Genomic DNA, 43,443 nt, shown 5'->3' with positions numbered 1-43,443 from the left:
TCGGCGTCCGCGTCGGCGTCGGGGTTGGGGTCGCCGTCGGACTAGCACTCGGCGTCCGCGTCGGCGTCGGTGTTGGGGTCGCCGTCGGACTAGCACTCGGCGTCCGCGTCGGCGTCGCAGTACTTGTAGCCGTTGGCGTGGGACTTGCCGTTGTTGCAGTCGGCGTGGGCGTTGGTGCTGCGACAGTTTCCGACGGCGTCGGCTGGGGTGTCGGCGTTGTGCACCCGGCTAGAGCCAACGCGATCACCGCCCCAAGAGTTGAGACCTTGAGTTTCATAGCATGTGTTCCTTTGGGGTAGCAGCGAAATTGCAGCTGCTGCGGTACCGGCCCCCAGACCAGTTCTTCCGTCACCCGCATACGCAGGGTTTCAGCCAGGACATTGCCTGGCACGACGCGGCGATACGCGTCGGATTCCCGTTCAGTTCCGGTGCACCGCCTGTAGACGGCGTTCGTCGAGCGAGAAGGCGCAGCCCGTGTCCGGTCAGGGCCGCAGCGGCCCTTGAAGACCCGGAGGGTGGCCGCTTGCCCAGCTTACGTGAAGCCGTAAGCACCCTACCGTTTGTTACGTAGGTCACATTTTGGCCATTTCGACGACTTACTGCGGGTTAGGCCGATCGCACGGCACAGCTTGCAGCAAGCCCCTAATCGGTTTTCTCCACATAGGCCATTCCCCGCCTTCTCCTGCGTCGCGTCCCAACCGAGGCTTAAACCATGGTGAACAGCAACCGGGGCAAGCTCCCCGCGGGAATGAATTTATGGCGGACCAGCGAGCTCCATGAACTCGGCTTCAATGACAGAAAGATTGCGGCCCTGATCCGAGAAGGCCAGCTGATCCGACTGCGTCGAGGCTGCTACATCCGCGGCAGCACGTGGATGGCCCAAAAGCCCTGGGTCCGCAGTCGGCAACTAATTGCGGCTCATGCCCACGGAACGCTGGCGACGTCGGCTGGCGGATTGATCTACAGCCACACCTCAGCCGCACGCCTCCACGGGCTGTTTCTTTGGGAAGTAGATGACCAGGTACACGTCACCACAGTTTCCACAGCGTCACCTACCTCCCACGGCCTCGATGTCGTTCCACACACGCGCGCACTGGCGCCCGGTGAACTGACATACGTGGACGGCATGCCGTGCACCTCCCTTGAACGCACCGTTGTGGACTGCTGCCTCATGCTGAACTACAAACAGTCCTTGGTGCTGATGGACCACGCCCTTCGCTTGGGGGCCGACGCGGGAGTGATCCGGCAGATCTGCGGGTCTTTGGCCGGACGCAACGGAGTTCTCACGCTCCGCCGGGCCCTGGAGAGTGCGGACGCGCGATCCGAGTCACCCGGTGAAACCCTGACCCGTGAGCTGCTCCAGCGCTTGAACATGGAACCCCCCGAGCTCCAAGTGGAGGTATCGACGACGGAGGGGCAGTACAGGCTGGATTTTGCTTGGCGGGAAAAGAGAGTGGCCTTGGAGTTCGACGGGAAAGTGAAGTACTTCGACTACGCGCCCGCCACCGAGGTGATCTACCAGGAAAGGCAGCGCGAGAAGGCACTCATGGCGCAGGGCTGGAAGTTTATCCGGATCAACTGGCAGCACCTGATCAGGGAGCAGGACTTCAAGACGAGTGTGCTGCGGGTCTTGCGGAGCGCAGAGTAGTCCCCATTTCGGGGTCTCGCGGAGCGCAGAGTAGTCCCCATTTCGGGGTCTCGCCGCGTGAAGTGCCGCGCGCACGGCATTGGGTGCAGCGAGGCGTCGAAATGGGCGCCAGGGCGGACGCGCCGGGAAAGCGGAAAGGCGGGCAACACCTCCCCAGGTGTCACCCGCCTCGTTGGCTCTGTTGCGCAGAGTCCGCGCCCCTTTGATGCAGGGTCTTAGGGGCGCTGCCGGCCGAACACCGGGAGCGCGCGCAGCCAACGGGAGAACCCGCCGGCCTTGCGGTCGCAGTCGGCCGGAATGTAGAAGTCCGGATCTGTTGCACCGAACGGCAGGTACAGCTCCTGACCCGGTGCCGGGAATTCCACGACCTTGTTCGTATCCTTCGAGTCCATCTGTTTCCTCCTCTTTCTAGTGCAGTCAATTTCCGTACTTCGGAAAACTTTTATTGTTATGTGGAAAGTGTAGGCAGCCCAGAAACGAAGCGTCAAGACCTCCGTCAGAGCAAAACAAGTTGCCCCGGTCACATTTGGATGGTTCATAACGATCCTTGGGAACCCGTATACATAAGCCGAAACCATGCGCTACTCTCGAATGAGTTCGTGGCGTAGGTCACGTAACCTGAGAGCAGCAGGCAGGGTCGTAATGAGCTGGCATCCATGGATGCTGGCTCTTTTTTGTTGGGTCAGCTCCACCAGAAACGCAGTGGAAACACGCGCTTAATTTCATTGATGGAACGTAGGTTCCACCTCACAGAAGTTGGGATATGACCATGAGCAACAACATCGTCCTCGGCGAAAACCAGTACGGCAAAGCAGAAGTCCGCGTCGTCAAGGTCACTCGGGATACGGACCGCCACCACATCGAAGACCTGAACGTTACCTCGCAGCTGCGCGGCGACTTCCAGGCCGCACACCTCGAAGGCGACAACGGCCACGTCGTTGCCACCGACACCCAGAAGAACACCGTCTACGCGTTCGCTCGTGAAGGCGTCGGCTCACCCGAGTCCTTCCTCCTGCGCCTCGCAGACCACTTCACCGGCGGGTTCGACTGGGTTACCGGCGGCCGCTGGGAAGCCGAGGCCTACAGCTGGGACCGCATCCAGGCCCACGGCGAGGGACACGACCACAGCTTCGTCCGCAACGGACAAGAGGTACGTACCGCCGTCGTCGTCCGTGATGGCGCAACCACGCACCTGATTTCCGGCCTCAAGGACCTGACCGTCCTGAAGACCACTCAGTCCGGCTTTGTCGGCTACCCGCGCGACAAGTACACCACCTTGCCGGAGACCACCGACCGCATCCTGGCTACCGATGTATCCGCCCGCTGGCGCTACAACACCAACCTGGACTTCGCCGGCACGGACTTCAACAAGAGCTACGAGGACATCAAGGCCCTTCTCCTGGAAGGCTTCACCGAGAACTACTCCCATGCACTCCAGCAGACGCTGTTCGACATGGGCAAGAAGGTCCTCGAAGCACACAGCGAAGTGGACGAGATCAAGTTCTCCATGCCCAACAAGCACCACTTCCTGGTTGACCTGAGCCCGTTCGGCCTGGACAACCCCAACGAGGTCTTCTTCGCGGCTGACCGCCCGTACGGCCTCATCGAAGCCACGGTCCAGCGCGAGAACATCGACGCTGCACCGGTTGCCTGGAGCGGCATCGCCGGCTTCTGCTAAGCCGCCCCACAGCACTAAACCGCACTAAACGCGCACCACCTCAAGGGTTTGTGTGCAGGTCCCCCCAACGGCGCCCCGTAAAGGCCGGACCTGCACACAAACCCAACCCAAAACAACCTAAAGATTTGTTAGCCAGACACAGTTAGCCAGACGAAGACGTCTGCCATGAACCCAGAAAGTCTGCCATGAACATCAAGAAGAAATCCCGTCCTGCGAATACCACCTCGCCCCAGAAGCATCAGTCGGAGCGGCCCGAGGATAAACGGCTTTCCATCGGAAGCACCTTCGCCTACGGCTTCCAGCACGTCCTCACCATGTACGGCGGAATCATTGCCCCGCCGCTGATCATCGGAGCAGCCGCGGGCATGTCCTCGCAGGACATCGGTCTCCTCATTGCCGCTTGTTTGTTTGTGGGTGGCCTGGCCACCATCCTGCAGACGGTTGGTATCCCGTTCTTCGGCTCGCAGTTGCCCCTGGTCCAGGGTGTTTCCTTCGCCGGCGTTTCCACCATGGTGGCGATCGTCCAGGGTGGCGGCGGAATCCAGGCGGTGTTCGGCTCAGTCATTGTGGCATCGCTGATAGGTTTGGCGATCACTCCCCTGTTCTCCAAAATCATCAAATTCTTCCCACCGGTGGTTACCGGCACCGTGATCACCACCATCGGCCTGACGCTGATGCCGGTGGCCGCTAACTGGGCCATGGGTGGCAACGCCAAGGCCGACAACTACGGCAGCATGGCCAACATCGGACTCGCAGCGGCAACCATGGGTGTTGTCCTCCTCCTGAGCAAGGTTGGCAACGCAGCCATCTCCCGGCTCTCGATCCTGCTGGCCATGGTCATTGGCACCATCATCGCCTTGATTGCCGGTATGGCTGACTTCTCCAAGGTTGGCCAAGGCGACATCGTCGCCTTCCCCACGCCCTTCGCTTTCGGCGCTCCGACCTTCGAGATCGCCGCGATCATCTCCATGCTCATCGTCATCCTGGTGACCCTGACCGAGACCTCGGCCGACATCATTGCCGTGGGCGAGATCGTGGACACCAAAGTGGACTCCCGCCGCATCGGCGACGGCCTCCGCGCAGATATGCTCTCCAGTGCCATCTCCCCGCTGTTCAACTCCTTCACGCAGAGCGCCTTCGCCCAGAACGTAGGCCTCGTGGCCATCACGGGCATCAAGAGCCGCTTCGTGGTCAGCGCCGGCGGCCTCATCCTGGTAATCCTTGGTCTCCTGCCGATCCTGGGCCGCGTTGTGGCAGCGGTTCCGACGCCCGTCCTGGGCGGCGCCGGCGTCGTGCTCTTCGGTACGGTGGCAGCCAGCGGTATCCGCACCCTGGCCAAGGTTGAGTACAAGAACAACATGAACCTGATCATCGTGGCGGCCTCGATCGGCTTCGGCATGATCCCCATCGCCGCCCCGAAGTTCTACGACCAGTTCCCGTCCTGGTTCGCCACGATCTTCCACTCCGGCATCAGCTCGGCGGCCGTCATGGCCATCCTGCTGAACATCCTCTTCAACCACTTCAAAGCCGGTAACTCGGACAACCAGTCCGTATTCGTCGCCGGTACCGACCGGATCGTCAGCGAAGAGGACATCAAGTGCCTCAGCGAAGGCGACCGCTTCGAAAACGGCAAGCTGATCGACGCCGACGGCAAGGAAGTTCCGCTCAAGACCTCCAGCGCGTCAGAGCACTAGCACCCTTCCGCACATGACAGGCGGCAGTGTTTCCTTGGGGGACACTGCCGCCTTTTGTCGCCTGGGGCGGAATGCTCGCCCCACGGGGGAATGTACGACGCCGGAACTCACCGTCGCGCGTGCGGTTACCCTGGTGCGCCCCAGTATCTAGAGCCGCCGTAGGATCAGGCCATGACGGAACAGCCCATGTCCAACCATGTGCCTTGCTTCCACTCACTGGCCTTCGGCGAGATCCCGAAGCCGGACTATGCGGACGTTTGCCTTGCCATCCTCCCGGAGGGGGCTGGCACGGACCCCACGGAATGGGCGGAGCGGCTGTTCTCTTTGGAGTCCATGCCCCGCTGGGTGGCCGGGGCAATGGGCTTGCGTCAGGCACTGGTGCCCTTGATCGGCATTCCCAAGGCGCCTCGGGACACCTTCAAAGTGACGGCCCAGTCAGGTGAGGAAGCGCTGATCTTCGTCCGGGACAAGCACTTGAACTTCGCGGCCGCCGTCGGCGTTGATCCGGTGAGCCGACTGATCAGGGTGACTACCGCCGTCGAGCTTAAAGGGTGGCGCGGGAAACTGTACTTTGCCGTGGTGCGGCCCGTTCACCCGATGGTGGTGAACGCGATGCTGAAGAAGGCCACGCGCTCATAGCCTGCGCCGAGGTAGCAGAAACGCCCATGTCCTAAGACATGGGCGCTAAGTGCCAACTGGGCGGAAGCGAACAGAAGAGCTAGTTCTGGTTGAGCTCCGCGGAGATCGCCATGGCTGCTTCACGCAGCATAGGCACGGCGCGGTCGGCGAAGCTCTGGTCAACGCGGGTAATCGGGCCGGAGACGGAGATCGCCGTGGGGGTGGGAGCGTTGGGCACCGCCATGGCGAAGCAGCGTACGCCGAGCTCCTGCTCTTCCTCGTCAATGGAGTAGCCGCGTTCGCGGATAAGCTTGAGGTCTGCCAGCAGGGAGTCGATGTCCCCGATGCTCTTGGCGGTGGGAGTGGGCATGCCGGTGCGTGCCACGATGCCGCGGACAACCTCGTCGTCCAGCTGGGCCAGGATGGCTTTGCCCACGCCGGTGTCGTGCGTGTGGGCGCGGCGTCCCACCTCGGTGAACATGCGCATGGAGTGCATGGACGGGACCTGGGCCACGTAGATGACCATGTCGGAGTCGAGGACGGCCATGTTGGAAGTCTCCCCGAGGCGTTCCACCAGGGTCTTCAGCTGCGGACGCGCTACGGCACCGAGCTGTTTGCTGGCACCTTCACCGAGGCGGATCAGGCGGGGGCCCAGGGCGTAGCGGCGGTTGGGCAGCTGACGGATGTAACCCAGCGATACCAACGTGCGAAGCAAGCGATGGATAGTGGGCAAGGGGAGGTCAGTGGACGACGAGAGCTCGCTCAAAGTGACGTCGCCACCCGCGTCCGTGATCAGTTCCAGCAGTTCAAAGACGCGCTCAACGGACTGCACGCCTCCGGAGGCTTTTTCAGCCATTCCCTTGTCTCCAATGACTCAGATTCCGACAACTCTTATCCGCATCGTGAAAAGAATTGCTTAGAACACCCAACATACAGCACAACCCGCACCTGCGCGATGACGCCAAACATGACCAAGCAAGGGGTTGTGTTTCCACTTTGTAGATAATAATATCCATAATACGAAAACATTCAGTTTGGAACGGCGGCCCGGGAACGGGCCTAACAGGAGGAATTTCAATGGCGAATCCGAGCCCCGGAAACTCGATCACCCTGCGCGTCGCCGCACCGTCGAGCTTCACCGCTACCAGCGAACTGGCAGCAGCCGTCGGCGCAGCCGGTGCAGCAATCACCGCGTTGGACGTCACGGAATCCCACCACGAGACGATCGTTGTTGACGTCACCTGCAACACCACCGACGACGACCACGCAGCCCGCGTCAAGGACGCGCTCAACGCACTCGACGGCGTCACCGTCCAGCACGTCTCGGACCGCACCTTCCTCATGCACCTCGGCGGCAAGCTCGAAGTTGTCCCCAAAGTAGCCCTGCGCAACCGTGACGATCTCTCGCGTGCCTATACTCCCGGCGTCGCCCGTGTTTGCCTGGCCATCGCTGAAGACCCGGCCGCTGCCCGCAACCTCACGGTCAAGCGCAACACCATCGCCGTCCTCACCGACGGCTCGGCCGTCCTGGGCCTGGGCAACATCGGCCCCGCCGCTGCCCTTCCCGTGATGGAAGGCAAGGCCGCGCTGTTCAAGCAGTTCGCCAACGTTGACGCCTGGCCGGTCTGCCTGGACACCCAGGACACCGAAGAAATCATCATGATCGCCAAGGCCATGGCTCCGGTCTACGGTGGCATCAACCTCGAGGACATCGCCGCACCGCGCTGCTTCGAAATCGAGAACCGCCTCCGCGAAGAACTGGACATCCCGGTCTTCCACGATGACCAGCACGGCACCGCGATCGTCACGCTCGCTGCCCTGGTCAACGCCCTGCGCGTGGTGGACAAGAAGCTCTCCGAGGTCAAGATTGTTGTTTCGGGCGTCGGCGCTGCCGGCTCGGCCATCATCCAGCTCCTCAAGGCCCAGGGCGCGCAGCACATCATCGCCGCAGGCCGCTCCGGCGCCATCCACTCCGGCGAAGAATACGGTGACGAGCACCGCAGCTGGATCGCCGCGAACACCAACGAGGAAGGCTTCTCCGGCACGCTGCACGACGCCCTCAAGGGAGCCGACGTCTTCATCGGCGTCAGCGCCCCGCACGTGATCGGCGAGGAGCAGGTTGCTTCGATGGCTGAGGACGCGATCGTCTTCGCCATGGCCAACCCCACCCCGGAAATCGATCCTGTTGTCGCTTCCAAGCACGCAGCAGTGGTTGCTACCGGCCGCAGCGACTTCCCGAACCAGATCAACAACGTGCTGGCATTCCCGGGCTTCTTCCGTGGCCTGCTGGACGCCGGAGCATCGGACATCACGCCGAACATGCTGGTGGCCGCAGCCGAGGCAATTGCCAACCGGGTGGCTGACGATGAGCTCAACGCGAGTTACATTATCCCCAGCGTCTTCGATCCCCATGTTGCCGCCGATGTGGCCAGTGCCGTAGCAGCAGCTGCGCACGCCAACGCCGCCAGCGCACTCTAGAACAAAGGAATCCGCTCACATGGCTATTACAGTCACCGATCCCCGGCCGATCGATCGCGCCGAGGAAATCCTCACCCCCAAGGCACTGGCCTTCATCGAGGAACTGCACAAGCGCTTCGCCGGAACCCGCAACGAGCTCCTTGAAGCCCGTAAGGTCAAACGCCAGAAGGTTGCCGACACCAGCCGCCTGGACTTCCTCCCGGAGACCCAGGAAATCCGCGACGGCGACTGGAAAGTCGCCGAGGCACCGGCAGCTTTGCAGGACCGCCGCGTTGAGATGACCGGCCCGGCAACCCCGGCCAAGATGGCCATCAACGCCCTGAACTCCGGCGCCAAGGTGTGGCTGGCAGACCTCGAAGACGCCAGCACACCCACGTGGCCCAACGTCATCGACGCCATCCTCAACCTCCGCGACGCCGCCCAGGGAACCCTGAGCTACACCTCGCCCGAAGGCAAGGAATACCGTCTCCGCACCGACGCTCCCCTGGCCGTTGTGGTGGCCCGCCCCCGTGGCTGGCACATGGAGGAACGGCACCTGCTGATCGACGGCGAACCCGCCGTGGGTGCGCTGGTGGACTTCGGCCTGCACTTCTTCCACATCGCCAAGCAGCTCCTCCTCAACGGCCAGGGTCCGTACTACTACCTGCCCAAGATGGAGAGCCACCTGGAGGCACGCCTCTGGAACGACGTCTTCGCCTTCGCCCAGGACTTCCTGGGCATCCCGCAGGGCAGCATCCGCGCCACGGTTCTCATCGAGACCATCCCGGCCGCGTTCGAAATGGACGAGATCCTCTACGAACTGCGCGATCACGCTTCAGGCCTGAACGCCGGACGCTGGGACTACCTCTTCAGCATCATCAAGTACTTCCGTGATGCCGGCGAAGAGTTCGTCCTCCCGGACCGCGCAACCGTGGCCATGACGGCACCGTTCATGCGCGCCTACACCGAACTCCTGGTCAAGACCTGCCACAAGCGCGGCGCCTTCGCCATGGGTGGCATGGCCGCCGTCATTCCCAACCGCAAGCAGCCGGATGTCACCGCCGCAGCCTTCGACAAGGTCCGCGCCGACAAGACCCGCGAAGCGAACGATGGCTTCGACGGCTCCTGGGTGGCACACCCGGACCTGGTCTCCACCTGCCGCGAAGTGTTCGACTCCGTGCTGGGCGACCCTGCCAACGGCGGTAAGAAGAACCAGCTGGACAAGCAGCGCCCCGAGGTGAACGTCACCGCCGAACAGCTCATCGACGTCGCCTCCGCCGAAGGCCACGTCACCGAAGCAGGCCTGCGCCTGAACCTGTACGTCGCGGTCGCCTACACGGGCGTCTGGATCTCCGGCAGCGGTGCCGTTGCCATTCACAACCTCATGGAAGACGCCGCCACTGCGGAAATCTCCCGCTCGCAGGTATGGCAGCAGATCCGCAACAAGTCCGTCCTCGCGGACACGGGCAACACCGTGACCCGCGAACTCGTCACCCGAATCCTGGGCGAAGAAACCGAGCGCCTGCGCATCGAGTTCGGCGATGAGAACTTCAAGGCGTACTACGAGCCGGCGTCCAAGCTGATCGAGGACATCTGTCTGTCCGACGATTACACGGACTTCCTCACCACTCCCGCGTATGAGCTGGTGGGCTGAGATGGGTTCATTCTCTTCATCTGATTTGGCTCACATCGAGTCCCAGCTTGCGGCGACCGACCAGTTGCTGGACCGCAACTACCCCGGCGACGACGGCTCACGCCAGCCCATCCACACCGTCTACATCCCGGCTGACCGTTTCACACCCACCTTTGTGGCAGATTGGGGCGCACAGGCACTCGCCACGGCAGAGGCTCACGGTGGCCTGGAGAAGCTCGGTCAGCTGCTGGGCCAGGAGTCTCACCTGGCCGCCGCTGTTGCCGAGCGTGTGGCCGCGAAGCTCTCCGCGGAACCGATCGAGGACCTGCGTTTGGACTTCGAAGACGGCTACGGTGACCGCGGCGACGAGGCAGAAGACGCCGACGCCGTTGCTGCCGCCAACGCTGTTGCCGCCGCAGTAGCTGCCGGAACCGCCCCGCCGTTCATCGGCATCCGCTTCAAGTGCTTCGAAGCCCCCACCCGGGCCCGCGGCCTGAAGACGTTGGATCTGTTTGTCTCCACGTTGGCTGAAGCCGGCGAACTCCCGGCCGGACTGATCCTCACCCTGCCCAAGGTCACCACGGTGTCCCAGGTACAGGCCATGGACTTCGCCGTGTCCCGGCTTGAGGAAGTCCACGGTCTTCCCGCCGGCCGGCTTCGTTTTGAGGTGCAGGTGGAAACCCCGCAGCTCATCATCGGTGCTGACGGAACCTCGCCAGTGGCGCAACTCCCCCACGTCGTCCCGGGCCGCATCAGCGCCCTGCACTACGGGACCTACGATTACAGCGCCTCGCTCGGAATCTCCGCGGAATACCAGTCCATGGAGCACCCGGTGGCCGACTTCGCCAAGGAAGTCATGCAGCTCGCTGTCGCCGGAACGGGCATCCGCCTCTCCGACGGTTCCACCAACATCATCCCCGTGGGCGATGCTGTGGAAGACGCATGGAAGCTTCACGGCCGCTTGGTTCGTCGCTCCCTGGAGAACGGCTACTACCAGGGCTGGGATCTCCACGCCGCCCAGCTCCCCAGCCGCTTCTCGGCGTCGTACGCTTTCTACCGCGAAGGCCTGCCCGCCGCGGCCCTGCGCCTCCGCAACTATGTTGAGCGCACCGAAGGTGGCGTCATGGACGAGCCCGCCACCGCCCGCGCGCTTGCCGGGTTCGTCCTCCGCGGCGTCCAGTGCGGCGCAGTGGGGACCGACGAGGTCAAGGCGCTTGCCGGCGTCGAACTTTCACAGCTGACCGCACTGGCGCACCCGCGGCTCGCGCAACCGACTTCCCACTGATAGGAGCATTTCGCATGGGCAAGTACTACTACCCACAAGGCGGCTTGCCGCCGCAGACCCAGCTGACCACCGAGCGGGCCATCGTCACCGAGGCTTACACGGTGATCCCCAAGGGCGTCATGACGGACATCGTCACCAGCAACCTGCCGGGCTTTTCCAACACGCGCTCGTGGATCATCGCGCGGCCGATCTCCGGCTTCGCCACCACGTTCTCCCAGCTGATCGTGGAGATCGCACCGGGCGGCGGGGCACCCAAGGCCGAGTTCGAATCCGGCGTTGAAGGCGTCATCTTCGTCACCAAGGGCCAGGTCAACCTGACACTCGACGGCGAGCTGCACCACCTCGAAGAGGGCGGCTACGCCTACCTTGCCGCCGGAGCAGAGTGGGGCCTGGAGAACGTGTCCGACGACATCGTCTCCTTCCACTGGATCCGCAAGGCCTACGAGCGCCTCGAAGGGTTCGAAGCAAAGTCCTTCGTCACCAACGAGAAGGACGTGGAGCCCACCTCCATGCCGGACACGGACGACGTCTGGAAGACCACGCGCTTCACGGACTCCAGCGACCTGGCGCACGACATGCAGGTCAACATTGTTACCTTCCAGCCCGGCGGCGTGATCCCCTTCCCGGAGACCCACGTCATGGAGCACGGCCTGTACGTCCTGGAAGGCAAGGCCATGTACTTGCTCAACAACGACTGGGTTGAGGTGGAAGCCGGCGACTTCATGTGGCTGCGCGCGTTCTGCCCGCAGGCTTGCTACGCCGGTGGTCCGGGCGAGTTCCGTTACCTGCTGTACAAGGACATGAACCGCCAGGTGAAACTCACCTAGGTCTGTCGCTTGCGCCGAAATCGCCGGAAAGCTGCCAGTTCGCTGGAGCTATCCGGCGATTTCGTCGTTTTCCGGCGAACTCAGCGGCGGCGGCCCACAGCGAGTCCCGCCGAGAACGCGAGGACCAGCAGGCCAAGGACAGTCACGGCGAGCCCGAGCTGCGTCCCTTGGCTGACCATGGTCACACCGTTCCCCATGAAGACCGTGTCGCTCAGCGGCGCATAGGCGAAGAAGCCGAAGTCCGTGCTCTGGTTGGTCCAAGTCACGATCACGCCCACAATCACGGCGATCAGGCCCAGCAAAGGCACGACGACGGCTGCCGGTTTCCGTGCTGGCTTGGGTGTGCTGTGTTCCCCGGATGCGTTCTGATTCCCGGATGCGTTGTGTTCCCCCATGCGGCCGAGTCTAACCTGCGCGTCCACCCAACTGAGTAGCAGATCAGGCCGTTCCCAGTGCTGAGAACGACGCGATCTGCTACCGAGTTGGGTTTGCGAGCTACTTGGGTTTGCCGGGGCCGCCGGCGATTCTGTACGACTCCTGCAGCAGCTCGTCGAGCTCTTCCACGTCCACATTCTCCAGCCGGATGAGCATCAACTTCGGGGACTGATCGTGGTGCGGCGTCCAGAAGAACGTGTCCGGTTCCATGGCTGCGAGCGCTTCGCGTTCGTCGGTTTTCACGGTCCCCACGCCTTCCTCCCACATGCGTGCCATAAGGGACTTGGCGAACCACGCGGGCTGCCCCCAACTGGGCCGCTCAGTAACGCCGGGCATGCCCAGGCAGATTCTCCGGACGTCCTCTTCGGTGGCCATGGATTCACTGTGGCATTGGCCCGCCGCCAAGAACAAGACATGCCGGGCAGCCCGCCGCTAGGCTGGGCCAATGTTGACCATCGGCAGCACTGTCCTGGGCGTCAATGACATTGCCCGCGCCACCAATTTCTGGCACGAAGCGCTGGGCTATGTTCCCCGCGAGCCGGGCGACGACACCTGGGTGATCCTCGTTCCGGCGTCCGGTCCCGGCCCGCAGCTCGCCCTCATGCTGAGTGAAACCCCCGCCCAGGAACATCCCCGCATTCACCTGGACCTCTATGCGGACGATCAGGACGCTGAGGTGGAACGGCTTATCGCCATCGGCGCCCGGCACGTCGACTGGGACATGTACCCCGAGGAGCCGGACTTCGTGGTCCTCGCGGACCCTGACGGCAACCGCTTCTGCGTGATCGACAAGGGTCCGCGGTAGCACCGCCGTCGGGGGCTATTTGCCCATCCCGAGCGTCAGTCCCTCGGTCAAGCGGCGGCCCAGCCATACGTAGATGATGAGCATCGGCAGGACCACGATCACCAGCCCTGCGAACAGACCACCCCAGTCGGCTCCCGAGTAGGTCTGCTGCTGTACGAAGGAAATCAGGGCCACGGGCAAGGTGTATTTCTCGGTGGACTGAAGGAGCGTCAGGGCCAGCAGTGTCTCGTTCCAGTGCGAGATGACCTGGAGGATGAAGGCGGTGAGGATTCCGCCCTTGGCCAGCGGCAACGTGATACGCCAGAACGTGCCGAACGCCGTGGTTCCATCCAGCGCCGCGGCTTCTTCCATTTCCAGGGGAAGGGAACGGAAGAACGCGGTCAACAGGAAGACCGTGAAGGGCATGGAGACGCCGATGTACACCAGGTTGAGCCCGATGATGCTGTCCGTCAGGTACACCTTGTTGAGCATCACGAACAGCGGGATCAGGATGACCTGCGCCGGAATCCCCAGGCCCAGGATGAAGTACAGGCTGAGTCCTTGCGTCAGCTTGTTGTCCACGCGGCTCAAGTAGTAGGAGCACGGCGCGGCGATGGCTACCGTCAGGACCGAGGAAACCACCGTGGTCAGCAGGCTATTCCATGTTGCGACGGCGAAGTCCCCCACTGTCCAGGCACGGACAAAGTTCCCAAAATCCAGCGACGTCGGGACGCCCCAAGGGTCATCGAGAATTGCCCGGGTATCCCTGAAAGCCTGGGCCACCATCCAGACCAGGGCTGCGATGCTGATCGCCACCACCATCCACAGCAGCGTCACCCCAATCCCCCGGAGGATGCTGCGCTCGCCGCGCAGTGCAGGGCTGACGCCGCGTCCTGCCCTCCTGCGGGTGGTCAGGGGTGCCAGCAGTTTGTGTTCGCTCATGACTTTTCCTTTAGAACTCGACGGCGTCGCGACGCATGGCGCGGCGCAGCAGGACAACCAGGACGGAGATCAGCGCCAGGGACAACACGGCAGAGGCTGTCGCAGCCCCGTAGGCCGGCGTTGATTGTCCGGAGAAGGCGTTGACGTAGGTGTACACGGCTGCGGTCCAGCTCTGCGTTGGCGGCACGCCGGCACCTGAACTGCCACCGAAGACCCAGACGATCTCGAAGATCTTCACTGACGAAATGGTCCACAACACGGCGCAGGTGCCAAAAACGTCCCAGGTCAGCGGCAGGATCACGTAGCGCAACCGTTGAAAAGCGGACGCCCCGGCCAGGGCGCAGTCTTCGTAGTAGTAGGGCGGAATACGGTCGACGCCGGCCATCAGGATGGTGGTGAAGTAACCGGTGGTGGTGCAGACCAAGGTGACCATGATGAGCGGGAAGATGTTGTCCTGTGCCAGCCACTTGGGCGGGTCGGTCACTCCGAGGGGCGCCAGGAGGGTGTTGACCATTCCTCCTGGATTGAAGATGAAACCGGCCAGGACACCGAACACCAGCGCGTTGATGAGGTGGGGGAAGAAGATGACGTTGCGGGCAATCTTCTTCCCGGCCATGTCCCTGAGCACCAGCGTCAAGGCAAAAGCCAGGACGAAGATCGCGGTCCCCACCACGAAGAGCAGAAGCAGGGTGTTGCCGAATGACGACAGGAACAACTGGTCCCGGAAGATCCGGCCGTAGTTGTCCAGCCCAACGAACTTCATGGGACCCGAGCCCGCCCATTTGTGCAGGCTGATCCATACGGCTCCCAGCGCGGGCACGATGAACAGGACCGTGTACAGGACGAATGCCGGACCGACGAACGGGATCAGCAGCTTCTTGCGCTGCACGTCGATGGAGCTCCCTCCAGGACGGCTGCCGCGCTGCGACTTACGAGGCACCGGCTTCCGGGACTCCGGACTGTGGACGGGCGCACCGCCCGTCCGGGGCTCCGTCAGGTGGAGGGTCATCAGCTGTTGTCCTTCCAGTACTGGATCTGGGCAGCCTTCATCTTCCCGATGAACTCATCGGCAGAGGTTTTCCCGAGGAACAGCTCGTCATCCTTGGGGAAGAACACCTTCTCCATGAAGCCGGGAAAGGTCACTCCGTCGTTTTGCAGGTGCGTTGCCGGAGCCGCGTCAATGGCGGCTTTGACGGACTCGACGGCGGGAGCAACCGGTGCGTCCGGCCGTACCGGCAGCACTTTGGCTTCCGTTCCCAGGGCATTCTGATACTTGGAATTCAGCATGAATGCTGCGAGGCGCTGTGCGGGGACCTGGTTCTTGGACTTTGCCGGTACTGCAAAACCGATGAAGTCCACACGGGCGCTGGCTGGATTGTCTCCCATTGCCGGGAATTGGAAGGACGAGTAATCGAATCCGGGGGCCGCATAGGAGCCGGTTTCGGTTGGGGTCCACGATCCGTTGAGAATGAGGGCAGCGTCGCCGTTCGCCCAGAGCTGCTGCTGGGCAGGGAACTTGCTCGCGTTGTAGCCGCTGTTGAGGTATCCACCCTTGACCAGGGTTTCCACCTTCCGGGCTGCCTCGAGCACCGCGGGATCGTCCCATCCTTCACCGGACTTGTCCTCAACAAGAGCCTTGAAACTGCCGGCACCCTTGAGCCGAAGCAGCGCTGTCACAAACCAGGTGGAGTTGTAGCCGGCAATGTCACCGTCCGCCGCGATGGGAGCCGATCCACTGGCCTTCAGCTTGTCCAGGACTTCAATGAATTCATCCCACGTGGCCGGTGGTTTGGCTTTGAGTTCAGGGTGCTGGGCAGCATCAAACCAGATGCCATCCGAGCTGACGCTGTAGGGAACCATCCACGGCTGCCCATCTTCGCCCTTGAAAACACCATTGCTGGTGAACTTCTCCGGGATCACCGAACTCACCGCTTTGCCGTCAACCTCGTAGGAGTACACGGACGTGAGCGGGCTGGCCTGTCCGGTCTCCCCGATCACGGGCGCAAGCTTTGCGAAGGTGCCGTCCACCAGGTCCGGGACGTTGTTGGTGTTCAGCGCGGGAACCAGTTTCTCCGTGTTGCTGCGGCCCTGCCATTGAACGCTGACGGTGGCTCCGGTTTCCTTTTCGAAATCGGCGATGGCAGCGGCGATGACCTTCTGCTGAGGCTCACCGTCTTTCCACATGGACCAGTAGTTGATGGTTTGCCCCGAAATGGAGCCTGAAATGTCCACGGCCTCGGCAGCAGGGGAGGCGTCTGTGGCTCCACCGCATGCTGTGGTGGACAGGGCAAGTGCTGCACCCAACAGGGCGGCCAGCGGGCGAAGATGACGGGCTGTTTTGCCCATGGGAATCACCTTTCAAGTGAGGGGGAACCGGCCGGATGCGGTTCAGTGAGACGACTCTCACAGCCCGTGAAAGCAGGATTCAATGAGTACTTCCGAATGAGTCGCCATCGGTTTCCCACCCCCGGGCGGGGTGCCAAAGGCCGAGCCCACAGTTCACCCCGATTAGGCATTTATTCCTCCCCTGACGCTCCCCAACAATCAAGGTGATCTGCGCGGGCAAGCTGTGTCCGCGCTTCGGCTCCGAGCTAAAGAGGGAAATTGATACGACTGGGAATCATTGGCGCCGGTGCCGTGGCACACTTACATGCTGAATCCGCCGGACGGATCAGCAACGTCCAACTGGCCGCCGTCTGCGACCTGCGACAGGAAGCGGCCGAGGGGGTTGCCTCGCACTGGGCTGCCCAGGTCTATACCGACTATGCGGCGATGTTCCGCGAGGCCGGACTGGACGCGGTGATCATCAATACCCCGCACGCGCTGCATTTGGAGATGGTGCTCGCCGCAGCAGAACACGGATTGCACGTGCTGGTGGAAAAGCCCATGGCCACCACTGTGGCTGACTGCGATCGCATGGTCCAAGCCTGCCGCGACGCCGGGGTGGCCTTGGTGATCGGTCAGATCCAGCATTTCCTGCCGGAGAAGCTGGCGGCCGAGGACGTGCTGGCCGGCGGCGAACTTGGCCAGGTCTTGATGATCCGTGACTACAGGACCACCGATTACCGTCCCGGCACCCGTCCGGAGTGGTTCTTCAGCCAAGCCATGGCCGGCGGCGGGGCGCTGATGAACATCGGTGGCCATTGCCTGGACCGTTCCCTCTGGTTCGGCGGCGCACCGGTGGAATCCCTCACTGCCTCGACACTGAAACGGTTCGGCGTTCCGGTGGAAACGGACGGCACCATCTCGCTGACGCTCCGCAACGGCGTCCACGTCAGCGTCGTGGTGGTCTCCGACGCCACCCAGCGCATGGACGAGGTCCTGATCGTCTGCGAACACGGCACCATTTCCTGCAGCCCCCACAACGGAACGCTGGTGCGCAGCAATGGCACCACCCGCACGGTCTGGGAGCCACAGCCGGAGGACATCCAAGAAGGCTTCTACCTGCAACTGCGGGACTTCATCAAAGTGTTGGACGGCGGAACACCGAAAGTCAGCGTGGAACACGCCCGCCACATCGTTGAAGTAGTCCTGGCGTCCTACGAGGCAGCCGGGAGCGTTAGTCCTGTGGTCCTCAACCCGTCCGGCGATGCCACCCGCGCCGAACGGGTCCTGAGCGAAGTCCCCTAGGAGGCTGGTCCGGCTGCGGCGCGGCCGGCTGCGGCCGTGCCGTCCCAGTTGGGTGGTGTGAAGGCCCCCAAGGGATCATCCAGCACGGTAGCAGTCTGGCCTGCCCCGGCCACGGGAAGCCAGCTTCCCTCCAGTCCGGGGGCCGCATGACGATGGAACCACTGCTGAAGTTGGGCCCTCATGCCGGACACACGGACCGCGTGGGCGGGTTCACTGACGAGGTTCACGCGTTCATCCGGGTCCGCCACAAGGCCGTAAAGTTCGTGGGGACCGTGCGGGTAGCGGTGCACGTACTTCCATTCCGCGCTACGGATCATGCGGACCGGGCCGTATTCGTCAAAGACCACGACGGCGCGTCCCCCGGCGGCGGAGGGCCGGCCGCCGCCGTCGTGGTACTCACCAGTCCCGTCGCCGGCAGCGTCCAGCGGCCCACCGCCGTCGGGGTACTCACCAGTCCCGTCGCCGGCGGCGGAGGGCCGGCCGCCGTCGTCGGGGTTCTTAGCGGCGCCATGACGCGCATCGCCAGGAAGCACGCTTAGCAGCTCCGCGAAGGAGCGCCCGGGGCCGCGTTCGAAGGGCCGCGCGTCCAGGCCCGCGATTTCCAGGACCGTGGCGGCCACATCATAGGCAGACAGCAGTTCCGTGAGGACAGTCCCCTGCTGGATGCGTCCAGGGAGCGCGAAGATCGCGGGCACTTTGACGGAGGAGTCGTAAACGTTCTGCGGGAAAGTCCCATTACCCTTGCCCCAGATTCCGTGGTGGCCGCAGTTGAAGCCGTTGTCGCTGCTGAAGATCACCAGCGTGTGGTCGTCGATGCCCAGTTCTTCCAGTCGCCGCAGGACGTCACCAATCCCTGCATCCATGGCGCTCACCGCCGCGAAGTACCCCAGCAGGGCCGCGCGCACGTCACCCTCGCCGCCGATCGGCACACCATCCACGGTGGGGGTCCAGGGGTGGAGTGGCTCCTGGGGACAGCTGCTGAAGGTGCAGTCGCGGTAGAGATCCTCGAATTCGGGCGGATGCTGGCCCTTCCACGGTTTGTGGGGTGCGGTGTAGTTGAGGGCAAGGAAGAAGGGCTCGGGTTCCTTCGAAGCTTCGTCCAGGAAGTCCAAGGCGTCGTGGGTGATCGCGTCCGTCAAGTACTCGGTGACCAACTCCCGGTGGCTGGTGCCGTCGTCGAACCTGTACATCACGGACCGGTCATAGGGACTGCCGCCACCCTGCAGCGCAAACCAGTGGCTGAAGCCTTTCCTGGGAACATCGTTGGCGCCCAGATGCCATTTGCCGGAAAGCCCCAATCGGTAGCCGGCATCGGCCAAGGCGTCCGTGAACAGGGGTTGGCCCTGCAGGTAGTCCACGGCTTCCGGTCCCGTTTCAATGCCGGCCAGATAGTCGTGGACGCCGTGGCGCGAAGGGATATCCCCTGTCATGAGACTGGCGCGGGCGGGCGAGCAGACGGGCGACACGCAAAAGAAGTTCTCCAAACGCGTTCCCCGGGCCGCGAGGGAGTCGAGGTTGGGAGTCTGGATCTCCGTGTTTCCGGCGCATCCCAGCGCCCAGGCGCCTTGGTCGTCACTCAGGATGAAGATGATGTTTGGCTTTTTGTTGGACACCCCTCATTGCTACGCAACCTGCACACGAGGAATCAATGAGCATTCCCCAGTACCTTGCATACTCAGGAAATTAGTATCTAAATACTCCCTAAACTCTGGTGCAGGATAGGAGTAATCGTCCGTTCACAGGTGGAGTTTGATCATGCCAAGGAAGAACCCGCAGGCCGTCCATGCTGAGCCTGCCTCGGCGACCGTCCGCGACACCGCCAAACAGAACCTGAAATTCCAGAACCTCAGCGACAACCTGCGCAGGGGCATTTTGGCAGGGACGTGGGCTGTGGGAACCAAGCTGCCCACCGAGCAGCAACTGTCCTTGGACACCGGGCTGTCCCTCACCACGGTGCGGCGGGCGTTCGAGGACCTGGTGGACAAGGGTCTCGTGGTCCGGCGGCAGGGTGCCGGGAGCTTCGTCGCCGCGCCGCAGCGCTCGCAAAAGCGCTCCCGATACGTCATAGGTGTTCTGCTGCCGGATACCCAGCTTTACTACCCACAGGTACTGCAAGGCATCGAGGAACACCTGTCCTCCCGCGGTGCGAGCCTGCAGCTCTCCACGTACCACTATGACTTCACCCGGGAAAACGCCAGCATCGAATTTCTCCTGGATGCCGGTGTGGACGGGCTCATCCTGGTGCCGACACTGACCGGTTTGGACAATCCCCAGCAGCGGGTGGCCGAGCTCATGGCCCTGCCCGTTCCTGTGGTGCTGCTGGAGCGTAGCCTGGATGATCTGGGGCCCGGAGACAGGACCGAACACGTCTGCTCGGATCACCAGGGCGGAGCTTACGACGCCGTGATGCACCTTCACCGCTTGGGTCACCGAAAGATTGGGCTGCTCACGCGGGCGAACGAGGCCGCGCGCAGCAGCAACCCCACCCAGGCCGCGGTGATCGCAGGGTACGCGGCCGCCGTCGAGGCTTTGGGGCTGGACACCTCTTTGCGGTTGAACAGCGGCGGGCATCACCGCATGGCGTTCAGCGCCACCAAGCCGGAGTGGGAAGCTGACCAGGCCGAGCACATGTTCCAGCTCCTCGCGGGCAGCGGCGCGACAGCGGCTTTGGTCTTCGGTGACCGGGAAGCTGCGCTGTTGGAAGGGGCCGCCGCGAGGCGAGGCATCCGGGTGCCGGAGGACCTTGCTTTGGTTTCCTACGACGACGAAATGGCCGACCTCGCGCAGATTCCCTTGACGGCGGTCTCCCCTGCCAAGCATCGGCTGGGTGTCATGGCTGCCGACGTCCTGCTGCGCCGGTTGACCGAGGGCGATGCTTGCCCGTTGTATCAGATCCGTTTGCGGCCAAGAATTGTGGTCCGTGATTCCTGTGGGGCCAAGGTGGTTAGCCCTATCTAGCGCGTTGTGAGGCCCGCTCTACGCCCCCAACACCCGGGATAGCGCGCAGAACGGGCCCCACAACAGGAGACTAGCGGCGGAGTTTCACCACCCTGGCCTGCCCACTGAGCCCGGCCGTATCCAGCGTCAGGGTAGTTTTGCCCGCTGAGTCCGTTCCCAGCGTGCCTGCACCTTCCAGCACGCTGGACCAGGTGCCCTCAGGCAGCGTCAACGTGAGGCTGGCAGCCTTTTGCGTCGGCTCACTGACAGCCAGGCTGAGGACGTTGCCGTGCCGGGAGAACACCACGCACGCGGGGCCTGATGCGCCAAGGTCGCCTGCCGTCCCGGGCTTCCAGAACGTTGCCGCGGTAGTTTTCTCTGCCGTGAACTCCACCGATTGCGCCGTGGCATCGTTGCGGATCACCACATGTTTGTTGCCCTTCGCCAGCTTGCTGCAGTCCTTGGCCGAGACCCCGGGTGCCACCAGGTACGCATAGCTTTTTGGCGTTCCACCCGCGCCGTGATCCACGTAGATGGTGGCGAAGTTCCTTTGCTGCACGGTGGTACTGCCGTTGATGTTTACTCCCGACCAGCTTCCGGAGCGGCTCTCCCGGAGCACCGTCAGCGGGGAGGAATCCAGTACGGCATAACCACCGAATCCTTCCAGGTGGACCCAGCGATCGTCACTCAGCACCACAGCGTTACCGGCCGTTTCCGCGATGGCGCCCGACGCCGTCGTGAGTGCATTGGTGCCTTGGTGGAGGTTGCGGTGGTCAACGATTGTTTCCACCCTGGCTCCGGAAGCGGTGGTGATGTCCGCGCCGAGGCAGACGGTGACATCGCCGCTGACGAACCAGGACTTCCGCGCCGACAGGCCGGTTCGGCCGGGACCCACCAGGTGCTGCCCGACGGCGGCGACCTCACCGAGTGCGGCGGAGCCGGTCCACTCATTGGCCGGGACGGCAGCGCCCCATTCGCCTTCCACCTTGTCCGGCAATGGCGTGGTGTCCACGGTGGTGCCCGGGAGTCGGTTGTAGTTGGCGGTGGCCCAATAGGCGTCGTCGTACTGGCCGAGGTCTGAGGTGTGGAAGTAGGTCATGCCTGAACCTGTGTGATACCCGCGGTTGTTTTCGCCGTTGCCGCATTCGTACCAGGCGATGCGGTTGCTGGCCATGGACAAGGACAACGCCCAGCCGCTCCCCCGGTGAATGGTGCGGTCCATGGCCGGGAAGAGGCGGTGGCCCGGGGACTCCGGCACAGGCGCAACGCCGGCGGCCAGCAGTTCTTTGACCAAAGCTGTCCGGGGAACGCTCGCCCCGGACAGGATGGGGCGATAGGTGTTGCGCGTGATCCAGCCGGCGCAGAGGCCCCGCCAGCGGGTTGCCGTGGCGCTGTCCATGGCGCGGGCCAGGAGCAGGATGGCTTCGATGCTTGTTGCGGCGAGGTCATATCCGGTGTTGGCCTCGCGGCTGATACTCCGGCCGCGCACCGAATCGGCCATGGCTCCGTTGATGATGAGCGGCGCAAACGATCCTTCTACGGCGTCGAAGAAGATGCTGCGTGATGGGTCGGAGACCTCGAAGCCTGTGCCGCCAAGCAGTGCAAACAGCTTGGACAGGCCGTTCAGCAGCACAACCCCATAAGAACCGGTGTACGGCGTGGTGCTGTGTTGGATGAATGAGCCGTCCCGGAAAATTCCGTCGCCGCTGGTGACGTACTGCCACACCTGGCTGAGGCCGGCGATGGCGTGCTGGAGCTTGGGAGTGTCCTCTCCAGCCAAGGACCGGATGATGATTCCCTGGCACAAATCCACGCGGTTTGCCCCCACCGAGGTGATCTTGCCGCGCTTGGGCGGGAACTGCAGCCACGGATCAGGGACAAAATGATCGATGGCTGCGGAGTAGGCCTGGATCTCAGCGGCGGAGAGCTCGGCATGAAGCAGGACCATGGCGTCGGCCAAAGCCCGGGGCACACCGATTTCCCACGACCACCAGTTGCCCACTTCTTCCTTGGTGTGGTTGTAGCAAAGGGTGTTGGCATCAGCGAGGCCGGCTTTGATGTCCGCCAGTACTGAGGCATCCCCAAACACAGCGGCTGTGGGTGTGGCCCAGGCCGTAGCAAGCTGGGACAGACGCGTATACGTGGTAACCATCTCCGCGTCCTTGGCGAAGGACAGATCCGTGAACACCGATGCGCGGCCGGGTGCCCTGTTGAGCTTTGCCAGGGAGTCAGCGGCTTTGTTGTTCAGGGCGGTGATCGCCGCGGCGAAATCTGCGTCGCCTGATTGGATGACATTCCGGCCCGTAATCTGGTCCACCCAGCGGCTGCGCAACGCTGCGAACTCCGCGGCATCCGGTGCGGTTTCGGCCCAGGCATTCTGGGCAAACATGGAGCTGACCACTGCTGCGAGGGACAGGGCACCGGCGCCCTGAAGCAGGGTCCTGCGGGGAAATTGAAGTGACAAGGAGTTGCTCCTAACACTCGTGGACGGACCTGGTCCGGCGTCTTTTGGCCGGGGTCCTCCACTGGCTTGCGTTGTAGTCAACGCGAGATGGAAGGGAGGAATAAAGCAGTACCTTGTTACGTCCACGGCTGCGCGGGGCTTAGGCGAGACCGCGGGAATGCTGCGAGATCGCTGGAGGTAACCGGGGGTATTGGCACGTTTCCCGCGAACTCGGCGCCCGGGGCCCTTCGCCTTGCCCCTTGGGTAGAGTGCTGAGCATGGATGACAAAGCGATGTTGCTCGGCTATTTGCGGCTCCGCAGGGCGGACCTGCTCGGAAAACTGGACGGCCTGGGCGAGTACGACGCCCGCAGGCCCCTGACGCCCACAGGCACCAACCTGTTGGGCTTGGTGAAGCACGTGGCAAGCGTGGAGTTGGGGTATTTCGGGGAGACCTTCGGCCGGCCCAGTGGACTCGATCTGCCGTGGTTGGCCGATGATGCTGAACCGGATTCCGATATGTGGGTGCCGGTCACTGAGACCCGCAAACAGATCCTGGAGCTGCACCATTTCTCGGCCAAGCACAGCGACGAGACCATCGAATCCCTCCCCTTGGATGCGCCGGGTGTGGTGCCCTGGTGGTCTGAGGAAAAGAAGAACGTCACGCTTCACCAGATCCTGGTTCACATGTGCGTCGAGACAGCCCGCCATGCGGGGCATGCAGACATCATCCGGGAGCTCATCGACGGTTCCGCGGGACAGAGACCCGGCGATCCGAACATCCCCAGCCGCAACTCCGAAGAATGGGCAGCCCACCGGTATCGCATCGAGGAAGCAGCCCGCGAGGCCGATCGCCGCCACTACTGAACCTTCACAGCCCACGCATATGTTGGGCAAACCTCCGGCGTAGCCTTGCTCCGTAGAAATGAGGAATGACTCCTCCACAGACTGAACACCGTAAGGGCGGCCGGACACGGCGCGTCGTCGTCTCCGCCGTTCTGGCGGTCACTCTCTCTGCCGGGGGTGCCGCAGCCTGGGCCCTCGACCGATTCGTCATTCCGCACGCGCAGATCACCAATGTCTCGGAATACGAAGCCAGCCAGGCCGGAACAACCACGACCACGGATGAGACGTCCGCTGACACAGCGGCGAGCGCCGTGGTCACCGATACCTCCTACACCTCGGGCGACACTGGTGTCACCATCTCCACGGTGACCACCGGCAGCGGCGACGACACCGTCACCTACTACGTTGCCGACGTCGTGCTTGACGACGCCACCACCCTGAAGTCGGCGTTCGCCGAGGACACGTTCGGCGAGAACATCACGGAGAACACCTCCGCGATCGCCGAAGACCACAACGCAGTCTTTGCCATCAACGGCGACTACTACGGCTTCCGGGACACCGGAATCGTGATCCGCAACGGTGTGGTGTACCGGGACGAGGGCGCCCGCCAGGGACTCGCCTTCTACAAGGACGGCACCGTCAAGGTGTACGACGAGACAACCACCACTGCTGACCAGCTCATTGCGGACGGTGTGTGGAACACGCTCTCCTTCGGACCGTCGTTGTTGGACAACGGCCAGATCGCCTCCGGCATCGAGGACGTGGAGGTCGATACCAACTTCGGCAACCACTCCATCCAGGGCGAGCAGCCGCGCACGGCCGTGGGCGTGATCGATGAGAACCACTTGGTGTTCGTGGTGGTGGACGGCCGCAGCCCGGGCTACAGCGCCGGCGTCACCATGACCGGCCTGGCGCAGATCATGAAGGACCTGGGCGCCACCACCGCGTACAACATCGATGGCGGCGGCTCCTCCACCATGTACTTCAACGGATCCCTGGTGAACAACCCGCTCGGCGACAACAAAGAGCGCGGCACATCAGACATCCTCTACATCGCCCAGTCATGATCATCCTCATACCGGCGTACGAGCCGGACCACCAGCTCATCACCCTCATTCAGAATCTTCAGGAAGCTGATCCGTGGCTCACCATCGTAGTGGTGGACGACGGCTCCGGGCCTGACTACCAGGACACGTTCGACGACGCCGCACGGCTTGGGTGCCATGTCCTCAGTTACGACGTGAACGGCGGCAAGGGCCACGCGCTGAAGAGCGGCTTCGCGTTCATCGCTGAGCGCTTCCCCGGCAATGACGTGGTCTGCGCTGACAGCGACGGACAGCATGGCGTGGCCGACATCCTTGCCGTTGCCGACCGTGTCCGCCATGTGACGGCATCGATGGTCCTGGGCTGCCGGAACTTTACCGGTGACGTCCCTGCCCGGAGCCGGTTCGGCAACACGGTGACGCGGTGGTTGTTCAGGCTTGCCACGGGCCAGCGGATCACGGACACGCAGACCGGGCTCCGAGGGTACAGGGCGGACATGATCCCCTGGCTGCTGTCGGTTCGCGGTCAGCGCTACGAATACGAGCTCAACCTGCTGTTGGAGGCGAAACAGGCCGGCTACGGGATCCACAGCATTGAGATCGCCACCGTCTACCTGGACGATAACTCGGGATCACATTTCCGCCCCGTGGCCGACTCGATCAGAATCTACGCGCCGCTGCTGAAGTTCCTTGGCTCGTCCTTGTCAGCGTTCGCGGTGGACACGGTGATGTTCCTGGTCCTCCTTGCCTCCACAGATTCCCTGCTGATTGCAGTACTTGGTGCCCGCGTGGTCAGTGCGTCCGTGAACTTCATGGTCAACCGGCGCCTGGTGTTCGAGCATGGCAAGGACACCTCGTTCCGGGCAGCTGCTACTGGATATGTGGCGTTGGTGCTGGTCCTGTTGACTGCCAACTACGCCGCGATGTGGACCCTCACTTCCTTGGCCGTCCCCGACTTGTTGGCCAAGCTCGTCACTGAGGTGGCCCTGTTGGGAGTCAGCTACGCCGTGCAGCACCGGTTCCTGTTCGTCCGCAAGGGACATGACGCGTCAACGGAGCGGCCCCTGCCAACTGAACCGGCCGCCGTCGAAACACACATCCCAGCCTTGGTCCCGGCACAGTTTCAACACAGCCTCACCGGGAAAAGTGGAGACCAATCCCCCAAGAGATTCCGGAGTAACTGATGAACACCATCATCCTCATCGCGGCAGACCTGGCCGCCATCACCATTTTGACGCTGGCCCTCTACCTCCGCCGGCACCGGCGCCGTGACCTGGTGGTTTCCTACCTTGGCATGAACGTCGGCGTCCTGGCCGTTGCCACGGCGCTGTCCGGTTCGGCCGCGGGTGTTGGCTTGGGACTTGGCTTGTTCGGTGTTCTCTCCATCATCCGGCTCCGGTCCACGGAACTCGCCCAGCACGAGGTGGCCTACTACTTCTCGGCGCTGGCGCTGGGCCTGATCGCGGGCATCGGAGTCGAGCCGCTCTGGCTGACGCTGTCCCTGATGGCCTTGGTCCTGCTGGTGATGTTCGTGGGCGACAACCCCCGGGTCCTCCCGGCCTACCGTCACCAGACCGTGGTGCTGGACCGGGCCATCAACAACGAGCCCGAGCTCTATGCCCGGCTGGAGGAAGTCCTCAACGGCACGGTCCACTCCGCCACTATCCAGGAGTTGGACATGGTCAACGACAAGACGATTGTTGATGTCCGGTACGCAGTCTGCCCCGCCCACCAGGATCTGTCCCAGCCACGGCACGCACAGCTTGGCTTCGACCAACCCGCCGGCGCACTGTCCCCGGCCCCTCAGGAACTGCCCACCCAGTCCCAGCAGCCGGTCCAGTCCCAGCAGCCAGCACAGCAGTCAGTGCCTACCTCGGCCGGTGTCGCATGAGCCGCATCGACGCCCAACCGATCATCCCGCAGCTGAGCCAGCTACCCGCCGTCGGACTTGAAGAACTCACCACGGAGGCCGCACTGCTGACCCGTGTGGACCGCAAGTATCTTGTTCCGTCGGCCACGGCACGGCGGATACTCACCACTTTCGGCGCCGAAGCCCGGGTCCTGGAAATGGAAGGGAAGCGGACCTTCGACTACGACTCCGTTTACTTCGACACCCCCGGTTTGGACAGTTACATGCTGGCCGCCCATGGCCGGCGCCGTCGGTTCAAGGTCCGCACTAGAACCTATGTGGACAGTGCCGTGAGCTTTTTGGAGGTCAAGACCGAAGGCGCCCGTGAGGCCACGGTCAAGGAACGCATCCCCTACGAGTTGTGCGACCGCGACCGCTTGACCGACGAAGGCCTGGCCTACGTCAACGAGACCCTCGCGGCCACCATCGGCGATGTCGCGTTCGGTCCGCTGGAGCCGGTCCTGTCCACCCGCTACGACCGCACCACCCTGTACCTCCCCGAATCCGGGAGCCGCGCCACCATCGACTCCGACGTCACCTGGCAGGCTCCTGACGGCCAGCCGTGGGTTCTGGACAATGCGGTGGTGGTGGAGACGAAATCCGGCTCCGCCCCCGGCCCCTTGGACCGGCATTTGTGGGCGCACGGGGTCCGGCCGTGCCGCATCTCCAAGTTCGCCACCGGCATGGCCGCCCTCCACCCCGAGCTGCCGGCCAACCGCTGGAACCAAACCCTTCGGCGCAGGATGCCCCTGCGCCCCCTGCACTGACCTCCCTCCGCTGACTTTCCCTCCAAAGACTTCTTCCACAGACCAAGGAATCAACCATGCGCTCCTTCCGCACGTCCCTTTCCGTTGCCGCCGTCGCCTTGGCGATCTCCCTTGCCGGCTGCTCCACGGCTGCCACCAGCTCAACCTCCACCGGCACCACGTCCAGCACCACCACCTCCACCCAGCAGGCCGTCACCGCCGCCACCATTGAGGAAGACACCCACTACGACAGCGACGACCTCACGTGGGATACCGCTGATGAAGTGGCCATCAGCCTGGCCGACGGCGGCAGCAAAGTGACGTCGTCGTCCTCCACCGGTGTGGCCGTTGACGGCAACACCGTCACTATCAGCGCCGCCGGAACGTACCGCCTCAGCGGCTCACTGGCAGACGGGCAGATCGTGGTGGCCGCCGGCGAATCCGATACCGTCCGGATCATCCTGGACGGCGTGGAATTGGGCAACTCGTCTGGCTCACCGTTCGTGGTGAAGAGCGCGGACGAGGCGATCGTGTATTTGCAAGATGGCAGCACCAACACCCTGACTGACGCCACCACCTATGCCGACCAGGGCGACGACGCTCCCAACGCAGCGCTCTACTCCATGGCCGACCTGACCATCGCCGGCTCCGGTTCCCTGACTGTCAACGGGAAATCCAACGACGGCATCGTTTCCAAGGACGGCCTGGTGATGGCCGCCGGCAAGGTCACCGTGGACGCTGTGGATGACGGCATCCGCGGCAAGGACTACACGGTGCTGTTGGATGGCGCCTACCAAGTTACTGCTGGCGGGGATGGCGTGAAAGCTGACAATGACACTGACGAGGGCCGGGGATGGCTGCTGGTCAGCGGCGGATCCCTGACGGTCAACGCCGGGGATGACGGAGTGAAAGCCTTCAATACGCTGACCGTCAGTGGCGGGACAGTCTCCGTGGCCGAATCTGAAGAAGGATTGGAAGCACAGCACATTGCCATCACCGGCGGAGACGTCACTGTCACCTCCCACGACGACGGTGTGAATGCCTCCGGTGGTTCCTCCACTTCTGCGGATACGGGCGCTGCCGCTGGCATGGGCGGGCCCGGCGGTGGCGGGATGGGTGGTGGCGATACGGTGGGCGACTACACAGTGGACGTCTCCGGCGGAACGCTCACCATCAATTCCGAGGGCGACGGCCTGGACTCCAACGGAAACGCCACCATCTCCGGAGGCACCGTGGTGGTCAACGGTCCTACCAATGATGGCAACGGTGCACTCGATGTGAATGGTGATCTCACAGTCACAGGCGGAACGGTTGCAGCGGCAGGGAGCGCCGGCATGGCGGTGACACCCGGAACCTCGTCTACGCAGTCGGGCGTTCAGCTGACCTTCAACTCGTCCGTTTCGGCAGGCACTCCGGTGCACATCGTTGACTCGTCGGGAACTGTGGTTGCAACGTTCGTGACCACTAAGAGCATCGCGTCCCTGGTGTACTCGTCGTCAGCCATCGCCGACGGGGCAACGTACACCGTGTACACAGGGGGCAGTGCTGAGGCGAAGGCGGGCGTCACCACCGGTTCCATCGATGGCGCAGAGGAACAGGGAACAGTCACTGCGGGCCAGTACAGCCAGGCTCAGGGTCCCGGCCGCCGCTAAATTTTGTGGCAGACGAAATTCTGCTGGATCATCGCCCAGTTCACTCGAAGGAGACCCCGGAAATCCAGGGATCTTCAAGAGGGAGCAGGCGGATGATCCAGCAGAATTTCGCCACAGGAGGGGAACTTCGTTGACACACCCGGCTTCTGGTTCCTAAGCTTTCTGCTTGTTAGCGCTAACAAAGCCCCGAGGGATCATTCATGAGCCACGCTGTGCCCGCCAAGTCCCCCATCTTCCGGGATCCGATCGAGGACGGCGCCGCGGATCCCACCGTGATCTACAACCCGCACGAGCAAGCGTGGTGGATGATCTACACCAACCGCCGCACCACCGTGCCGTTCGAGGACGGCCTCAGCTGGCTGTACGGTTCAAAACTGGGAGTCGCTTCCTCCGTTGACGGCACGCACTGGGACTACCGCGGAACTGTTCAGGGCCTCGATTTTGAGTGGGGACACAACACTTTCTGGGCGCCGGAAATCTTTGAACACGCAGGAACCTTCCACATGTACGTCAGCTACATCCGCGGCATCCCTGCCCACGGCAACCCGCATTCCATGGAGATCCACCACTACACCAGCCCGGATCTCCTGGCTTGGACCCACCATGGCATAGTTCCCCTGAGTTCCAACCGGGTCATCGATGCGTGCGTGCACCAACTCCCCGACGGTGGCTTCCGCATGTGGTTCAAGGACGAAGTGCACGGCTCCGAAACCTGGGCGGCGGACAGCGCAGACCTCCATGACTGGACCGTTCGCGGGCACGTCCTGACCACTCCCACTGGCCACGAAGGACCCAACGTGTTCCAGCTGGGCGGTTGGTACTGGATGATCGTGGACACGTGGGCCGGGCAGGCGGTGTACCGTTCCAGGGACCTCGACTCGTGGGAGCAGCAGGGAACCATCCTGGCCGGGGCTATTGGAGACACCTTCCGCCGGAGCGACGACGTTGGTCCGGGCCTCCATGCCGATGTGGTGGTCAATCAGGGCCGGGCATGGATCTTCTACTTCACCCACCCGGATCGCACGGACGGGAGCCATCCGACAGTCCAAAGCCGGCGGTCGTCGATCCTCGTGGCCGGGCTTACTGTCACTGACGGGGTCCTGCACTGCGATCGGGACGCGGACACCCGGCTGGTCCTGGGCCAACCATCGTAGGCAAGCTCCCCCAAACTTGATGCGAACTTGAGCAAATCGAAAAGGTTCCTTGATATAGCGGCGCGACGCTGGAAGCAGTCGAAGGACCAATACCGAGGGGCTTCGGCAACGAATCTCAAGTATGAAAGACATCGATGTGGGGGACGCAATGGAGCAGTCATCAGCATTAACCGAGGTGGTGTCCGTTAAGGGCATCATCCAGGACCAGCACCCCGTGGATTTCTACGCACTGGGCGTCGCAGGATGCATCGACCGGCTCGCTGCACCGCTCCGCCTCAACGGAGTGAAAGTGCACTGGCACACCCCGCATCACGGCATCGAGATCTCATCCTCGGCCGCCGCGCTGCTGTATCACGTGGCGCAGGAGACGTTCAGCAACACCCTCAACTACGCCAACGCCAGCGAACTCACCGTCCGGCTTAACGCCGTTTACCACGGTATCCAACTGACCATCGCGGATGACGGCGACGGCTTTGAAATCCACGCGGCCCCCAGTGGCAGGCGGCATGGCTTTGGGCTGCTGCTGATGTCCATTGCAGTGCACGACGCCGGCGGGACCGTTGACATCGACTCTGCGGTTGGACAGGGCACCAGTGTGAGGGTGACTCTGCCGCTGGATTGAGTCCGATTTGGGACCTTATTTGGGCTTCGAACCATGGCCCAACCGCGCAGCCAGACGTATTCTGTAGCTACTTTTCAGCCTGACATCCCGACGGAATGGCACGAAAATGGCGCACAACAAGGGTCCCAAGCTTGGTCTCGGCAAGGTCCTTCTACGGGTCTTCGGGTACTTCTTCATCAGCATTCTCTGCGGGGTGCTGATCTCCGGACTGGTGGTGCCTGTTGTTGCATTCACCAGCACCACTGTGGGCGGCTCAATCGGATTCTATGAGAGCCTGCCGAGCCAGCTGAACGTCGATTCCCCGTCACTTTCCAGCACCGTAGTTACAGCGGACGGCCAGCACATCGCCACGTTCTACGCCGAGAACCGGGTGAAGGTTCCGCTTGAACAGATGTCTCCCTTTATCCGCGAGGCAATCGTAGCCATCGAGGACAACCGCTTCTACGATCACGCGGGCGTGGATGCGCAGGGCATCATCCGCGCGCTGAGTTCCAACCTGACCAAAGGAACGCGGCAGGGTGCCTCCACGCTGACGCAGCAGTACGTCACCAACGTGCTCAACGAGTCCCGCCTTTCCGAGGGGCGCCCCGAGGATGTTGTGCTCAGTGGCCAAAAAACCATGGGAGACAAGCTTCGCGAGGTCAAGCTCGCCTTGGAACTGGAAAAGCGTTTCAGCAAGGACCAGATCCTTGAGGGCTACCTGAACATCGTGTTCTTCAACCGCAATGCTTACGGTATCGAGGCCGCATCCAGGTACTTCTTCAGCACGTCCGCGAAGGACCTGACCCTTCCTCAAGCGGCGCTCCTTGCCGGCCTGGTCAATGGGCCGAGCATCTACGATCCGACGGTGGCTCCTGAGGGGGCGCTCAACCGTCGCAATCTTGTGCTGGACCGGATGCTGGAACAGGGAAAGATCACCGCTGTGGACCATGGGGTTGCGGTGGCAACGCCCATTGAACTGAACATCACCCCGTCCTTGCAGGGTTGCGCGGGCGCCGCCATTGCCACCTATTTTTGTGATTACGTCTCCCACCTGATTCTCAATGACGACAGGTACGGCTCAACGCTCAATGAACGTGAGCGGCTGCTCTACCGTGGTGGGCTGACCATCACCACCACACTGGACAGCAGGCTCCAGGCCGCAGCGCAGGCCCAGGTGGATGCCTCGGCCGGGGATAACCCGGACAAATGGGGAGCCGCCATGACCACAGTTCAACCGGGCTCGGGCAAGATCCTGGCGATGGCCCAGAACACCGTCTTCGTACCCCAGGAAGGGAAGTACGACACTCAGCTGAACTTCAATGTGGATGCCAAGGACGCAAACGGTTACGACCTCAACGGAGCCGGAGGATTCCAGCCCGGATCCACCATGAAGCCCTTCATCTACGCCGAATGGCTCAACGAAGGCAAAAATCCAACCGCGGTGGTGGATGCCTCGCGAAGGGTCTACCCGGTGGGCTTCCCATGGCGTGACAGCTGCGGCAGGGTATTGGGCGGCTACAGCACTGCCCAGAAGAACGCCAATTTGGGCGCTGACGACGACCTGCAAAACAACGATGCCGGGTATTACCGCGCCATGCCCATCAACTACGGCCTCTACAACTCCATCAACACCGCAACATTCGCCACGGCAGCCCAGCTGGACTTCTGCGGCATCCAAAAAATGGTGGATACCGTGGGCCTGCACAGCGGCCTGGACAACGCTCCGGTGAACATGCACCAAATCGGCAACTTGCTCGGTTCCATCGGCGTGGCCCCACTGATCCTCGCGAGCGCCTACGCAACCTTCGCAAACGACGGCACGTACTGTGCACCGATTGCCATTACGGAGATCAAGGATTCCCAAGGCAGGCAATTCGAGGCCCAAAAGCCGGAGTGCCGGGACGCCGTGAAACCGGCCGTGGCCCGCGGCGTGAACGCCGTCCTGCAGGACGTCCTCAAGATGGGCTCCGGCGTCTACATCAACCCCAAAGTCCAGAGCCAGGTCCCGGTGGCCGCCAAGACCGGTACGTCCAATAACAACGGGGCCACGTGGGTTGCCGGCTACACCACAGCCCTGGCCACGGCGTCGTTCTTTGGAGACACGACGGCGGGACAGCAGCGGGCCGGTCAGAACGTCACCATCAACGGGAGGTTCTACAAGTCCTTGGACGGCTACATGATCGCCGGCCCGCAGTGGGCTAATTACATGATGGAAGCTAAGGCCCTTTACCCCAGCGGGCCTTTCGCCGCTCCTGCTCCGCCGCCAGCACCGGCCCCGGTCACACCCGCACCTGCTGTGCCTCGGCGGTAGCCGTGTGGTCATCATCGTAGGTGGACACGCCTGCGAGATCCCTTCCCGCGATGTAGCCGAACGTCAGCGCCGGGCCGAGGTTGATGCCGCCTGCCGGGTAGTGGCCGCCCATGACATTGGCTTGGTCATTGCCGGCGACGTACAGACCGCCTATCACCTCGCCGTCGTGGTTAAGGGCCCTGCCGCGGCCATCGGTATCCAGCCCGGCGAACGTCCCGAAGCTGCCTGGAACCACACGCACTGCGTAGAACGGCCCTTTTTCGATGGGGCCCAACGACGGGTTCGGCTGGTGCCGCGCGTCCCCGCCGTAGCGGTTGAAGGCGGTCTCACCACGGCCGAAGTCGGGGTCGACGCCGGCACGCGCGTTGGCATTGAACCTCGCCACGGTGTGGCGCAACCCAGCCGGATCGATGCCGCATTTCGCTGCCAGTTCCTCGAGAGTCCGGCCCTTGATCAGGTAGCCGGAGCGAAGGTAGGGGAACAGCGGAACGGGCAGCGGCTTGGCCATCCCCAGGGGGAACCTGCGGACAAAACGGCTGTCCGCGATTTGCCAGGATTCCACGGTTTCGCCCTCAGGTGTGGCGGCCAGGAGTGCCTCAACATAGTCGTAGTAGCCGTTTGCCTCGTTCACGAACCGCTTCCCATCCGCCCGGACGCCGATGCTGCCCGGTTTCGCGCGGTCCATGATGTGCGGGAACACCCCGGTGCTGCCATCGCGGTAAGGCACCAGCGATACCGGGCACCATGCGGCCGGTGACTTCACTGCGGTGGTAAAGCGTGCACCCACGGATTGGGCCAGGGTGATGCCGTCGCCGTTTGTCTCCCCCGGCGCCAGGGTCCAGTGCTCACGGCCCGTGGGCGTCTTGGGGAACAGCTCCTTGCGGCGCTGCACATCGTTGGGGAAGCCGCCAGAGGCCAGCACCACACCGCGGCTCGCGTTGATCTGCAGGTCCCCTTCCGGGGAACGCACGACGGCGCCTGTCACCTTGCCGTTTTCGTCCTTGAGCAATGCTGTGGCCGGCGTGGAAACGCGGATGTCCACTCCGAGATGGTCCGCGGATTTCAGGAGCCGACCGGTGAGGGCGGTGCCGTTGACCAGCTGCATATTGCGGCGGTGGACCAGTACGTCCAGGAGGTGGAATCCGAAGCGCCAACCCGCATGGAAGAGTCCTTTGAGGTTGCCCTGCGACGCCGACAGGAACTTGCTGAGGTCCGGGCCGGCCATGATCCCCATCCCCAGGAACGAGGTTTCGTAGAGCTGGTGGCGCATCCTGGCGCGCACGGCTGGCCTGATGCTGCGGGCGTTCAGCGGTTTGGGGCCCACGGAACGGTTGCCCGTGCCGGCTCCGGGAAGCTTGCCGTAGATGTCGTTGATCTTGCTGCCGGGTACGAATTGCAGGGACGTCTTTTCATGGAAGAAACCCACCATGTGTGGGGCAGCTTCGAGGAAAGCATCCACTTTGTCGGCCTGGTAGTGGTCGCCGAGAACCTCGCGAAGGTACGTCCGGAAGGTATCTTTGTCCTCGCTGACACCCTCGGCTTTCGCCAATGGGTTACCCGGGGCCCACGCCCAGCCGCCGGACCAGGAGGTGGCGCCGCCGCACACACTGGCCTTCTCCACGACGATGACTTTCAGGCCGTGGTAAGCCGCAGTCACTGCAGCTGCGAGACCTCCGGCTCCTGAGCCAACTACCAGGACGTCGCAGTCCGCGGTGGGAAGTGGTGAAGTGCTGGTCATCGGTTGCTCCCGGTAAGTGCTGCGGCGCTGATTGCTGATGTTCCAAGGACGGAATCCGCCGCCGCTTTGAGGTGTTTGGCCCACGCCAGTTCGCCACGTGCGCCCGCTCTGCTGTTTGACGGTGTTTCGACGCTGACGGGGATGTCCGCAGGGAATGCCGCCACGAGGGCTGCGAGGTCGAATTCGCCTTCCCCCGGCACACCCCGTTCCGATCGGGATTCGGTGATCAAGGCCTCCCTGCTTGGAGGCGCGGCGGCAGGCCCATCGCAGAGTTGGATCAAGGGGACCAGGTCCGCAGCAGCTTCGAGTTCAGCTGCAGTGCCGCCGAAACGGTTGACATGGAGGGCGTCAACAACAATCCTGCAGCCCGCCCGCTGGGCCAACTTCAGTGCTTCAGGGACCGAGCGGACGGTTTGGTAGGCGATGGGTTCCAAGGTAGGCATGATGCCGTATGCCTTGCCGTCCTGTGTCATCTGCGCGAGGTGCCCTTCGAATCGGCCAAGGTCCGGATCTGCGCAGGCCACGGTAAGGCTTGATGCCCCCAACGCTTGACCCGCCTCCATCATGTGCAGCCAGGCTTCGCGCTGATCCTGCCCGTTCTGCAGGCCAGTACCGTCCAAGAGAAGGAACTCGATGTCTTCCACCGTGATGCCTGTATCGGCCATCCGTTCCAGAGTTTCCTTGAGCATCGGAGAGCCAGGCTGGAGGTTGTATGGCCGCTCGGTGGTGGTGACTGGACGGACGCGGGCTCCGATGAAGTCGAAGCCCGCCTGTGCCGCGATGCCCACCAAATCCGGGGGCGCGGTTCCGACGAGGGAGAGCTGGGCGATGCCGAGCCGTCGCTTTTGAGTGGTCACTTTCGGGCTCCGTTCAGGGTGAAGTCATGCTGGGTGTCGGCGAGGTCGCTGGAATGCTGCGAGTTCGCCGGAACTCTCGGGCGGTCTGACACCGTTCCCGCGAACTCGACGGCGGGGAGGTCGGAAGCGGGGGTGAGGGCCAGGGCCGAGGCGATACGTTGGGCAGCGTCGTACCCGCTCTTGACCGCGTTGGACACGATGGCAGCTGTGGTATCGACGACGGTCCCGGCCAGTGCGACGGGCACGGACGCGGCGATGCTGAGCTCAGCTTCCCGTTGCTCCAGCGTGAGCGGACCGTCCAAGGGAAGCACGGATCGGGACACCAGCAACTCCCCCGGCGCTTCAACCCACTGGTCCTCAACACCCGCCTGACTGATCCGGACCCTGCTGCCGCCAAACTCCCCGGAACCGTCAGACTCCCCAGCTCCGTCAAACTCCTCGATGGTGCTGGACAGGAAGATCCGTACCTTCGGGTTGGCTTCAAGCCGGGGTACTGCGAGGATCTTGGCCCGGCGTCCGGACTCCGGAGCCAGGGCTTCCTGCGGCCCGACAATCAGCACAGCAGTACCTCGTGCAGCAAGGGTGTCGGCCACGCTCATGGCCACCGAATCAGCACCCCAAATTGTCACAGCCTCCGGCACACGGGCCGCAGCCTCCGGCGCGTTGCCCACAGCCTCCGGCACACTGCCCACGAAACCGGGCGGGCCGGCGTCGAGATTTTCCGGATGCACATCGAGCACTTTCGGGTGGGCGGTGAGCCAGTCCCGGATGTCAGAGACACGGGGTGAGTCGTCGCCTATGAACCCTGGAGAGGGCCTGCGGCCACCTGTCGCAATGACCACTGCGTCCGCGGTGAAGTCACGGGCCAGCTTGCCGGCGTCGGACGTATCACCGTGGGCCGCCAACCGGACCTCCACGCCCAGGCGCTCGTTTTCAGCTCTGGACCAGTCTGCGAAGCGGTGGAAGTCCGGCGTCGATTTCATGCGCTCGGCCAGGGCGAACTGCCCACCGGGCCGGACGCCGTGGTCCATCAGCGTCACGCGTGCACCGGCTTCGGCGAGTTCTCGCGCGGCGGTGAGGCCGGCCGGGCCTGCACCCACCACGAGTACCCGAGATGCCGGGCGAACGGCTGGCGTGGGAACCGGGACTCGTGAACGCCCAACCGCCGGGTTGACGGTGCAGGTGACCTGGCCGAGGCCAAGGTTGTCTATGCACACGTTGCACGCGATGCAGGGCCGGTAGCGCTCGCCGCGCAGAACGCCACCAACAAAAGCGGGGTCCGCGTGGATGGCGCGGGCCAGGCTGACGAAGTCGCAGGTGCCCTGGGACAGGACTTCCTCGATGATTTCGGGGCTGTTGAGCCGTCCAGCCATACCCAGCGGGATTCCGAACTGGCGGTAAGCCTTGGCGTAGTCGGCAAGGATCCCGGGCTTCCACTCCCCTGACTGGACGATCCATTCGCCGGCATCGTAGCTGCCCGCGGAAATGTCCAGAAAGTCGAGCTTCTCCAAGTGGGCTTTGGCGATGATGGCCACTTGCTGCTCAGCGCTGATGCCGTCTGCCGGACCTTCCACTACTGAGACGCGCATTCCCACGATCGTGTCCGGTACGGCTGCCCGCACGGCGTCGATGACCAGGTTCATGAAGAACTCCGGTGCCGCGAACTCGTCCGTACGGTGGTTCGAAATGGGCGACATGAACTGGTGGATCAGGTATCCGTGGGCACCGTGCAGGTTGATGACGTCGAATCCGGCGGCAACCGCTCGGCGGGCCGCAGCCCCATAAGCCTCCACGAGTTCGTAGCACCCGGCGGCGGTGAGTTCCCGCGGAACCTCACCACCCGCCGTCGGGCACGGAACCGGAGACGGCGCGAGGTTCTTGAAGCCCGAAACTGCCGCTTGGGCGGTACGTCCGCCGTGATTAAGTTCGACGGCGGCGAGTGCACCTTCTGCGTGCAGGGCATCGGTGAGTCGCCGGAGCCCGGGGATCACGTCATCGGCGTGCAGGCCGAGTTGGTGGGTGCGGCCCTTACCGTCGGCTCGGACATAGGTGGCCTCCGTGGTGACCATGCCGAGCCCGGCCTTGGCACGGGTGACGAGGTAGTCGATGTATTGCTCCGTGATGTGACCGTCCGTGGTGCCGTAATTGCGTTCCATCGGAGCGGAGGCGAGGCGGTTACGGAGGGTCCTGGGGGTGCGGCCGTTGCGGCCCAGGGTCAGTGGAGTTGCTGCTGAAGGGTTCATGGTTAGCCTGCCACTTTCTCGCGGCTCCGCAGCTCGGCAATGGCTGCGTGTGCGGGCTGAACGGGTGCGAAACGCACGGGTTCCCCGGTTCGTGAGGACTCGTAGACGGCGAGCAGGATCCGCAGGGATTTGAGGGCATCCTTGCCGGTAATGGCCGGTTCCGTCCCGTGTTCCAGTGCCTGCACAAAGTCCTGCACCTGCAGTTTGTGGAACGGGATCAGCTGGCCGTTAATGATGGACAGATCGACGTTCGGTTCCACCCCTTCCGGGTGGACAGGCTCGACGACGATTCGCTCGCCCACCGCCCACAGGTCCAGCCGGCCATCACTGCCTTCCGGGAACTCAGTGAGCGAAGCCGAAGCCCCTGTTTCGCCGGTAATGCGGAGCTGGATCCCGAGGTTGGGTGACACCGCAGTGGAGGCCTCCAGCGTCGCCATGGCTCCGGACGCGAAGGTAATCACCGCCGTCGCCGAATCCTCTACCTCTATATAGTCGCCATGTCGATAGGTGTGGACCTTGCCGTAGACCTCGGCGACGTCCCCCAAGTACCACTGGAGCAGGTCTATCTGGTGGACGGCCTGGGACATCAGGACCCCTCCGCCGTCGCTCTCCCACGTGCCACGCCAAGCATCCCGGTTGTAGTAGTCCGGAGCCCTGTGCAGCATGACCGAACACTGGGCCATGATCGCCTTGCCCAGCGTGCCGTCGTCGATGGCGGTGCGGATCTTTTGCGACGCCGGCCAGAAGCGGCGCTGGAAGAGTACCCCCAGCTGCACCCCGGCGTTCTCGCAGGCGGCCACCATGCGTTCGGCTGACTCCAGTTTGGTGGCAATTGGCTTTTCGCAGAGTACACTCACCCCTGCTGCCGCAGCTTTCAGCACCACTTCCTCGTGCGTGGGATGTGGCGTGCAGACAGAAACAATGTCCAGGCCCAGGGTGAGGAGTTCCTCCACGCTTGTTACCGCATTCGGTATGCCCCAGGCTTCAGCTGTGGCCCTTGCCCGGTCCGCATCCACATCGCAGACACCCACGATCTGCACGTTGTGGAGGGCACGGAAAGCCTCGAGGTGGTTTCGGGAAATGGCACCGCAACCCGCGATTCCAACGCGGAAAATACGGGTTGCCGGAGCTGAGGGAGTCATGGGGGTATCCAACTTTCGGACTGGGTGGTTGCTGGGTCTTGCTTGAGGGCTGGGTCTTGCTTGAGGGCTGGCGGACGGAGGGTGCTGGCGGCTCGAAGTGGGTGCCGGCCAGGTGCCGGGCGGCTGGGAGGTGCCGCCCGGCGTCGTGCTTTAGCTGTTTACCTGCGCGCTGCGCGGCTTACCGAGGTCCTCCAGCGGGACGTTGTAGGTCTCGCGGGCTGTCATGATGGCGATCGCAGAAGCCGCCAGGCAGAGGATGGTGAAGCCGGCCACGGGCATCCAGCCGTTGGGACCGGGCTGTGCCAGCAGCGTTGCGATGGCCGGTGCGAAGCCAGCCAGGATCAGGCCGATCTGGCTGCCGATCGCCATCCCGGAGTAGCGGACCGCGGCCGGGAACATCTCCGGGAAGAACACAGTCCACACACCGTTCCAGCAGGAGTAGAAGACCGTCATGTTCAGGAAGCCGAACAGGAAGATCAAGGCGATGTTCTGCTCGCTGATGGCCCAGAAGTATCCGACGGTGGTCAGTGCGCAGCCCAGGGCTCCCACCAGCAGGACCTTCTTCCGGCCGATGCGGTCCGAGATCATTGCGGAGATGGGAATGGTCACCATGGAGAGGCCGATGGTCACAGCGTTGACGGTAAGCATGAGGGTTCGGTCGATGCCCACGGCCGGTCCGGTGGCATAGGCCAGGGCGTACACCGTGAAAGTGGTCTGCATGACCGAAAAGAGCATCACCACGCCAACACGCAGGACGTCGCGCCATTGCGTCTTCAACACTGCGACGGCGGGGATCGCTTTGGGTTTGTTGTGCTCCACGATGTCTTCGAAGACCGGGGGCTCATCCAGGCGGGTCCGGATCCAGTAAGCCACGGCGAGGACCACTACCGAGAGCCAGAACGGTACACGCCAGCCCCAGCTCAGAAGCTGTTCCTCCGGCAGAGCCGCCAACGGAATAAAGACGATGGTGGAGAGCACCATTCCCGAGGCGTAACCAGTCATGACGAAGCTGGTGAAGAAGGCACGGCGGCCTTCCGGCGAATGCTCCATGGTGAGCGTCGAGGCGCCGGCAGCTTCGGCTCCGGCGGAGAATCCCTGTGCCAGCCGGCCCACCAGCAACAACGCCGTTGCCCAGTAGCCAATCTGCCCATAGGTGGGGAGGAAGCCGATGCCAATCGAGGCGACGCCCATGATCACCAGGGTCACCATCAGTGCCTGCTTACGGCCAATCTTGTCGCCGTAGTGGCTCATCACGAGCCCACCCAGAGGCCGGGCGAGGTAGCCGACACCGAACGTAGCCATGGCTCCAAGCAGCGCTACCACGGGGTCGCCGCCCGGGAAGAAGATCTTGGGGAAGATCAGCGCTGCGGCCGTGCCATAGATGAAGAAGTCGTAGTACTCCAAGGTGGATCCAAGGAAGGAGGCGAGTGCCGCCTTCTTCGGCATTTTGACGTGTTCAACAGGCGCTGCCGTGTTGTTGACGTCGGAGGGCGAGTGCTGCTGCACGTATCCCATACTGTCTCCTCATTGAGTGCCGCGGGAAGGGGCACCGCCATGGTGCCTTGCCCGGCAAAGAATTAGATGAGGCCCGGATCGCCGGCTGCCGCTTTGTTGTGCAGCCCATCCGGTGGCCGTTGATAACGACTCCGGGATATGTGCTCCAGATCACAGGCGATTGTTCCTCTGGGATCGACTGTAGGACTCAGGTCACACGCTGAGGGGACTCTTCCCGTTGAACGGGATATTGGACTAAGCAGGCCCGGCCGGAGACAACCACGGACGCGAGCCGTACGGACGGCGTTCAGCTCCCATGGTGCGTGAGAGGCCGCGGCCTGCGGCCACCAGCACGGGCAAAATCAGCCCCGCGTCTTCATCCACAGAAGGCACGACGACGGAAATGGCACCTATGACGGCTTGACCCTGGCCAAACACGGGCACGGAATAGGCCGTGTTCTCCGCAACAAGGACCCCTACCAGCCGGGCGTAGCCACGCTCGCGGATCAAGGCGAGGTGGCTGCGGATCTTCGCGGGATCCGTTTCCGCGGCGGGCGTGGTCTTCTCCAACCGCCTGGCCAGGAAGCGGTCCTGGACCCAGCCCGGCATGTGCGCCATCATGGCCATCCCGGAGGAGGTGGTGTGGATGTCCAGGCGCCCGGCTACCTCGGCCAGGTTCATGACGGTTCCGTGCCTGTCCAGACGCTCCAGGTACAGCACGCTGCCGGTTTCCACATCCGGAATCGACAGAGCCACATGCTCCCGGACCGCCGCATGGACACCCTCCAGGAAGGGCAGCCCCCGGCGCCTGAACTCCTCCAGCGGATTGCTTCGAGAGGCCAGCTCCCACATTTTCATGCCAACGCCGAATTCACCCGACGCGTTGCGTTCCAGGAGGCCGTTGGCCGCCAGGTCCATGGCCAGCCGGTGCACGGTACTGCTGGACATCCCGGTCATCCGGACCAGCTCCTTGAGCGGAAGCCAAGGCTGACCCTTGGAGAACGCATCCATGATTTTTACAACCCGCTCAATGACGGACTCCCCCGACGCCGAGTTTGCCACGATGCCTCCTTTTGATCCCCCGGCTCTTGCCCCGGCCACCCGGACCTCCCGGCCGCCACGGCCACCCCGGCCACCCCGGCGTGAAACCCAATATAGCCTTGCACTGGACTCGGAAAATCTGGGAGGCAACGTGGAACTGCGGCAAATTGAGGCCTTCCTGGCTGTGGCCGAGGAATTGCATTTCGGCCGTGCAGCGGAGCGGCTCCGGATGGCGCAATCGCCACTCAGCCAGACCATCAAGAAGCTCGAAAAGGGCCTGGGTGCGGCGCTCTTTGAACGCAACACCAGATCCGTCACCCTCACCACGGCAGGCCATTCACTCCTGCCGCATGCCCGCAGAATCCTTGAAGAAGTGGACCTGGCGCAGAGGGCGGTGAGTGCTGGTTCCGGGACTGTCTATGGCAAGCTCGCCATCGGTTTTTCCGGGGCGTTGAACCACACCACGCTCCCACCGCTGACCCGCGCTTTACGCCAGCAGTACCCGCAGCTGGAGGTGAGCTTGCACGGCGGATTACTGACCCAGGAAGCTCTTCAGCAACTGGGCAACGGCGCACTGGACCTTGCCTTCATCGGTCTGCCGGTGGACGCCCCGTCCTTGGCCACCCGTCGGATCGCGACCGAACGTTTGGGCGTCACTTTGCCAACGGATCACCCGCTTGCGGCCCGGTCTTCGGTGGACATCAGCGAGCTTGCCGGGGACCCCTTCATCACCATGCCCGCTGCCCAGGGATCCACCCTGCGGGAAGTCACCCTATCGGCCTGTGCTGCCGCCGGTTTCCGCCCGAGGATCAGCCAGGAAGTAGCCGACCCGTACACAGCGCTCTCCTTGGTGGCCAGCGGCGTGGGGATCAGTCTCATGCCGGCATCGATCGAGGGAATCATGCCCGCCGGCACCGTTTTTCTGCCGCTCGACGGCGACGACGTCCTGCTGCTCTCCGGACTGGCTTGGAACCCGGGAGCTTTGACCCCGGCGCTCCGGGCAGCACTGCTGCTGGCCGAAGAAGTGCTACCCACGCCCGCCATCTAGTCATTATGTGAATTTGGCACATAGTTTTTGACCAACTAAGTATTGGACAAGATCTAATTGCGTGCCCAGCATTGAGGAGAGCCCCACCCACTCAATGAAGAGGACAACCTCATGGCCACTTTCGCTGTTACCTACGCCTATTCAGAATCCACGTCCGCGCGGCGGGACACGGTCCGCCCGTCTCATGTCGAGTTCCTCAAAGCCCAGTTCGACGGCGGTCGCCTCCTCAAGAGCGGACCTTTCGGTCCGGAGGAAACTCCCGGCGCCCTGTTGATCATTGCCGGGGATTCCAAGGCCGACGTCGAAGCGCTCATGGACCAGGACCCGTTCCATGAGGCCGGGCTCATCCAGGAACGCACTGTGCGCCAGTGGAACATCTTCTTCGGTGCCGAGCCTGTGGTGCAGGACGCTCAGCCCGCGGGCCAAGCTACGGCGCAGGTCTGAGGTCCCGGAATGCTGTCCGCTGTCACCGTCTCCAAAGAAACCATTGAATTCCGGGACTCCCCTGCGCCCACCCTTCAACCAGGCCACGCCCTGGTCCGGGTCCACAACGTCACCCTCTGCGGCACCGACCTCCACATCTGGGAGGACGACTACCCCACCGA

At 63.2% G+C, this 43,443-nt stretch carries 39 protein-coding genes (1 of these 39 running past the window's edge); 24 read left to right on the top strand and 15 right to left on the bottom strand.

The features are described from left to right. Together BLW08_RS24035 and BLW08_RS11080 are read left to right on the top strand one after the other, a co-directional pair. Positions 1-299: hypothetical protein (locus tag BLW08_RS24035; protein ID WP_217639225.1), on the top strand; the 299-nt coding region annotated here is incomplete at its 5' end. 413 nt (positions 300-712) lie between these two features. Further along, positions 713-1,648 (top strand): type IV toxin-antitoxin system AbiEi family antitoxin domain-containing protein, encoded by a 936-nt coding sequence (locus tag BLW08_RS11080; protein WP_091325060.1) that lies wholly within the window; start codon positions 713-715, stop codon positions 1,646-1,648. Between the two features lie 215 nt (positions 1,649-1,863). Here BLW08_RS11080 and BLW08_RS23850 read toward each other — a convergent pair whose 3' ends face one another. Next, positions 1,864-2,040, bottom strand: a complete 177-nt coding sequence (locus BLW08_RS23850) for a hypothetical protein (protein WP_175538651.1) — start codon at positions 2,038-2,040, stop codon at positions 1,864-1,866. A gap of 371 nt (positions 2,041-2,411) precedes the next feature. On the opposite strand from BLW08_RS23850, the gene pucL reads away from it, so the two are divergent. The 3 genes from pucL to BLW08_RS11065 all read left to right on the top strand — a co-directional run bounded on the left by pucL (position 2,412) and on the right by BLW08_RS11065 (position 5,659). Continuing rightward, positions 2,412-3,326, top strand: coding sequence for a factor-independent urate hydroxylase (gene pucL / locus BLW08_RS11075; protein WP_174754456.1), 915 nt, complete (start codon positions 2,412-2,414; stop codon positions 3,324-3,326). Positions 3,327-3,511: 185 nt separating this feature from the next. Beyond that, the gene (locus BLW08_RS11070) at positions 3,512-5,020 is read left to right on the top strand and encodes a nucleobase:cation symporter-2 family protein (RefSeq protein ID WP_090823441.1); all 1,509 of its coding nucleotides are present in this window, start codon (positions 3,512-3,514) and stop codon (positions 5,018-5,020) included. A 171-nt stretch (positions 5,021-5,191) separates the two neighbouring features. Continuing rightward, complete coding sequence (locus BLW08_RS11065) at positions 5,192-5,659, top strand: DUF2867 domain-containing protein (protein WP_091325059.1); 468 nt, start codon at positions 5,192-5,194, stop codon at positions 5,657-5,659. Between the two features lie 79 nt (positions 5,660-5,738). On the opposite strand, the gene BLW08_RS11060 is transcribed toward BLW08_RS11065, so the two are convergent. Beyond that, the gene (locus BLW08_RS11060; RefSeq protein WP_011776026.1) at positions 5,739-6,494 is read right to left on the bottom strand and encodes an IclR family transcriptional regulator; all 756 of its coding nucleotides are present in this window, start codon (positions 6,492-6,494) and stop codon (positions 5,739-5,741) included. Between the two features lie 221 nt (positions 6,495-6,715). Here BLW08_RS11060 and BLW08_RS11055 point away from each other — a divergent pair, with 221 nt between their 5' ends. The 4 genes from BLW08_RS11055 to BLW08_RS11040 are packed head-to-tail and all read left to right on the top strand — an operon-like array spanning position 6,716 to position 11,840. Beyond that, on the top strand, positions 6,716-8,116 hold the full coding sequence (locus BLW08_RS11055; protein ID WP_090823437.1) for an NAD-dependent malic enzyme: 1,401 nt from the start codon (positions 6,716-6,718) through the stop codon (positions 8,114-8,116). A 19-nt stretch (positions 8,117-8,135) separates the two neighbouring features. Continuing rightward, complete coding sequence (gene aceB, locus BLW08_RS11050; RefSeq protein WP_091325058.1) at positions 8,136-9,749, top strand: malate synthase A; 1,614 nt, start codon at positions 8,136-8,138, stop codon at positions 9,747-9,749. 1 nt (position 9,750) lies between these two features. Further along, positions 9,751-11,013 carry a DUF6986 family protein gene (locus BLW08_RS11045; RefSeq protein WP_091325057.1) on the top strand — a complete coding sequence of 421 codons (1,263 nt, stop codon included), beginning with the start codon at positions 9,751-9,753 and terminating at the stop codon, positions 11,011-11,013. 14 nt (positions 11,014-11,027) lie between these two features. Then, positions 11,028-11,840: a bifunctional allantoicase/(S)-ureidoglycine aminohydrolase gene (locus BLW08_RS11040; protein WP_062071654.1), complete on the top strand. Its 813-nt coding sequence runs from the start codon at positions 11,028-11,030 to the stop codon at positions 11,838-11,840. Between the two features lie 80 nt (positions 11,841-11,920). Here the strand turns inward: BLW08_RS11040 and BLW08_RS11035 are convergent, their stop codons facing one another. Together BLW08_RS11035 and BLW08_RS11030 are read right to left on the bottom strand one after the other, a co-directional pair. After that, on the bottom strand, positions 11,921-12,235 hold the full coding sequence (locus BLW08_RS11035) for a hypothetical protein (RefSeq protein WP_091325056.1): 315 nt from the start codon (positions 12,233-12,235) through the stop codon (positions 11,921-11,923). Positions 12,236-12,335: 100 nt separating this feature from the next. Beyond that, positions 12,336-12,650: an MmcQ/YjbR family DNA-binding protein gene (locus BLW08_RS11030; RefSeq protein ID WP_091325055.1), complete on the bottom strand. Its 315-nt coding sequence runs from the start codon at positions 12,648-12,650 to the stop codon at positions 12,336-12,338. A gap of 70 nt (positions 12,651-12,720) precedes the next feature. Here BLW08_RS11030 and BLW08_RS11025 point away from each other — a divergent pair, with 70 nt between their 5' ends. Next, a complete protein-coding gene (locus BLW08_RS11025) occupies positions 12,721-13,080 on the top strand; it encodes a VOC family protein (protein ID WP_091325054.1) in 360 nt (119 codons plus the stop codon). Positions 13,081-13,095: 15 nt separating this feature from the next. On the opposite strand, the gene BLW08_RS11020 is transcribed toward BLW08_RS11025, so the two are convergent. Genes BLW08_RS11020 through BLW08_RS11010 form a run of 3 tightly spaced genes read right to left on the bottom strand, consistent with a single transcriptional unit; the run spans position 13,096 to position 16,347 of the window. Further along, entirely contained in the window at positions 13,096-14,001 is a 906-nt protein-coding gene (locus BLW08_RS11020) for a carbohydrate ABC transporter permease (RefSeq protein WP_091325053.1), read from the bottom strand. Positions 14,002-14,011: 10 nt separating this feature from the next. Continuing rightward, positions 14,012-15,010, bottom strand: coding sequence for a carbohydrate ABC transporter permease (locus tag BLW08_RS11015; RefSeq protein ID WP_090823423.1), 999 nt, complete (start codon positions 15,008-15,010; stop codon positions 14,012-14,014). Then, positions 15,010-16,347: an ABC transporter substrate-binding protein gene (locus BLW08_RS11010; protein WP_091325052.1), complete on the bottom strand. Its 1,338-nt coding sequence runs from the start codon at positions 16,345-16,347 to the stop codon at positions 15,010-15,012. Before BLW08_RS11010 ends, BLW08_RS11015 begins: the two co-directional genes overlap by 1 nt. 258 nt (positions 16,348-16,605) lie before the next feature. Between BLW08_RS11010 and BLW08_RS11005 the strand changes: the two genes are divergently transcribed. Continuing rightward, entirely contained in the window at positions 16,606-17,631 is a 1,026-nt protein-coding gene (locus tag BLW08_RS11005) for a Gfo/Idh/MocA family protein (RefSeq protein ID WP_091325051.1), read from the top strand. On the opposite strand, the gene BLW08_RS10995 is transcribed toward BLW08_RS11005, so the two are convergent. Further along, positions 17,628-19,244, bottom strand: coding sequence for a sulfatase-like hydrolase/transferase (locus BLW08_RS10995; RefSeq protein ID WP_254779824.1), 1,617 nt, complete (start codon positions 19,242-19,244; stop codon positions 17,628-17,630). The genes BLW08_RS11005 and BLW08_RS10995 overlap by 4 nt on opposite strands. A 142-nt stretch (positions 19,245-19,386) precedes the next feature. Between BLW08_RS10995 and BLW08_RS10990 the strand changes: the two genes are divergently transcribed. Next, a complete protein-coding gene (locus BLW08_RS10990) occupies positions 19,387-20,589 on the top strand; it encodes a GntR family transcriptional regulator (protein ID WP_091325050.1) in 1,203 nt (400 codons plus the stop codon). A 70-nt stretch (positions 20,590-20,659) separates the two neighbouring features. On the opposite strand, the gene BLW08_RS10985 is transcribed toward BLW08_RS10990, so the two are convergent. Next, positions 20,660-23,032, bottom strand: coding sequence for a polysaccharide lyase 8 family protein (locus BLW08_RS10985; protein WP_091325049.1), 2,373 nt, complete (start codon positions 23,030-23,032; stop codon positions 20,660-20,662). Positions 23,033-23,289: 257 nt separating this feature from the next. Here BLW08_RS10985 and BLW08_RS10980 point away from each other — a divergent pair, with 257 nt between their 5' ends. The 9 genes from BLW08_RS10980 (at position 23,290) to BLW08_RS10940 (ending at position 33,275) form a co-directional block, all read left to right on the top strand. Further along, entirely contained in the window at positions 23,290-23,877 is a 588-nt protein-coding gene (locus BLW08_RS10980) for a DinB family protein (RefSeq protein WP_090823412.1), read from the top strand. A gap of 65 nt (positions 23,878-23,942) precedes the next feature. Further along, positions 23,943-24,923, top strand: coding sequence for a phosphodiester glycosidase family protein (locus tag BLW08_RS10975; protein ID WP_090823410.1), 981 nt, complete (start codon positions 23,943-23,945; stop codon positions 24,921-24,923). Next, on the top strand, positions 24,920-26,083 hold the full coding sequence (locus BLW08_RS10970; protein ID WP_091325048.1) for a bifunctional glycosyltransferase family 2/GtrA family protein: 1,164 nt from the start codon (positions 24,920-24,922) through the stop codon (positions 26,081-26,083). The genes BLW08_RS10975 and BLW08_RS10970 overlap by 4 nt, the downstream gene beginning before the upstream one ends. After that, positions 26,083-26,790, top strand: coding sequence for a DUF4956 domain-containing protein (locus BLW08_RS10965; protein ID WP_091325047.1), 708 nt, complete (start codon positions 26,083-26,085; stop codon positions 26,788-26,790). Before BLW08_RS10970 ends, BLW08_RS10965 begins: the two co-directional genes overlap by 1 nt. Then, positions 26,787-27,575, top strand: a complete 789-nt coding sequence (locus tag BLW08_RS10960) for a polyphosphate polymerase domain-containing protein (RefSeq protein ID WP_091325046.1) — start codon at positions 26,787-26,789, stop codon at positions 27,573-27,575. Before BLW08_RS10965 ends, BLW08_RS10960 begins: the two co-directional genes overlap by 4 nt. Before the next feature lie 56 nt (positions 27,576-27,631). Beyond that, positions 27,632-29,206 (top strand): carbohydrate-binding domain-containing protein, encoded by a 1,575-nt coding sequence (locus tag BLW08_RS10955; RefSeq protein ID WP_091325045.1) that lies wholly within the window; start codon positions 27,632-27,634, stop codon positions 29,204-29,206. Positions 29,207-29,406: 200 nt separating this feature from the next. Then, the gene (locus tag BLW08_RS10950; RefSeq protein ID WP_091325044.1) at positions 29,407-30,360 is read left to right on the top strand and encodes a family 43 glycosylhydrolase; all 954 of its coding nucleotides are present in this window, start codon (positions 29,407-29,409) and stop codon (positions 30,358-30,360) included. A 121-nt stretch (positions 30,361-30,481) separates the two neighbouring features. Beyond that, positions 30,482-30,982 (top strand): sensor histidine kinase, encoded by a 501-nt coding sequence (locus BLW08_RS10945; RefSeq protein WP_254779823.1) that lies wholly within the window; start codon positions 30,482-30,484, stop codon positions 30,980-30,982. A 106-nt stretch (positions 30,983-31,088) separates the two neighbouring features. After that, entirely contained in the window at positions 31,089-33,275 is a 2,187-nt protein-coding gene (locus tag BLW08_RS10940) for a transglycosylase domain-containing protein (protein ID WP_091325043.1), read from the top strand. Here BLW08_RS10940 and BLW08_RS10935 read toward each other — a convergent pair. From BLW08_RS10935 to BLW08_RS10910, 6 genes are all read right to left on the bottom strand, one after another. After that, the gene (locus BLW08_RS10935) at positions 33,244-35,013 is read right to left on the bottom strand and encodes an FAD-dependent oxidoreductase (RefSeq protein ID WP_091325042.1); all 1,770 of its coding nucleotides are present in this window, start codon (positions 35,011-35,013) and stop codon (positions 33,244-33,246) included. The two genes, BLW08_RS10940 and BLW08_RS10935, sit on opposite strands and share 32 nt — an antisense overlap. Next, entirely contained in the window at positions 35,010-35,870 is an 861-nt protein-coding gene (locus BLW08_RS10930; RefSeq protein ID WP_091325041.1) for a sugar phosphate isomerase/epimerase family protein, read from the bottom strand. Before BLW08_RS10930 ends, BLW08_RS10935 begins: the two co-directional genes overlap by 4 nt. Beyond that, positions 35,867-38,113: an oxidoreductase gene (locus tag BLW08_RS10925; RefSeq protein ID WP_091325040.1), complete on the bottom strand. Its 2,247-nt coding sequence runs from the start codon at positions 38,111-38,113 to the stop codon at positions 35,867-35,869. Before BLW08_RS10925 ends, BLW08_RS10930 begins: the two co-directional genes overlap by 4 nt. A gap of 2 nt (positions 38,114-38,115) precedes the next feature. Beyond that, positions 38,116-39,255 carry a Gfo/Idh/MocA family protein gene (locus BLW08_RS10920; RefSeq protein ID WP_091325039.1) on the bottom strand — a complete coding sequence of 380 codons (1,140 nt, stop codon included), beginning with the start codon at positions 39,253-39,255 and terminating at the stop codon, positions 38,116-38,118. Positions 39,256-39,405: 150 nt separating this feature from the next. Next, positions 39,406-40,770, bottom strand: a complete 1,365-nt coding sequence (locus tag BLW08_RS10915) for an MFS transporter (RefSeq protein ID WP_091325038.1) — start codon at positions 40,768-40,770, stop codon at positions 39,406-39,408. Positions 40,771-41,004: 234 nt separating this feature from the next. Next, positions 41,005-41,811: an IclR family transcriptional regulator gene (locus tag BLW08_RS10910; protein WP_091325037.1), complete on the bottom strand. Its 807-nt coding sequence runs from the start codon at positions 41,809-41,811 to the stop codon at positions 41,005-41,007. A gap of 130 nt (positions 41,812-41,941) precedes the next feature. On the opposite strand from BLW08_RS10910, the gene BLW08_RS10905 reads away from it, so the two are divergent. From BLW08_RS10905 to BLW08_RS10895, 3 genes are all read left to right on the top strand, one after another. Continuing rightward, entirely contained in the window at positions 41,942-42,838 is an 897-nt protein-coding gene (locus BLW08_RS10905) for a LysR family transcriptional regulator (protein ID WP_090823385.1), read from the top strand. A 111-nt stretch (positions 42,839-42,949) separates the two neighbouring features. Beyond that, positions 42,950-43,282 (top strand): YciI family protein, encoded by a 333-nt coding sequence (locus tag BLW08_RS10900; RefSeq protein WP_090823383.1) that lies wholly within the window; start codon positions 42,950-42,952, stop codon positions 43,280-43,282. 9 nt (positions 43,283-43,291) lie between these two features. Next, a protein-coding gene (locus BLW08_RS10895) for an alcohol dehydrogenase catalytic domain-containing protein (protein ID WP_090823381.1) crosses the window boundary here: on the top strand, positions 43,292-43,443 show its 5' end (the start). It continues 898 nt past the right edge of the window; the window shows 152 of its 1,050 coding nt (coding positions 1-152); the start codon lies at positions 43,292-43,294; its stop codon lies off the right edge, out of view.

The organism is Arthrobacter sp. cf158 (assembly GCF_900106835.1).
Taxonomy (GTDB): Bacteria; Actinomycetota; Actinomycetes; order Actinomycetales; family Micrococcaceae; genus Arthrobacter.
This window is presented reverse-complemented; position numbering and strand designations above follow the sequence as displayed.

Coding starts and splice junctions, on each gene's coding strand:
- BLW08_RS11080 (WP_091325060.1), top strand. CDS start 713: ATGGTGAACAGCAACCGGGGCAAGCTCCCCGCGGGAATGAATTTATGG.
- BLW08_RS23850 (WP_175538651.1), bottom strand. CDS start 2,040: ATGGACTCGAAGGATACGAACAAGGTCGTGGAATTCCCGGCACCGGGT.
- pucL (WP_174754456.1), top strand. CDS start 2,412: ATGACCATGAGCAACAACATCGTCCTCGGCGAAAACCAGTACGGCAAA.
- BLW08_RS11070 (WP_090823441.1), top strand. CDS start 3,512: ATGAACATCAAGAAGAAATCCCGTCCTGCGAATACCACCTCGCCCCAG.
- BLW08_RS11065 (WP_091325059.1), top strand. CDS start 5,192: ATGACGGAACAGCCCATGTCCAACCATGTGCCTTGCTTCCACTCACTG.
- BLW08_RS11060 (WP_011776026.1), bottom strand. CDS start 6,494: ATGGCTGAAAAAGCCTCCGGAGGCGTGCAGTCCGTTGAGCGCGTCTTT.
- BLW08_RS11055 (WP_090823437.1), top strand. CDS start 6,716: ATGGCGAATCCGAGCCCCGGAAACTCGATCACCCTGCGCGTCGCCGCA.
- aceB (WP_091325058.1), top strand. CDS start 8,136: ATGGCTATTACAGTCACCGATCCCCGGCCGATCGATCGCGCCGAGGAA.
- BLW08_RS11045 (WP_091325057.1), top strand. CDS start 9,751: ATGGGTTCATTCTCTTCATCTGATTTGGCTCACATCGAGTCCCAGCTT.
- BLW08_RS11040 (WP_062071654.1), top strand. CDS start 11,028: ATGGGCAAGTACTACTACCCACAAGGCGGCTTGCCGCCGCAGACCCAG.
- BLW08_RS11035 (WP_091325056.1), bottom strand. CDS start 12,235: ATGGGGGAACACAACGCATCCGGGAATCAGAACGCATCCGGGGAACAC.
- BLW08_RS11030 (WP_091325055.1), bottom strand. CDS start 12,650: ATGGCCACCGAAGAGGACGTCCGGAGAATCTGCCTGGGCATGCCCGGC.
- BLW08_RS11025 (WP_091325054.1), top strand. CDS start 12,721: ATGTTGACCATCGGCAGCACTGTCCTGGGCGTCAATGACATTGCCCGC.
- BLW08_RS11020 (WP_091325053.1), bottom strand. CDS start 14,001: ATGAGCGAACACAAACTGCTGGCACCCCTGACCACCCGCAGGAGGGCA.
- BLW08_RS11015 (WP_090823423.1), bottom strand. CDS start 15,010: ATGACCCTCCACCTGACGGAGCCCCGGACGGGCGGTGCGCCCGTCCAC.
- BLW08_RS11010 (WP_091325052.1), bottom strand. CDS start 16,347: ATGGGCAAAACAGCCCGTCATCTTCGCCCGCTGGCCGCCCTGTTGGGT.
- BLW08_RS10990 (WP_091325050.1), top strand. CDS start 19,387: ATGCCAAGGAAGAACCCGCAGGCCGTCCATGCTGAGCCTGCCTCGGCG.
- BLW08_RS10980 (WP_090823412.1), top strand. CDS start 23,290: ATGGATGACAAAGCGATGTTGCTCGGCTATTTGCGGCTCCGCAGGGCG.
- BLW08_RS10975 (WP_090823410.1), top strand. CDS start 23,943: ATGACTCCTCCACAGACTGAACACCGTAAGGGCGGCCGGACACGGCGC.
- BLW08_RS10970 (WP_091325048.1), top strand. CDS start 24,920: ATGATCATCCTCATACCGGCGTACGAGCCGGACCACCAGCTCATCACC.
- BLW08_RS10965 (WP_091325047.1), top strand. CDS start 26,083: ATGAACACCATCATCCTCATCGCGGCAGACCTGGCCGCCATCACCATT.
- BLW08_RS10960 (WP_091325046.1), top strand. CDS start 26,787: ATGAGCCGCATCGACGCCCAACCGATCATCCCGCAGCTGAGCCAGCTA.
- BLW08_RS10955 (WP_091325045.1), top strand. CDS start 27,632: ATGCGCTCCTTCCGCACGTCCCTTTCCGTTGCCGCCGTCGCCTTGGCG.
- BLW08_RS10950 (WP_091325044.1), top strand. CDS start 29,407: ATGAGCCACGCTGTGCCCGCCAAGTCCCCCATCTTCCGGGATCCGATC.
- BLW08_RS10945 (WP_254779823.1), top strand. CDS start 30,482: ATGAAAGACATCGATGTGGGGGACGCAATGGAGCAGTCATCAGCATTA.
- BLW08_RS10940 (WP_091325043.1), top strand. CDS start 31,089: ATGGCGCACAACAAGGGTCCCAAGCTTGGTCTCGGCAAGGTCCTTCTA.
- BLW08_RS10935 (WP_091325042.1), bottom strand. CDS start 35,013: ATGACCAGCACTTCACCACTTCCCACCGCGGACTGCGACGTCCTGGTA.
- BLW08_RS10925 (WP_091325040.1), bottom strand. CDS start 38,113: ATGAACCCTTCAGCAGCAACTCCACTGACCCTGGGCCGCAACGGCCGC.
- BLW08_RS10920 (WP_091325039.1), bottom strand. CDS start 39,255: ATGACTCCCTCAGCTCCGGCAACCCGTATTTTCCGCGTTGGAATCGCG.
- BLW08_RS10915 (WP_091325038.1), bottom strand. CDS start 40,770: ATGGGATACGTGCAGCAGCACTCGCCCTCCGACGTCAACAACACGGCA.
- BLW08_RS10900 (WP_090823383.1), top strand. CDS start 42,950: ATGGCCACTTTCGCTGTTACCTACGCCTATTCAGAATCCACGTCCGCG.